Genomic DNA, 57671 nt, shown 5'->3' with positions numbered 1-57671 from the left:
CCTGCCGACCCTGGCCCTGCTGCGCTCGCGGGAACAGGGCCGTACACGCTGGCCGGACAGCGAACTCCCCGCGTAGTACGCAGTGTTCAGCCAGTACGCAGAGTTCAGCGCTTCCCGCCATCCACATCCAGCGTCGTCCCCGTGGTGAACGTGTTCTCCATCAGGTACGCCGCCGCGTGCGCGACCTCCTCCGCCGCCCCGGGCCGCCCGACCGGCAGCCGCCCGCCGACCTCCGCCCGGTAGGCGGCGTGCTCCTCGGGGCTCATCAGATGCGCGTGCGTATCGGTCGGCCCCGGCGCGACCGCGTTGACGCGCAGCGGCGCGAGCTCGACGGCGAGGGACTTCACCGCGGCCTCGACCGCGCCGTTGACCGCGGCGAAGGCGAAGTACCCGGGGTCGGCCTTCCGGTACAGATAGCCCGAGACGAGCGTGACGGAGCCGGTCTCCCGCGCCATGTACGGCAGCGCCGCCCGCAGACAGCGGTACTGCCCCCACCACTTCACCTCGAAGAACTGCCTCACCGCCGCCTCGCCGAGCTCCTCGAAGGGCGCGACCACGGCCCCCGACGCGCAGGTGAGGAGGTGATCGATGGTGCCGACCGACCCCATGACCTCCGTCACCGCCGCCCCGTCGGTGACATCGAGCGCACGGAACTCGGTCTCGGCGCCGGTCAGTTCGGCGATCCGCTCCGCGTGCGGGCGCACCACGTCCGCGCTGCGATCGGTGAGTACGACGCGGGCGCCGCGCCGCGCGACGAGTTCGGCGGCGGCGAGGCCGATGCCGCCGCCCGCCCCGGTGATGACGACGGTGCTACCGGAGAGATCCACACGAACCACATTCCTTCGATTCCCAAGCTGTCAATCCTTCTGGGTTCGAGTCTCACAGCGACATGGCATCCAGGCCTTGGAAATACCGGTGCATAATCGTGCGATGCACGATGACGCACAGGGTCCCGCGACCGGCAGCCCCGCCACCGGCTGCCACTGCACCGACACCGCGGAAGCCCCCTGCGCCGAAGGGCTGAGCCGGTACCGCGCCGCGGTCGTCAAGGGCTGCCTGCCGCGCGCGACAGCGCCCCACTGCCTCGTACGCCTGGGTCTCCTCACGCCGCCCCCGGACGACCCCGAGGTCCTCGTGCCCGTGTCGCCCAACGTCGCGGAGTCCGAGCTCCTGCAACCGGTGCGGGACCTCCTCGACGCCCAGCAGGAACGGCTGCGGTCCATCGGCTCCGGGTTCTCGCCGGTCCACGCCATCTACCGCGCCGCGCGGCGCGAGTCCCAGGACTGGCTGACCGTCGTCGACGGCGCGGACGCCGTCCCCGCGCTCCTGGAACAGGCCGTGCGCGGCTGCCGCACCGAACTGCTGACCGTCCAGCCGACTAGCGAGACCGCCGTCCCGCCCGGCGTCACCCACCGCGCCCTGTACCCGCACGCGGCCCGCACCCACGCCGCGCGGTGGCGGCACCTCCAGGACATCGAGCGGTCCGGCGGCCGGGTACGCACCCTGCACCAGCTGACCGGCCGCCTGATCCTGTGCGACAGGTCCGTCGCCTACCTCGTCGACCAGGGCGCCGTCGAGATCCGGCACCCCGCCGTCGTGGCGCACCTCGCCGCCGAGTTCGAGGACGCGTGGGAGCGGGCCAGGCCCGTGACGGAGTCGGCCGCCGCCCGCACCCGTGAACCGCTGATCGTCGACGAGGTCCGCCGCGCGGTCATGAAGCTCCTCGTCTCCGGCCTCACGGACGACGCGATCGCCCGCCGCCTCGGGGTGTCGAGGCGCACGGTCGCGGGCCATGTGGCCGCGATCTCGCGGGACTTGGGGTCACGCTCCCGGGCCCAGCTCGGCTATCTGATCGCGCGGGCGGAACCGGACCTCTGAGGGGTCTCGGATCAGGGTCGCCGTCGTACCCCGGTACTACCCCCGCCGCCCGCCTCCCGCCCCCGGTCCGACGATCCGCGCCGCCGCCCGCAGCAGGATCGACGACATGATTAGGGCTCACGAACTGACCAAACGCTACGGCGGCAAGACCGTCGTCGAGGACCTCGGCTTCGAGGTCCACCCGGGCACCGTCACCGGCTTCCTCGGCCCCAACGGCGCGGGCAAGTCCACCACCATGCGGATGCTCCTCGGCCTCGACGCCCCCACCCGCGGCCGCGCCACCGTCGGCGGCCGCTCCTACGCGGCGCACCCCGCGCCCCTCCACGAGGTGGGCGCGCTCCTCGAAGCCCGCTCCGTCCACCCGGGCCGCTCCGCGTACCACCACCTCATGGCGCTGGCCCACACCCACTCGATCCCCAAGAAGCGCGTCGAGGAGGTCCTCGACCTCGTCGGCATCCACGAGGTGGCCCGCAAGCGCGTGAAGGGCTTCTCGCTCGGCATGGGCCAGCGCCTCGGCATCGCGGCCGCGCTGATCGGCGACCCCGCCACCGTCATCCTCGACGAGCCGGTCAACGGCCTCGACCCCGAGGGCGTCCTGTGGATCCGCAACCTCCTCAAGTCCCTTGCCGCACAAGGCCGTACGATCCTCGTCTCCTCCCACCTGATGAGCGAGATGGCCCTCACCGCCGAGCACCTGATCATCATCGGCCGCGGCAGACTCCTCGCCGACACCACCGTCGAACGCTTCGTCCGCGAATCGGGCACCGGATCCGTCAAGGTCGTCACCCCCGAGGCCGGACTCCTCACCGAACTGCTCACCGGCCCCGGCGTACGCATCACCTGCGACGACCCCGGCGTCCTCGACGTACACGGCACGGACGCCGAACACATCGGCCGCACCGCGGCGGCCCGCGGCATCCCGCTCTTCGAACTCACCCCGCAGAACGCGTCGTTGGAGCAGGCGTTCATGGACCTCACCCGGGACTCCGTCGAATACGTCGCCACCCCGTCACTCGCGCAGCCCGAAGGAGCAGCGGCATGAGCACCCTCCAGACCGTCCCCGCCCCCACGGCCCCCGCCCCCTACCGCCTCACCACCAAGGGCATCCTGCGCTCCGAGTGGCACAAGCTGTGGACGCTCCGCTCCACCTGGATCACCCTGCTCACCGCGACCGCCCTGGTCCTCGCCGTCGGCATCATGATGGGCGCCACCTACGACGGGGACGACGCCGAGATCGACACGGTCGTCTTCGTCCTCTTCGGCACCCAGCTCTCGCAGATCTGCCTCGCCGTCCTCGGCATCCTCGTCATCGCGGGCGAGTACTCGACGGGCATGATCCGCGCCTCGCTCACCGCCGTACCGCACCGGCTGCCCGTCCTGTGGTCCAAGGCCGCGGTGTTCGCGGGCGTCGCGTTCGCGGCCACCCTCGTGACGAACGTCGGCACGTTCCTCATCGCCCAGATCTGGCTCTCCGACACCGACAAGAAGCTGTCCCTCGCCGACTCCGGCGTCATGGGCGCCCTCGCGGGCAGCGCCGCGGCCATCACCCTGCTGAGCCTGATCGCCCTCGGCCTCGGCGCGCTGCTGCGCTCGGTGCCCGGCGCCATCGGGGCGTTCATCGCCGCCGTACTGATCCTGCCCGAGGTCCTGAAGATGCTGCCCTTCGGCTTCGTCGACACCGCGGTCAGGTACCTCCCGGCCCAGGCCGCGAGCTCCCTCGGCTCGGTGGCCCGCGTCGAGGACACCATCGCGCCCGGCACCGCCCTGCTCACCCTCGCACTGTGGAGCGCGGCCCTCATCGCGGCGGCATCGGTCCTCCTCAAGCGGCGCGACGTCTGAACCCGTGTGCGAGGCAATGCTGTGTACGAAGATCGGGCTCTGTACGGAGATCAGGCGGTGTACGAGGATGACGCAGTGACCGATATGCGGCCGACGTCGACGGTGGAGCCCCAGGGCAACGGGGACCGGGACCAAGGCAACGGGGACCGCGACCCGGACCGCCCCGGTCCCCAGCCCCTCGCCCCCTACGTCCAGCGCCTCGCCCAACGGGTGCGCGCCTTCGACCGGCGCCGCCCGCTGGTCTGGGACCTGCTGCTGACCGGCTTCTACGTGATCCTCGCCAGCACCGACTACACGAGCGACGGCTGGCGCACCGTCGCCCCCGACCCCGGCGTCCCCGAGCCGCTGGTCATCGCGATGAGCCTCGGCCTCTCCCTGCCGCTCCTCTGGCGACGCCGCCACCCCCTGGCGGTCCTCGCCTTCATGTCGGCCGTCGGCGTCGTCAACAGCGCGTCCGGCGCGATGCTGCAGGCCGCGCTGCTCCAACTGATCGTCCTGTTCGGCATCGCCCTGCGGCTCCCCCTGAAGACCCTGGGCACAGCGGGCGCCATGATGACGCTGCCGCTCGTCGTGGGCGCCGTCCGCTTCCCCGAGGACAGCTGGGACGCGCAGGTCATCCCCTACCTCTGGGCGTCGTCCCTCGTCGCGCTCTTCGGCATCGCGGTGCGCTCACGCCAGGACTACACGGGAGCCCTCGTCGAACGCGCCCAGCGCCTCGAAGTCGAACGCGACCAGCAGGCCCGGCTCGCCACGGCCGCCGAACGCACCCGCATCGCCCGCGAGATGCACGACATCATCGGCCACAACCTCTCGGTCATCACGGGCCTCGCGGACGGCGGTTCGTACGCGGCCGCCAAGTCCCCCGAACGTGCCGCCCAGGCCCTCCAAGCCATCGGCACCACCAGCCGACAGGCCCTCTCCGAACTGCGCCGCCTCCTCGACGTCCTGAGCGACGACGTCCCCGCCACCGCCGAACTCGCCCCGCAGCCCGCCCTGTCCGACCTGGACCAGCTCATCGATGGCGTACGCGCCGCGGGCCTCCCCGTACGCTCCACGGTGCGCGGCAACCCCGAACCCGTCCCCGCGGGCCGCCAACTCGCCGTCTACCGCGTGATCCAGGAAGCCCTCACCAACACCCTCAAGCACGGCGGCCCGGACGCCACGGCCACCGTCGACGTCGCCTACGCCCCGGACGGCGTGACCGTCGACGTCACGGACACCGGCGCCCCAGGCACCCGCGCGGAGGGCACGGGAAGCGGCCGCGGCCTGACCGGAATGCGCGAGCGAACTTCGTTGTACGACGGCACACTTGAGGCCGGCCCGCTCCCCCGCCCACCGGGCGGCTGGCGGGTCCACCTGCACCTCCCCCTCCCTTCCTCAATCCCGAAGGACAGCCAGACACCGTGACCACCGTGCTCATCGTCGACGACCAGCCCATGCAGCGCTTCGGCTTCCGCATGCTCCTGGAGAGCCAGGACGACATGACGGTCGCGGGCGAGGCGGGCAACGGCAGCGAGGCGGTCCGCATGACCGCCGAACTCCACCCGGACGTCGTCCTGATGGACATCCGCATGCCGGGCCTCGACGGCATCGAGGCCACCCGCCGCATCGTCGCGGCGGGCGACCGCACGCGCGTACTGATCCTCACGACGTTCGACCTCGACGAATACGCGTACGCGGGGCTGCGCGCCGGGGCGTCCGGCTTCCTCATCAAGGACGCGCTCCCCGAGGACCTCCTCTCCGGAATCCGCGCGGTCGCGTCGGGAGACGCGGTGGTGGCCCCGAGCCTGACCCGCCGACTCCTCGACGCGTACGGCGATCACCTGCCCACATCGGCCACCCCTGCCGATCCTTCCGAGGACCCGCGCATCGCGTCGCTCACGGATCGCGAACGGGAAATCCTGACGGTCATCGGCCAGGGCTGGACGAACACGGAGATCGCGGACCGGTTGTATCTCGCGGAATCCACGGTGAAGACGCACGTGGGCCGCATACTCGCGAAGACGGGGGCGCGGGACAGGGTGCAGGCGGTCATTCTGGCTTACGACACGAAGCTGGTGAGCCCGTCATAAGGGTCCGGAACGCAGAAAACCCCCGCACCGAATGGTGCGGGGGTTTTCTCTACAATGAGTTCGGCGGCGTCCTACTCTCCCACAGGGTCCCCCCTGCAGTACCATCGGCGCTATGAGGCTTAGCTTCCGGGTTCGGAATGTAACCGGGCGTTTCCCTCATGCTATGACCACCGAAACACTATGAAACTGTCAACCGCACCGCACGTGACCTTATGCGGGGTTGTTCGTGGTTTCAGAACCAACACAGTGGACGCGAGCAACTGAGGACAAGCCCTCGGCCTATTAGTACCAGTCACCTCCACCCGTTACCGGGCTTCCAGATCTGGCCTATCAACCCAGTCGTCTACTGGGAGCCTTAACCCCTCAAAGGGGGTGGGAATACTCATCTCGAAGCAGGCTTCCCGCTTAGATGCTTTCAGCGGTTATCCTTTCCGAACGTAGCCAACCAGCCATGCCCTTGGCAGGACAACTGGCACACCAGAGGTTCGTCCGTCCCGGTCCTCTCGTACTAGGGACAGCCCTTCTCAATATTCCTACGCGCACAGAGGATAGGGACCGAACTGTCTCACGACGTTCTAAACCCAGCTCGCGTACCGCTTTAATGGGCGAACAGCCCAACCCTTGGGACCGACTCCAGCCCCAGGATGCGACGAGCCGACATCGAGGTGCCAAACCATCCCGTCGATATGGACTCTTGGGGAAGATCAGCCTGTTATCCCCGGGGTACCTTTTATCCGTTGAGCGACGGCGCTTCCACAAGCCACCGCCGGATCACTAGTCCCGACTTTCGTCCCTGCTCGACCCGTCGGTCTCACAGTCAAGCTCCCTTGTGCACTTACACTCAACACCTGATTACCAACCAGGCTGAGGGAACCTTTGGGCGCCTCCGTTACTCTTTGGGAGGCAACCGCCCCAGTTAAACTACCCATCAGACACTGTCCCTGATCCGGATCACGGACCGAGGTTAGACATCCAGCACGACCAGAGTGGTATTTCAACGTTGACTCCACGAACACTGGCGTGCCCGCTTCAAAGTCTCCCACCTATCCTACACAAGCCGAACCGAACACCAATATCAAACTGTAGTAAAGGTCCCGGGGTCTTTCCGTCCTTCTGCGCGAAACGAGCATCTTTACTCGTAGTGCAATTTCACCGGGCCTATGGTTGAGACAGTCGAGAAGTCGTTACGCCATTCGTGCAGGTCGGAACTTACCCGACAAGGAATTTCGCTACCTTAGGATGGTTATAGTTACCACCGCCGTTTACTGGCGCTTAAGTTCTCAGCTTCGCACGCCCGAAAGCGCACTAACCGGTCCCCTTAACGTTCCAGCACCGGGCAGGCGTCAGTCCGTATACATCGCCTTACGGCTTCGCACGGACCTGTGTTTTTAGTAAACAGTCGCTTCTCGCTGGTCTCTGCGGCCACCCCCAGCTCAGACAGTAAATGTCATCACCGGTGATGGCCCCCCTTCTCCCGAAGTTACGGGGGCATTTTGCCGAGTTCCTTAACCATAGTTCACCCGAACGCCTCGGTATTCTCTACCTGACTACCTGAGTCGGTTTAGGGTACGGGCCGCCATGAAACTCGCTAGAGGCTTTTCTCGACAGCATAGGATCATCCACTTCACCACAATCGGCTCGGCATCAGGTCTCAGACTTCATGCAAGGCGGATTTGCCTACCTCACGTCCTACACCCTTACCCCGGGACAACCATCGCCCGGGCTGGACTACCTTCCTGCGTCACCCCATCACTCACCTACTACAAGTCTGGTCCGTCGGCTCCACCACTTCCCTCAACTCCGAAGAGATCGGGACGGCTTCACGGACTTAGCATCGCCTGATTCGATGTTTGACGCTTCACAGCGGGTACCGGAATATCAACCGGTTATCCATCGACTACGCCTGTCGGCCTCGCCTTAGGTCCCGACTTACCCTGGGCAGATCAGCTTGACCCAGGAACCCTTAGTCAATCGGCGCACACGTTTCTCACGTATGTATCGCTACTCATGCCTGCATTCTCACTCGTGAACCGTCCACCACTAGCTTCCGCTGCAGCTTCACCCGGCACACGACGCTCCCCTACCCATCCATACAGGCGTTGGCCCTATTGTATGAATGACACGACTTCGGCGGTACGCTTGAGCCCCGCTACATTGTCGGCGCGGAATCACTAGACCAGTGAGCTATTACGCACTCTTTCAAGGGTGGCTGCTTCTAAGCCAACCTCCTGGTTGTCTGTGCGACTCCACATCCTTTCCCACTTAGCGTACGCTTAGGGGCCTTAGTCGATGCTCTGGGCTGTTTCCCTCTCGACCATGGAGCTTATCCCCCACAGTCTCACTGCCGCGCTCTCACTTACCGGCATTCGGAGTTTGGCTAAGGTCAGTAACCCGGTAGGGCCCATCGCCTATCCAGTGCTCTACCTCCGGCAAGAAACACACGACGCTGCACCTAAATGCATTTCGGGGAGAACCAGCTATCACGGAGTTTGATTGGCCTTTCACCCCTAACCACAGGTCATCCCCCAGGTTTTCAACCCTGGTGGGTTCGGTCCTCCACGACCTCTTACAGCCGCTTCAACCTGCCCATGGCTAGATCACTCCGCTTCGGGTCTTGAGCGCGCTACTAAATCGCCCTATTCGGACTCGCTTTCGCTACGGCTTCCCCACACGGGTTAACCTCGCAACACACCGCAAACTCGCAGGCTCATTCTTCAAAAGGCACGCAGTCACGAGACACCAAGCAAGCTTGATGTCCGACGCTCCCACGGCTTGTAGGCACACGGTTTCAGGTACTATTTCACTCCGCTCCCGCGGTACTTTTCACCATTCCCTCACGGTACTATCCGCTATCGGTCACCAGGGAATATTTAGGCTTAACGGGTGGTCCCGCCAGATTCACACGGGATTTCTCGGGCCCCGTGCTACTTGGGTGTCTCTCAAACGAGCCGCTGATGTTTCGACTACGGGGGTCTTACCCTCTACGCCGGACCTTTCGCATGTCCTTCGTCTACATCAACGGTTTCTGACTCGTCTCACAGCCGGCAGACTGCAAAAGAGAGATCCCACAACCCCGTATGCGCAACCCCTGCCGGGTATCACACGCATACGGTTTGGCCTCATCCGGTTTCGCTCGCCACTACTCCCGGAATCACGGTTGTTTTCTCTTCCTGCGGGTACTGAGATGTTTCACTTCCCCGCGTTCCCTCCACACTGCCTATGTGTTCAGCAGCGGGTGACAGCCCATGACGACTGCCGGGTTTCCCCATTCGGAAACCCCCGGATCAAAGCCTGGTTGACGACTCCCCGGGGACTATCGTGGCCTCCCACGTCCTTCATCGGTTCCTGGTGCCAAGGCATCCACCGTGCGCCCTTAAAAACTTGGCCACAGATGCTCGCGTCCACTGTGCAGTTCTCAAACAACGACCAACCACCCATCACCCCGAACCAGCAGATTCGAGTGCACTGGGGTCGGCACTGAAGGCAGCCGAAAACCGGCCGTACCTTCAGATACCCAACAGCGTGCCCGACCCGATCACCTGACTTTCACGTTCCACGCCGAAGCAGTACTAGTGAAGCCAACCGATCGTGCCGAGTAGTCAACGTTCCACCCATGAGCAACCAGCATCAGACGTCCGCTGATGAACTGGCCTCTGACCAACCGGAGGTTGGTAAGAAGTGCTCCTTAGAAAGGAGGTGATCCAGCCGCACCTTCCGGTACGGCTACCTTGTTACGACTTCGTCCCAATCGCCAGTCCCACCTTCGACAGCTCCCTCCCACAAGGGGTTGGGCCACCGGCTTCGGGTGTTACCGACTTTCGTGACGTGACGGGCGGTGTGTACAAGGCCCGGGAACGTATTCACCGCAGCAATGCTGATCTGCGATTACTAGCAACTCCGACTTCATGGGGTCGAGTTGCAGACCCCAATCCGAACTGAGACAGGCTTTTTGAGATTCGCTCCGCCTCGCGGCTTCGCAGCTCATTGTACCTGCCATTGTAGCACGTGTGCAGCCCAAGACATAAGGGGCATGATGACTTGACGTCGTCCCCACCTTCCTCCGAGTTGACCCCGGCAGTCTCCTGTGAGTCCCCATCACCCCGAAGGGCATGCTGGCAACACAGAACAAGGGTTGCGCTCGTTGCGGGACTTAACCCAACATCTCACGACACGAGCTGACGACAGCCATGCACCACCTGTATACCGACCACAAGGGGGGCACCATCTCTGATGCTTTCCGGTATATGTCAAGCCTTGGTAAGGTTCTTCGCGTTGCGTCGAATTAAGCCACATGCTCCGCTGCTTGTGCGGGCCCCCGTCAATTCCTTTGAGTTTTAGCCTTGCGGCCGTACTCCCCAGGCGGGGAACTTAATGCGTTAGCTGCGGCACCGACGACGTGGAATGTCGCCAACACCTAGTTCCCACCGTTTACGGCGTGGACTACCAGGGTATCTAATCCTGTTCGCTCCCCACGCTTTCGCTCCTCAGCGTCAGTAATGGCCCAGAGATCCGCCTTCGCCACCGGTGTTCCTCCTGATATCTGCGCATTTCACCGCTACACCAGGAATTCCGATCTCCCCTACCACACTCTAGCCTGCCCGTATCGACTGCAGACCCGGGGTTAAGCCCCGGGCTTTCACAACCGACGTGACAAGCCGCCTACGAGCTCTTTACGCCCAATAATTCCGGACAACGCTTGCGCCCTACGTATTACCGCGGCTGCTGGCACGTAGTTAGCCGGCGCTTCTTCTGCAGGTACCGTCACTTTCGCTTCTTCCCTGCTGAAAGAGGTTTACAACCCGAAGGCCGTCATCCCTCACGCGGCGTCGCTGCATCAGGCTTTCGCCCATTGTGCAATATTCCCCACTGCTGCCTCCCGTAGGAGTCTGGGCCGTGTCTCAGTCCCAGTGTGGCCGGTCGCCCTCTCAGGCCGGCTACCCGTCGTCGCCTTGGTGAGCTTCTACCTCACCAACAAGCTGATAGGCCGCGGGCTCATCCTTCACCGCCGGAGCTTTCAACCCTCTCCCATGCGAGAGAAGGTATTATCCGGTATTAGACCCCGTTTCCAGGGCTTGTCCCAGAGTGAAGGGCAGATTGCCCACGTGTTACTCACCCGTTCGCCACTAATCCACCCCGAAGGGCTTCATCGTTCGACTTGCATGTGTTAAGCACGCCGCCAGCGTTCGTCCTGAGCCAGGATCAAACTCTCCGTGAATGTGTACCGGTAATCCGGTGCGACACACACGAGAGCGGAACCAAGGAGAGGAATAATCTCCCGGTTCACAGCGTCCTCGCTGTGCTGCCTGCACGACCGAGGCCGTACAGGACTTTTTCAAAGGAACCTCAACTCACCGAAGTGAGTCGGGGTATCAACATATCTGGCGTTGACTTTTGGCACGCTGTTGAGTTCTCAAGGAACGGACGCTTCCTTTGTACTCACCCTCTCGGGCTTTCCTCCGGGCGCTTCCCTTCGGTGTTTCTTTTGTTCTTGCGTTTCCGACTCTATCAGACTCTTTCGTGTCCGACTTCCTCGGTGCCTTTCCGGTTCCCGCTCCGGCCTTTCGGCTTTCGCGTTTCCCTTTCCGGCGGTTCCGACTCTATCAGATCCTTTCGGGCCTGACTCCCAGTCGAAGTGGGGTTGTCTTTGCGGCTGTTGGGCCGTTCCGACGTCTCAAACTCTAGCGGGTTTTCCCGGCGACTCATAATCGAGCCTTGGAATTGAATTCGGGCATGCCGAATGCGTTCCGTTGGGAGGTTGTGCAGAGTTTGGTTTGCCGCTCAACAGCGGCGGGATGTGCTGTCGCAGAACCGTTACGGCTCTGTGGCAACCCGAAGAACCTTACGGATCGGGCAGGTGGCTGTCAACCTTCGCAGGTGGACGGTTTCGCGGCCGGTCGTGGACCGGCCGCGGGCCCTTCAGTCCAGGTCGGTGAGGCGGCCGCCGGCGTCCGGCTGCGCGTCCTCGACCCGGCGTAGAAGACGGGTCAGCACTTCGCCCAGGACGCCGCGCTCCGCCTGGGACAGGTCCTGGAGGAGGTCCTCCTCGAAGACCGTGGCGAGGCGCATCGCCTCCAGCCACTTCTCGCGGCCCTCCGCCGTCAGCTCGACGATCACGCGGACGCGGTTGGACTCGTCGCGGTCCCTGGTGACCAGCCCCTCCCCGACCATGCGGTCGATGCGGTGGGTCATGGCCGCCGGGGTGAGGCCGAGGCGCTTGGCCAGGTCCCCGGGTCCCATTTGGTACGGGGCCCCGGAGAGGACCAAGGCCTTGAGGACCTCCCACTCGGCGTTGCTGATGCCGAGCGTCGCCGTCTGGCGGCCGTAGGCGACGTTCATGCGGCGGTTCAGCCGGCCGAGGGCCGAGACGATCTCCTCGACCTGGGGGTCGAGGTCCTGGAACTCCCGTTGGTACGCGGCGATCTGCTCTTCAAGTGTCGGCTCACTCGGGCCGGGGGTGTCACCCATGGGCCGAGTATGGCACGCCCCTACTTGGCATTGAAGTCCTTCGGTGTGTATTGTTTAGATCCTAACTTTAGCTTCGAAGTCTTCACGTCTAACTCCTAAGGCAGGTGAAAGTGACCAGGGCGATGGGCGCACAGATGCGCCGGATCCACGTGGGCAACGCACTGAGTGCGTTCGGTCTCGGCTTTACCGTCCCCTTCCTGTACGTCTACGTGGCGCAGGTGCGGGATCTGGGTGCGGTGACGGCGGGTCTTGTGCTCGCCGCCTTCGCCGTGGCCGCGCTGATCGTGCTGCCGTTCTCCGGTCGGGCCATCGACCGACGGGGGCCGCTGCCCGTACTGATCGCCGCGCTGTTCACCGCCGCCGTGGGTGCCATGAGCCTCGGGCTCTCCAGCAGCCCCGAGCTCGTCCTCGTCTCGGCCGGTCTGCTCGGAGCCGGGCAGGCCGTGATGCAGCCCGCGCTCGCCACGATGATCGTGGAGTGCTCCACTCCGGACACCCGTACGCGCGCGTTCGCCACTCAGTTCTTCCTGCAGAACCTGGGCCTCGGCGTCGGCGGCCTCATCGGCGGCCAGATCGTGAAGCACGAGCGGCCCGGCGACTTCACGCTGCTCTTCGCCATCGAGACGGTCATCTTCCTGGTCCTCATCGCCGTGATGCTGACCGCGCGCATCCCCCGGTCCGCGCGGATCGCCGATGCCACCCCGCAGGCGCGGGGCAGCTTGAAGGACGTCTTCCGCAACCGCGCCATGGTGCAGCTGTGCGTCCTGGGCTTCGTGGTCTTCTTCGCCTGCTACGGACAGTTCGAGTCGGGCCTCTCGGCGTACGGCGTGGAGGCCGCGGGCATCTCGCCCTCGACGCTCGGCATCGCCCTCGCCGCGAACACCGGCGCCATCGTGATCGCGCAGTTCGCGGTCCTGCGGTTCGTCGAGCGGCGCAAGCGCTCCCGGGTCATCGCGTCCGTGGGGCTCATCTGGGCCGTGGCGTGGATCGCCGCCGGTTACGCGGGGATGGGGCACGGCAGCCAGGCCATGGCCACCGCCGCGTTCATCTCGACGTACGCCCTGTTCGGCCTCGGCGAGACGATGCTCGCGCCGACCGTCGCCCCGCTGGTCGCCGATCTGGCTCCGGAGTCGATGGTCGGGCGCTACAACTCGGCCTTCGCCCTGGTCAAGCAGCTGGCCCTCGCGGTGGGACCGGCCGTGGGCGGGCCGATGGGTGCCACGCTGCACGCGCCGTACATCGTGATGTTCCTGCTGTTCTCGCTGGGCATCACCGTGCTCGCGCTGCGGCTCGGGCGGCAGCTGACGCCCGCGCAGAACCACCCGTACAAGGAGCGCAGCCGGGTCGTCGCGCAGAGCGCCCCGACCGAGTCGGTCGCCGCGAGTTCCTGAGCGTCCTGTCCCGAAGAAGCACCTCTCCGTAGGCCCCGGTTCTCGAACCGGGGCCTACGCGCGTGGGAGGGCGAATTCGCACCAGACGGCCTTGCCGCCGCCCGGTGTGCGGCGCGAGCCCCAGCTGGAGGCGATCGTGGCGACGATGGCGATGCCGCGGCCCGCCTCGTCGGCCGGTTCGGCGCGGCGGCGGCGCGGCAGGTGGTCGTCGCCGTCGGTGACCTCGATGATCAGGCGGCGGTCGGTGCGGCGCAGGCGAAGGCGCATCGGCGGGGTGCCGTGCTGGAGGGAGTTGGCGACCAGTTCGCTGGCCGCAAGGACGCCCAGGTCGTGCAGCTCCGGGGAGAAGCGCCAGCTGGCGAGGACGCCCGTGGCGAAGGCACGCGCGCGTGGCGCCGCTTCCACGCCGCCGAGCAGCTCCAGGGCGGCGTTCCGGAAGAGTTCGGCGTCCGAGCCGGTGCGGGCCGGGTGCTGGAGGACCAGGACGGCGACGTCGTCGTCGTGGTCGGCCGTCACTCCCAGGGCGCGGATCAGCCGGTCGCACACCACCTGGGGCGTGCCGGTCGCACCGGCGAGGGCGCGCTCCAGGGAGGCCACTCCTTCGTCGATGTCCTCGCTGCGCCGCTCCACCAGACCGTCCGTGTAGAGGACGGCGGTCGAGCCGGGGCTGAGCGGCACGGACCCCGACGTGTGCATCCAGCCGCCGGTGCCGAGCGGGGGGCCCGTCGGCTCTTCGGCGCGGTGGATCACGCCGTTCTCGTCGCGCACGAGGATCGGCAGGTGCCCCGCGGAGGCGTAGACGAGGCTTCCTTCGTTCGGGTCGTGCACCGCGTAGACACAGGTGGCGATCTGGCTCGCGTCGATCTCGGCGGCGAGGCCGTCCAGGAGCTGGAGGACCTCGTGCGGGGGCAGGTCGAGGCGGGCGTAGGCGCGCACGGCCGTGCGGAGCTGGCCCATGACGGCCGCCGCGCGCACGCCGCGGCCCATCACGTCACCGATGACGAGGGCGGTGCGGCCGCCGCCGAGGGTGATCACGTCGTACCAGTCGCCGCCGACCGCGGCCTCGGTGCCGCCCGGCTGGTACGTGGCGGCGATGCGCAGGTCGTCGGGCTGCTCCAGCTCCTGGGGCAGCAGCGACTTCTGGAGGGTGACGGCCGTCTCGCGCTGGGCGCGCTCGCTGGTGCGCAGGCGCTCGGCGGCCTCGGCGTGGTCGGTGACGTCGGCGGCGAACACCAGGACGCCGCCGCCCTCTTCGGGGCCCGCCGCCGAGCCGCCGAGCGGCACCGTCACGGGGGTGCACGTGAAGGTGTACGAACGGCCGCCGGACGTCCTGCGGGACTTGACGGTGCGCGGCTTGGAGCTGCGCAGGACCTGGTCGAGGAGCGGCAGCAGGCCCAGTTCGTCGAGCTCGGGCAGTGCGGCGCGCGCGGGCTCGCCCACGGGGCGGGGGCCGAAGGCCGCGACGTACGCGTCGTTGACGTACGCGATGCGGTGGTCGGCGCCGTGTACGAGGGCGACGAGGGCCGGGATGTGGTCGAGGACCTCGCGCACGGGCAGTTCGTCGATCTCGCCGACGGGCAGCGGATCCGGTCCGTCCGCGGGCCGCTCGGCGCGGGCCGCGGGGACGGAGCTCTCGCCCCGCTGTGCCGGGGAGGTGCCCTGTTCGGTCCGCGCTGCTGCGCGGCGCTGCGTTCCGGGGAGCCGGGCGCTCCAGCGCGTGAAGTTCACTGCGGTAGGCCTCGTGGTGTCGCTTCTGGATCGGAAACACAGCATGTCGAGGGGCGCACGGCCCCGGTGTCGGCCTGACGGCCCGCCCATGGTCACACGAACAGTCTGGCCGACCGGACTGACATCCATCAGACGCCGGTCCTGTGCGGGCAGTTCCTGACTCCGGTCAGGAGGACTCCTTCGGGCGCTTGCCCCCGGCCGCGAGTTCGAACTCCGCACGGGGGTGCTCGAGCGACCCCAGGGAGACGATCTCGCGTTTGAACAGGCCGGACAGGGTCCATTCGGCGAGCACACGGGACTTGCGGTTGATGGTCGGCACTCTGCTCAGGTGGTAGACGCGGTGCATGAACCAGGCAGGGTAGCCCTTCAGCTTGCGTCCGTAGACGTGCGCGACACCTTTGTGCAGTCCCAATGACGCCACGGAGCCGACGTATTTGTGGGTGTACTCCTGGAGCGGCCGCTCGCGCAGGGCCGCGGTGATGTTGTCGCCGAGGACCTTGGCCTGGCGTACCGCGTGCTGGGCGTTGGGCGCGCACTCCTTGCCGGGAGCGGTGACGTCGGGGACGGCGGCCGCGTCTCCCGCGCCCCACGCGTGCGTGGCGCCCTCGACGGTCAGCTGTGCGGTGCACTTGAGGCGGCCGCGTTCGTTCAGCGGCAGTCCGGACGCGGCCAGGACGGGGTGCGGTTTGACGCCCGCGGTCCACACGACGGTCCTGGTCGGGAAGCGCGCGCCGTCGCTGAGCACCGCGACCCGGTCCTCGCACGAGTCAAGGCGGGTCTCCAGGCGTACGTCGATATTGCGCCGTCGCAGTTCGCCCACGGTGTACTTGCCCATCTCCTCGCCGACCTCGGGCAGGATCCGGCCGGAGGCCTCGACGAGGATCCACTTCATGTCCTCGGCCTTGACGTTGTGGTAGTACCGCGCGGCGTAGCGCGCCATGTCCTCCAGCTCGCCGAGCGCCTCGACGCCCGCGTAGCCGCCGCCCACGAAGACGAAGGTCAGGGCGGCGTCGCGGATGGCGGGGTCGCGGGTCGACGAGGCGATGTCCATCTGCTCGATGACGTGGTTGCGCAGTCCGATGGCCTCTTCGACGGTCTTGAAGCCGATGGCGTACTCGGCCAGACCGGGGATGGGCAGGGTGCGCGCGATGGAGCCGGGCGCCATGACGATCTCGTCGTAGGTGATGTCGACAGGCCCCGTGCCCTCTTCGTCGGTGGCGAGCGTACTGAAGGACGCGGTGCGCTTGGCGTGGTCGACCGAGCGGATCTCGCCGATGACGATGCGGCACTTGTCCAGGACGCGGCGCAGCGGGACGACGACGTGGCGCGGCGAGATGGATCCCGCGGCCGCCTCGGGCAGGAACGGCTGGTACGTCATGTACGGATCGGGCGTGACCATGACGATCTCGACCTCACCCCGCTTGAGCTCCGGTTTCAGCTTCCGCTGAAGGCGCAGCGCGGTGTACATGCCGACGTAGCCGCCGCCGACGACGAGAACGCGCACAGGGTCCGGGGATGCGGGGGTCGTCCCCCGGGAGATCGCAGCCTTCACCATCCCATGACGCACCCGGCTCCCGAGTTTGTCCACAGCCCCGGCAATTTGTGTGACCGGAGGCGGCGCGTGGCGGGCGGTCGCGGGCCCGTCGCGGCTCGGGAAAGGTATGCAGGTCAGCGGGTGGAGAGGGGGTACGGGGGTGGGGTTCGATACGGCCTGAAAAGGTGCGTACTCCGATTGGGGGGAACCCTGTGCGGAACCCGCCTCTTCTGAATTGACTCTGGCTCAACTATGTTCGTGTGACGTCGGGGTGTCGGGGGATGCGCTCGTCGAGCCGAGAATCCGGGCTCGCGGAAGGGCTCGCTCCTCACACGCCGGTAGCCAATGGCGGGGAGTGTCTCCGGGGGGAGACGTCATTACCGGGGGAACGTGTATGCACATTCAGGAGACCCACTGGACTTCCGCTGCCGCATCGGCATCAGCCGTCGGCCCGAGCGGGAACGGACGTGACATGGGGGAAGGAGCGCGCACGACGCCACTGCGTGTCGACGCACAGCGCAATCTCGAACATGTACTTCGGGCGGCACGCGAGGTCTTCGGCGAGCTGGGTTACGGCGCGCCGATGGAAGACGTCGCACGTCGCGCGCGGGTCGGCGTCGGCACTGTCTACCGACGCTTCCCGAGCAAGGACGTGCTGGTCCGGCGCATAGCCGAGGAGGAGACCTCCCGGCTGACCGACCAGGCGCGTGCGGCGCTCGGGCAGGAGGACGAACCGTGGTCGGCGCTCTCGCGCTTCCTGCGGACGTCCGTGGCATCGGGTGCGGGCAGGCTGCTGCCGCCGCAGGTGCTGCGGGTGGGCGTCGAGGAGGGCGCCCCGCAGGAGGACGAGGCGCGGGTGCCGCAGCAGCGGCAGTCGGTCACGGACTCTCCCGAGCTGCGTCTGATCGAACAGCGCCAGGCGCCCGTCGAGGAGTCGACGATCGCGGCCATGAGTGACGACGCGGGGGCGGCGACGCTGCTCGACGTCGTCGGACGCCTCGTGGAGCGGGCCCGCGCCGCGGGCGAACTGCGTCCCGACGTGACGGTGTCGGACGTGCTCCTCGTGATAGCGACGGCGGCGCCCTCGCTGCCGGACGCGGCGCAGCAGGCGGCGGCCTCTTCGCGGCTGCTCGACATCCTGCTCGAAGGGCTGCGCTCGCGGCCCGCGTAGCCGGATCGGTTCGCCTGTCCGCTCGCTCCATGCGGTGGAGGCTCAACTCCAGTGATCGCAGCGACTGTTGAGCCTTCCCCGAATGGGTGAACGGTAGTGCTCGAATACGGGAAGTCGCCCCGGACGGGTGGTTGCCCGTCATCGCTGTCGGTCTGAGCGCGGCCGTGTGGCACTCTTTCCCGGTGGTCGGGTCTGAGTGTGCAACCGGGGGCGTTCCGCGATGAGTGTTGACGGTCGGGACGAGCCGTCCGCAGGTTTCGGCGAGGAGGCCCCCGCGGGAAGCGGCGGCACGGAGACCGGCGGGCTGCCCTCCCGGCAGGTGCCGAGCCAGGGCGGGCCGCCCGGCGACGGCGCGGCGCATCCGGCCGGTGCCGGTGCCCCCGCGGGTGCCGCGGACCCGGCGTCCGGGGCCGACCCGAGCGTGCCCTCGCAGCGTGAGGGCGGCGCGGGCGCGGTGCCGCCCGGCGGTGGTGAAACGCCACTTCCCGACGCCGACCTGATCGCGGGCATGCGCGCGGGCGACGACTCGGCGTACGAGGAGCTGTACCGCAGGCACGCCGAGGCCGTCCGGCGGTACGCCCGCACCTGCTGCCGTGACGCGCACACCGCCGACGACCTCACCGCCGAGGTCTTCGCCCGCATGCTGCAGGCGGTGCGCGGCGGCAGCGGGCCCGAGCACGCGGTGCGCGCCTATCTGCTCACCACGGTCAGGCGGGTGGCGGCGGGCTGGACGAAGTCGGCCAAGCGCGAGCAGCTCGTCGACGACTTCGCGGTGTTCGCCGCGCAGGCGGCCCGCGGCGCCGAGGTGTCCGACGACACTGCGTCCGTTGGCTCCTTCGGAGCGGGCCTCGACCTGGGCGCGGACGTCCGCGCGATGCACGAGGCCGAGCAGTCCATGGCCATGCAGGCGTTCCGGAGCCTGCCGGAGCGCTGGCAGGCCGTGCTGTGGCACACGGAGATCGAGGACGAGTCCCCGAGCGACGTCGCCACGCTCTTCGGCCTGGACGCGAACGGCACGCGGGTGCTCGCGAGCCGTGCCCGCGAGGGCCTCAAACAGGCCTATCTGCAGGCGCACGTGAGTGCCACGCTCACCGAGAGCGAGGAGTGCGCGCGCTACGCCGACCGGCTCGGCGCCTACGCCCGCGGCGGCCTGCGCACCCGTGCCGAGCGCGGCCTTCGCAAGCACTTGGAGGAGTGCGCCAAGTGCCGCCTCGCGGCGGGCCAGATCAAGGAAGTCGCCAGCGGCATCCCGGGGGTCGTGCCGATCGCGGTCATCGGCTGGTTCGGTGCCGCGGGGTACGCGAAGGTGGCCGCGCTCATCGGCGGCGGCACGGTGGCGGCCGGTGCCGGAGGGGCCGCGGGAGCGGCCGCCGCGAGCGGGTCCTCGTCCGGCGGCGCCGCGAGCGGTGGTGCCGCCGCGTCCGAGGGGCTCGGGGCTCCGGCGAAGGCGGGCATCGCGGCGAGTGTCGTCGTGGCGGCCGGGGTCGCCGCGGCGATCGCCCTGACCGGCGGTGGCGGCAAGCCCAAGGCGGACCCGCCGCCGAAGTCCAAGGAGCCCGCGGTCTCCGAGTCGATCGTGCCGCAGAAGCCGCCGTCCCCGGAGTCGAAGCCCAAGCCGCCCCCGCCGCCGCCCGCGCCCAAGCCGACCCCGAAGCCCACGCCCACCCCCACGCCGAAGCCGAAGCCTCCCGCGAAGGAGAAGCCCAAGCCGAAGCCGACGCCCCCGCCCAAGCCCAAGCCGACCCCGCCGAAGCCCACCCCTAAGCCGACGCCCACCCCGACACCGACCCCGACCCCGGCGCCGAAGGTCTACCAGTGGAACGAGCTGGGGTACGGCACGTTCGGTGACGGCACCAAGCCCGAGATGCGGCTCGGCGAGAGCAGCTGGGTGTGGCAGCGCTGGGGTCTTTCGATCGCCGACAAGCAGTACGGGCACGGGGTGACCGTGCACGGCGAGTCCTCCGTCACGATCGACCTGAACCGCAGCTGCTCGACGTACGACGCGCTCGTCGGTGTCGACGACATGACGATGGGGCTCGGCCAGGTGCGCTTCTCGGTGTACGCGGACGGGGCGCGGCTGTGGCAGTCGCCGCTGATGAAGGGCGGCGACCCCGCGGTGCCCGTGCAGGTGAACCTGACCGGGCGCAAGACGGTGCGGCTCGTCGTCGAGCCGCACACGCCCTTCGACTCGGTGGCGCTCGCGGACTGGGCGCAGTCCCGGCTGCGCTGCACCTGAGACGTCAGTCGGCGGTCGCGGTCGCCGACGCGATCAGTTCCGTGCAGACGCCCTCGGTCGTGAGCGTGGCGCCCGTGCCCGCCTCGGCCTCGTAGCGCCGGGCGCCGAGGGCGGCGCGGGCCAGCGTCTCGACCTGCTTCGCGTCGGCCGCGGCCCGCGCCGGGCGTCGGTAGCCCGCCCGCAGCCGGGTGGCGACGGCCAGCACGCGCACCGCGCGCACATGGTCGCCGATCTCGCTCAGGAGCCTGGCGGCGGTGTCCACCAGGGACGCCACGACCACCTCGGAGCACTGCGTGTCCACGGCCGCCCGCAGGGCCTCGACCAGGATCGGCAGGCCGTCGTCCGGTCCGTCGCTGAGGGCGACGACCTGGGCTTCGAGGCCGCTCAGGACCGCGGTGACCTGCGGTGGCGGGGAGCCGATCCCGGCCTCGTGGCGGGACTCCTCGCACAGCTCGCGGGCGAGCGTGGGGTCGCCCTCGTCCAGCGCCATCATCGCCCGCAGCATCCGTACGAAGGCGCGTGAGTCCGCCACTCCGTAGCGGTCGGCCTCCTCGGTCGCCTCGTCCAGCATCTTCGACGCCATGGCGGAGCTGCCCTCGTAGTAGGTGAGTTCGGCGAGCCTGGCCATCAGGAAGGACGTCTCCGCATAGGCGCCCACTTCGTAGGCGAGCCGCAGTGCGTCCTCGAAGGCGGCACGCGCCTCCTCGTAGTGACTGCGGGCCAACGCGGCCTCGCCCCTCGCGCTGCTGACCTGCGCGCGCAGCCAGCGGTCGCCCGCCCGGCGGCTCAGCGTCCTGAGCTCTTCGAGGTCCTCGTCGACACCCGAGAGGTTGCCCGGGGTGTCGACGGCCATGTGCGTACGGAACATCAGGACGACGCTGAGCTCCCAGTCGCCGCCGTACGTCCGGCAGTTGGCGATCGACCGGTCCAGGGCGGGCCGGGCGTCCTTGGGCAGGCCGCCGGTGAAGAAGATGGTGAACGGCCAGATCAGGCCGGGGAAGCGGGCGGACTCGGGGCCCTCCCTGTCGAAGGCGCGGCGCACCTGCGCCACGTACTCCATCCGCTCCGCGCCCTCGGCGAGGATCGATCCCGACATCCTGGACTCCTCCACCAGGAACAGGTGGAGGAGCCGCGCCTCCATCCACGGCCAGTAGAGCGGATCGTCCTCGGGCAGGGCGGTGACCTGCGGGGCGAGGCGCAGGAGGCGGGCCAGCCAGTCGGCGCCCTCCCTGCGGTAGTTGCGCAGCCACCAGAACCAGGCGGTGTTCAGGGCGAGTTGGATCGCCTCGCCCACGGCTTCGGCGTCGAGGCCGCGTTGGAGGGCCGCGCGGATGTTGTCGAGCTCGGTCTCCAGGCGCTGGATCCACGGCAGTTGCGCCGCGGACCTGAGCATGGCCTCGGCCCTGGCGACGAGCCCGCCGAAGTACGCGCGGTGGCGGGACTGGGCGGCGGCGAGCAGCTCGGGGGTCTCGGCCGCGCGCTCGCTCGCGTACTCGTGGATGGTCTCCAGCATGCGGTACCGCATGCCGCTGCCCGCGGCCTCGTCGGCGGGCGTGGCCACGATCAGGGACTTGTCGACGAGCGCGCCGATCAGGTCGGTGGCCGGGCCCGTGCAGACCTCGTCGGCGGCCTCCAGGTCCCAGCCGCCCGCGAAGACGGACACCTCGCGCAGGACCGTGCGCTCGGCCTCCCCGAGCAGGTCCCAGGACCAGTCGACGACGGCGCGCAGGGTCTGTTGGCGGGGCAGTACCGTGCGGGCGCCGCTGGTGAGCAGCCGGAAGCGGTCGTCGAGGCGGTCGGCGATCTGGCGCGGGGTGAGCATCCGCAGGCGGGCGGCGGCCAGTTCGATGGCGAGCGGAAGGCCGTCCAGACGGCGGCAGATCTCGGCGACGGCCTCGGCGTCCTGCGCGAGGTCGAATCCCGGCCGCACCACGGCGGCCCGCTCGGTGAACAGCCGGTGCGCCGGGTCGGGCGGGAGCGGCTCGACGGGGCGCACGGACTCGCCCGGTACGCCCAGGGGTTCGCGGCTGGTGGCGACGATGGTGAGGTCAGGGCAGCGGGTGAGGAGGGTCTCGGCCAGTTCGGCCGCCGCGCCGATCACGTGTTCGCAGTTGTCAAGGATCAGGAGCAGGCTGCGCGGGGCGCAGTACTCGACGAGCAGGGCGACCGGGTCGTCCTGCGCAGCGGTCAGCTCGCTGGTCATCAGCACGGTCTCGCGCAGACCGAGCGCGCTGACGACGGCGCCGGGCACCGCCTCGGGATGGTCGAGCGGGGCGAGCTCGGCCAGCCATGCCTTCGGATGCCCGGCGGCGGCTTCCTCGGCGAGACGGGTCTTGCCGGAACCGCCCGGTCCGGTGAGGGTGACGAGGCGGGCCCTGTGCATGTCGGAACGGATGGCGTCGAGTTCGGGTTCCCGCCCGACGAAAGACGTCAAGCGGGTGCGGATGTTCCCGTTCCGCGCGGGACGTTCGGGGCGCTCGGGCCTTTCGGAGCGCTCGGGGGGCTCGGGGCGGGCGGGCCGCTCGGGCCGTTCCGGTCGCCCCGCCCTCTCCGGCAGCCGCAGCAACTCCCCGTGCAGCGCTCGCAGTTCCGGACCCGGATCCGCGCCGAGCCCGTCGGCGAGTGTGCGGCGTGCCTCCTCGTAGGCGGCGAGTGCGTCGGCCCCGCGGCCGGCGTCGCGCAGGGCGCGGATCAGGAGGGCGTGCAGCGGCTCGTCGTACGGATGGACGGTGGTCAGTTCCCGCAACTCCGGTACGACGTCGGGGGCGTGCCCGAGCAGCAGGTCCGCCTCGATCCGCGTGCGGACGGCCTCGGTGCGCCGGGCCTCGGGACGGGTGGCGGCGGAGCGGTCGGGCAGGTCGGCGAGTGCGGGCCCGCGCCACAGGGCGAGGCCCGCACGGAGGAGACGGGCTGCGGTCTCCGGCTCCCCTCGGTCGAGCAGCGCCCCGCCCTCGCGCGCGAGGCGCTCGAAACGGTGCAGGTCGACGTCGTCGGGGTCGACGGCGAGCCGGTAGCCGCCGGGGTCCGACGCGACGGCGTCCCTGCCCAGGGCGCGGCGCAACCGGCCGACCAGGGCCTGGAGGGCGGCGGGGGCGTCGGCCGGCGGGTCCTCGGCGTCGGCCCAGACCTCGTCGATGAGGGCCTCCACGGCGATCGTGCGGTCGGCACGCAGCGCGAGGGCGGCCAGCAGGGCCCGCAGCCGCGGGCCGCCCACCGACAGGGGCGTGCCTTGTTCGTCATACGCCTCGGTGGCGCCCAGGATTCCGTACCGCACCGGCCCATTCTCCCTGGCGCGGCGCGTCGGGGCGCGGGGTTTGCCTTCTGCCGGGTGGCGCGGGGACCAGGGCCTGTCCGGCGGATCAGGGCGCGCTCGGGTGGCGACCACCGTCCGGTGCGGGCGAGCGGGGCCTGGTGCGTACGGCTGCAAGGCGGAGGAGGGCGGCAACGCAGTGGGGCCTCCCTTGCTCAACCGGAGCCGAGAGCTTGGGGGGGGAGCGCGTGCCACACCCCGCGACAGCGCCATGATCCGCCGGACAGGCCCTAGGTCTGCCCCCTAGCGCCCGGCCCCGAGGGCCCCCCGCTGCGGAACCACAGTCCCCGTAGGAACCGCCCGTTGCCGTGCTGGAGTCCCCGTCCAGCACGTTCCTCTTCGCGACAGCAGCCTGCGCAGCCACAGTTCCGTGGAGACGAGGTCGGCGAGGCCGTCCAGTGGGAGGGGCTCGCCCTCGGCCGCCGAGCGCAGCGCCTTGCGGACGACGCGGGCCTCGACCAGTCCCGCCTGGGCGAGCAGCGGGGTGTCGAAGAGGGCGATCAGGTCGTCCACCGCGACGCGCAGGCCGGTGCGGGCGGCGGCCGCGTTCGACGCGTGGGACGGCGCGCCCCAGCCGGGCGGCAGATCGGCGACTCCGGCGCCCTCGAGGACCGTGCGCAGGATCTCGGCGCGGGCTCCCGGCTGGACGCGCAGCGCCTCGGGGAGGGCGCGGCAGGCACGGACCACCTGGTTGTCCAGGAACGGCGCGTGCAGGCGCTGGAAGCGGACCTCGGCGGCCTGTTCCAGGATCCTGAGGTCCGCGGCGTGCCGGGCGAGGGCCGCCCGCGCGCGGAAGTCACCGGGGCGCTGGCCGGGGTTGCCGCCGGGCCGCATCCGGGTGTCCTGGAGGCGAACCGATACTTCAGCGAGGGCCTCCCCGGTCAGCCAGCGCGCGGCGGGGCCAGGTCTGGCCCATGCGAGGGCGGCGAGCGACGCCCCCACGGCTCCTCCCGGTTCGTCGAAGCGCCGCTGCAGAAGGCGGTCGGCGAGCGACTCGACGCCCGCGCGGTGCGGCATCCTGGCGAGCTTGCGGGCCGCGCCGTACACGCGCGCGGGGACCATCACCGAGCCGTCGGCCTTCGCCAACGCGGCCACGGGGCGCACCAGATGGCGGCGCTTGCGGTCCATCAGGAGGTCGGCGAGGCGGGCCGGGTGGGCGTCGAGCACCTGCCGGGCTCCGTAGCCCGTGAAGTGGTCCGCGCTGCCGGAGGAGAGCCGGGCGCGGTGGCGTTGGGCGGTCACCAGGGCGGCGCTCGGCTCGTCCGTCAGGGGGCCTTCCAGGTCGGCGTAGGGCAGGGCGTCCTCGCCCGCGGCGACCACCACGTGGTGCAGCCGGGGGTTGGCGGCGATGGCGCCCGCGCGTTCCAGTTCGGCCTCGCGGCCGTTGACGGCCAGGTCGTTGAAGGTGACGGCGAGGAGCCGCTCCCCCGCGCCCGTGCCGTGGCCCAGGACCGTGCCGGGCATGCCGGGCAGCCCGGCCGCAAGGAGGGCGAGGGTTCCAGAAGCGGGTCCTCCGGAGAGGTCGGCTCCGATGCCGGGCACGGGCATGCCGCGCGCCGCGCGCCGTTCCGCGGGGCCCATGCCGGGCACCGGGCCCGGGTCGACGTCCATGCCCGGCACGTGGCGCGGGGCGGTGAGCCGGGCGCGCACGGCCTCCACGAGGGCGTCGCGCACGCCGTCCACTGCGCTGTCGGCGTCGGTCGACGGCGCGGCGACGGCGAGCGAGGCGACGGCCTCGTATCCGGCGATCTCCCGTGCGCCCGCGCGCAGGATCAGTGCGTGCCCCGGGGGCACGCGCCGCACGCCCTGGTAGGGCGTGGAGTCGTGCAGCGCCTCGGGGACGTCGGGGGCGGCGAGCAGGGCCGCGAGGTGGCCGATGTCCAGGTGGGCCTCGATGAGGTCCGCCAGGGGCAGTGCGGCGGTCGCGTAGGCCGTGCCGTCCGCCCACGGGGTGTAGAACACGGGACGGGCGCCCGCGAGATCACCGGCGATCATCATGCGGCGGCCGACCTGGACGACCGCGGTGTAGCTGCCGGACCACGCGGTCAGGTGCCGCAGGGCGCCGCCGCGCGCGGCGAACAGGCCCACCCGGAGCTCCTCGTCGGACGCCCCGCAGGTGCCGAGCACCGCGATCCTGGTCTGTTCGTCGGCCGTCACGGTCCGCACCTCGTCGGCGCGCCAGTCGCCGACCGCCCAGAGCGGATCCGGGTCGCCCCACAGGAGTTGGGAGCCCACCGGGTGCACGGTCTCGCCGTTGTCTCCGGTGGCACCGGCCGAGCCCACCACCGAGGCCCTCGCGGCGGTACTGCTCCACCCCACCAACCACCGCATCGCTGCCTCCACAGGCTGTGGACGAACCGTCGACGGATCCGGCGAAGGTGCCGACGGAGCTCGGGACGACCAGTACGCCAAGGAACTGGGGTCCCATGCTGCCACGAAGGAGGCGTGCGGGAGGGGCTACGGGGCCGCTCGTGCGGCGGCGAATGCGCCCTGTATGGGCGTTAGTTGAAGGGCAGAACGATACCCTTCTCCTTGCTCTCCCCTGGCACATGGGCGAAATGCCCGCTTCTTTCGAGGGGCGGTTTTCGGCCAAATCGGCCTGTGATGCGCCCACGCAGGAACCGTTCGAAGGCAACACACAGTCCGGGAGGCGGTGTTCGCCTCCCGGACCGGTCCGCCGCCCGCGGGGATGGAGGCGGCGGTGTCCCCCAGCCCACTGACTCCAGCGCAGCGGGCCGACCCACGCATCGCCAATGGAAGCGCTCCCGCCATGGCCGGAGAAGAGCGCACGCACAGGCGCACGGCCACACGCCGGGAGCACGCAGTGACGACGCCGCACTTCCGTACGGACAACAATCTCGCCATACGGAACTGGGCCTCTTAACGCTTGGGATGCGGCGAACTACGCTGTGTGTGCTGATGTTTTCGCGGAGGCATATACCTGGAGGATCGGCCAAACGCTCTTGCGGCCGGGATTCCGGCCACGACGACCGGGGCTCACGTCACGGTGCGCGTGGCCGCGGGTGCCGCTGCCTTCGGGGGAACGCAGCACGAATGCCGCGCGGTCCAGCCACTGCCCGGCAGCCGTCTGTGTCGAGGGGTGGCGCATGTCCAGGGAGCAACGCGGGCCGAACGAAAAGCTCGGCACCGTTCTCGCCCTCGCGGGAATCAGCAATGCGGGACTCGCGCGCAGGGTCAACGACCTTGGCGCTCAACGCGGGTTGACGCTTCGTTACGACAAGACATCGGTGGCGCGCTGGGTGTCCAAGGGCATGGTGCCCCAGGGAGCCGCGCCCCATCTGATCGCGGCGGCCATCGGGCAGAAGCTCGGCCGCCCGGTGCCGCTGCACGAGATCGGTCTCGCGGACGCGGACCCCGCCCCCGAGGTGGGCCTCGCCTTCCCTCGTGACGTGGGAGCGGCGGTGAAGTCGGCGACCGAGCTCTACCGTCTCGATCTCGCGGGCCGCCGCGCGGGCAGCGGCGGCATCTGGCAGTCCCTCGCCGGTTCGTTCGCGGTGAGCGCCTACGCGACGCCCGCATCGCGCTGGCTGATAACTCCGGCCGACAGCTCGGTCGCCCGCGACGTCTCCAAGGACCCCGTGCCCGCCGACGACACCGGCGCGCCCCTGAAGGTCGGGCACAGCGACGTACTGAAGCTGCGAGAGGCCGCGGAGGACGCGCGGCGCTGGGACTCCAAGTACGGCGGCGGCGACTGGCGTTCGTCGATGGTCCCCGAGTGCCTGCGGGTCGAGGCGGCGCCGCTGCTGCTCGGGTCGTACTCCGACGAGGTCGGCCGCGCCCTGTTCGGGGCGTCCGCCGAGCTGACCCGCCTCGCCGGGTGGATGGCCTTCGACACGGGCCAGCAGGAAGCCGCCCAGCGCTACTACATCCAGGCGCTGCGGCTCGCGCGCGCGGCGGCGGACGTGCCCCTCGGGGGATACGTCCTCGCCTCCATGTCCCTCCAGGCCACCTACCGCGGCTTCGGCGACGAGGGGGTCGACCTCGCGCAGGCCGCGCTCGAACGCAACCGCGGCCTGGCCACCGCGCGGACCATGAGCTTCTTCCGGCTCGTCGAGGCACGGGCACACGCGCGTGCCAACGACGCACAGGCGGCGGGCGCCGCGCTGCGGGCCGCCGAGGGCTGGCTCGAGCGGGCCAGGGACGGCGACAACGACCCGTCCTGGCTCGGCTTCTACTCCTACGACCGCTTCGCGGCCGACGCCGCCGAGTGCTACCGCGACCTGAAGGCACCCCGTCAGGTGCGCCGCTTCACCGAGCAGGCGCTGTCCCGGCCCACGGAGGAGTTCGTGCGCTCCCACGGCTTGCGCCTGGTGGTGTCGGCGGTCGCCGAGCTGGAGTCAGGGAACCTCGACGCGGCGTGCGAGCAGGGGACGCGGGCCCTGGAGGTCGCCGGGCGGATCTCCTCCGCGCGGACCACGGAGTACGTACGGGACCTGCTGCACCGCTTGGAGCCCTACGGGGACGAGCCGCGCGTGGTGGAACTGCGCGAGCGGGCAAGGCCGTTGCTGATGGCTCCCGCCTGAGGGGCCGCCGCCGTGCCCGGGGAGCTCCCCCGGGCACCCGACGCGGACCCGGGCCCGCACGTGAACGAACGGGTGGGCCCGGGTTAACCCGCGCGGAGCGGCCGGAGAGGATCCGCCGTCCCAGGTTTGAGGGCGATGTCAGTGGCGCAGGGCACTATCTGTGGTGGGAGGTGAGGCGCGGTGAAGAAGGTCGCGTACGACTGCGACGTGCTGGTGATCGGCGGCGGGATCGTCGGCCTGTCGACGGCGTATGCCCTCACGCGCTCCGCTCCCGGCACCCGGGTGACCGTCCTGGAGAAGGAGCAGGGCCCGGCCACGCACCAGACGGGGCGCAACAGCGGCGTGATCCACAGCGGCATCTACTACCGCCCCGGCTCCCTGAAGGCGAAGTACGCGGTCCGTGGCGCCGCCGAGATGGTCAAGTTCTGCGCGGAGTACGGCATCGCGCACGAGGTCACCGGCAAGCTGATCGTCGCCACGGAGCGCGCCGAGCTCCCCCGGCTGCACGCCCTGGTCCAGCGCGGCAGGGAGAACGGCATTCCGGTGCGCGAGCTGGGCCCCGCCCAGATCGGTGAGTACGAACCGGAGGTCCGCGGCCTCGCCGCCATCCACGTCGGCACGACCGGAATCTGTGACTACGGAGCGGTGGCCGCGCACCTCGCCGAAGCCTCCGGGGCCGAGATCCGCTACGGAGCGGGCGGTGAGGCCGTCCACATCGACCGCCGTGCCGCGCTCGGCGTCGCGGTGCGTACGGCGGACGGGGCGGTGCTGCGGGCCCGGGCCCTGGTGAACTGCGCGGGGCTGCACTGCGACGAGATCGCGCGCCGCACGGGCGACGACCCGCGGATGCGGATCGTGCCCTTCCGGGGGGAGTACTACGAACTGGCCAGGCCCGAGCTCGTGCGCGGCCTCGTCTATCCCGTGCCCGACCCGGCCTTCCCCTTCCTCGGCGTGCACCTCACCCGGGGCATCGACGGGGGCGTGCACGTGGGGCCGAACGCGGTGCCGGCGCTCGCCCGCGAGGGGTATCGGTGGCCGGTCGTGCGTCCCCGTGAGCTCGCCGGGACCCTGGCGTGGCCCGGCTCCTGGCACATAGCCCGCCGCCACTGGCGGTACGGGGCGGGTGAGCTGCGGCGTTCCCTCTCCAAGTCCGCGTTCACCGATGCGGTGCGGAGGCTGCTGCCCGCGGTCGATCCCGGTGACCTGGTGCCTCATCCCGCCGGGGTGCGGGCGCAGGCGGTGCTGCGGGACGGGACGCTGGTCGATGACTTTCTCATCCGGGAGGGGCCGCGGGCGGTTCATGTGCTGAACGCGCCCTCGCCTGCTGCGACGGCGTCTCTCCCTATTGGGAGGGAGGTTGCTCGGCGGGCGCTTGGCGTGTTGCGGGCTTGAGCGGGTGGGGTCGTGCGACGCTGCGGGCTCGCTGTGGCTGGCCGCGCAGTTCCTCGCGCCCCTTACGGGGCGACCCGGTGCTCGTTTCCCTGCGGGTGCGCTGTGGCTTGGCGCGCAGTTCCCCGCGCCCCCTACGGGGCGCCCCGGTGCTTGTTTCCCTGCGGGTGCGCTGTGGCTGAGCGCGCAGTTCCCCGCGCCCCTTACGGGGCCCACCGGCGCCGTGCCCCTGGCGAAGCCCACCAACCCGCACCGCGCCCCCGCCAAGCCCCCGCCATCCGCACCGTAAAATTGCCGCACTGTGTCTGACTCATCCCATGCCCCCGAAGCCCCCCGGCCGCCCGGTCGTCCGCAGGTTGCGCCGCGGTTTCCCGGTGGGCCGCAGCCCGATCCCGCGGGGTCGCACCACGAGCGGCGGATCCGTAGTTTTCAGCCTCGGCGCAGCCGGGTGACCACCAGCCAGGGGGACGCCCTGCGGCGGCTCTGGCCCAAGTGGGGCCTGGACATCGACGGGCTGCGCACGCTGGACCTCGCCGAGTTGTTCGCGGCGGAGGACGGCACGCCGTCCGGCCTGCCCGTCGTCCTGGAGATCGGCTTCGGCATGGGCGAGGCGACCGCCCAGATGGCCGGGGACGACCCGGACACCGGCATCCTCGCCGTCGACGTGCACACCCCCGGCCAGGGCAACCTCCTCGGCCTCGCCGAGCGCGGCGGCCTGAGCAACGTCCGGGTGGCCAACGGTGACGCGATCATCCTGCTCCGCGAGATGCTCCCGCCCGAGTCCCTGGACGGGCTGCGCGTCTACTTCCCCGACCCCTGGCCCAAGGCCCGCCACCACAAGCGCCGCCTGATCCAGCCGGAGTTCCTGACGCTGGCCGCGCCCTCCCTCAAGCCCGGCGCGCTGCTGCACTGCGCGACGGACTGGGAGGAGTACGCCGAGCAGATGCTGGAGGTGCTCACCGAGCACCCCGACTTCGAGAACACCCAGGCCGACGGCGGTTACGCGCCACGGCCCGATTTCCGGCCCCTCACCCGCTTCGAGGGCCAGGGCCTGGACAAGGGCCACGTCGTCCACGACCTGCTCTTCCGCAAGGTGGCCACCGCCGAGCGGCACTGAGGCACCGTCGCGGCCACCCGCATCCCTCGTTAGGGTCAACGAGTGGCCACCAGTCCTCCGTATCCGATACCTCTCCCCGCCGGGGCGCCCGCCCCGGGGGAGCTCCGCCGCGCCCACTGGTGGCAGCGGCGCGCGATACGGGTGGCCGCGCTCGTCACGCTGCTGGCCCTCTCGGGCCTGGTGATCCTCGCCCTGGTCAGGGAGCAGACCGGCACCGAAGGCTTCCTGGTGGGGCTCGGCCTCGCGGTCGTCCCCGTGCCGCTGCTCGTCGCCGCGTTCCGCTGGCTGGACCGGGTGGCGCCGGGCCCCTGGCGGAACCTCCTCTTCTCCTTCTCCTGGGGGGCCTGCGCGGCCGCGCTCATCGCGATCGTCGCGAACAGCTTCGCGATCCGCTGGATAGCCACCACCACCGCCGACCCCACCAGCGCGGACACCCTGGGCGCGACCGTCATCGCGCCGGTCGTCGAGGAGAGCGCGAAGGCGGCGGCCGTACTGCTCGTCTTCCTCTTCCGCAGACGGGACTTCACCGGCATCGTCGACGGCGTCGTCATCGCCGGGGTGACCGCGACCGGCTTCGCGTTCACCGAGAACATCCTCTACCTGGGCAACGCCTTCGTCACCGACCAGCTCAGCCGCGAGAGCGGCCTGGCATCGGTGACCGCGGCGACCTTCTTCGTACGCGTCGTCATGTCGCCGTTCGCGCATCCGCTCTTCACCGTCTTCACCGGCATCGGCTTCGGCATCGCGGCGCTCAGCGCCCACCGCCAGCGGCTGCGCAGGATGCTGCTCCCGCTGGCCGGACTGCTGCTCGCGATGGGCATGCACGCGCTGTGGAACGGCTCGGCGGTCTTCGGGCAGTACGGCTTCTTCACCGTGTACGCGCTCTTCATGCTGCCCTCGTTCGGGCTGCTCACCTGGCTGGCGATCTGGACGCGGCAGCGCGAACTGCGCACGATCCGTGCCGAGCTCCCGGTGTACGTGGCGGCGGGCTGGCTCACCCCGCCCGAACCGTTCGCCCTCGGCTCGATGCGCGCCCGCGGCCTGGCCCGCGACTACGCCTCGTACACCTGGGGCAAGGCCGCGGGGCGCACGGTCGTGGAGTACGAGGCGTACGCGACGTCGCTCGCGCGCCTGCGGCACCGGGGCAGGAGCGGCCGGGCCGGGGCCGACTTCGTCGTACGGGAGCGGGAGCTGCTCGAACAGCTCTGGGAGCGGCGCGAGCTGGCCAGGCCCTCACTGGCGTACGCCGCGCGGGCCACGGCACCACCAGCGCCCGTCATGCTGCCGGTGATGCCGATGCCGTACGCCCCCTACAGCCACGCCCCGTACGGGCAGCCGGGGCCCTACCCGGCGTACGGCTACCCCGCGTACAACCCCTACCGCTCCTGACGCACCTGCCGCGTCAGGCGGAAGCCGCCGTCAGCGTCGCGAGCTCGGCCGCCGTCAGTTCCAGGTCCGCCACCGCGAGCAGCGCGGGCAGCTGTTCGAGCGTGCGCGCGGAGGCGATCGGTGCGGCCACGGTGGGCTGGGCCGCGAGCCAGGCGAGCGCCACCGAGGGGACCTGGACGCCGTGCGTCCGGGCGATCTCGTCGAGCGCGGTCAGGACGCGGTCGCCGCGCTCGGTGCCGACGTACTGCTCGGCGCGTCCGCTGCGGGCGCTCTCGACCTTGACGCCCGGGCGGTACTTGCCGGTGAGGAAGCCCGCGGCGAGCGCGAAGTAGGGGACGGCGGCGAGGCCGGAGCGCGAGGCGACCTCCTGGAGGCGGCCTTCGTAGGTGTCGCGGGAGACGAGGTTGTAGTGCGGCTGCAGCGCGACGTAGCGCGCGAGGCCCTCGCGGTCGGAGAGGTCGAGGGACTCCTGGAGCCGCTCCGGGCTGATGTTCGAGGCGGCGATCGCCCGCACCTTGCCCGCCCGCACCAGCTCGTCGAGGGCTCCGATGATCTCCTCCACGGGCACGGACGTGTCGTCGAAGTGCGTGTAGTAGAGGTCGATGTAGTCGGTGCCGAGGCGTCGCAGGGACGCGTCGGCGGCCCTCTTGATGGTGTCGGCGGACAGGCCCTTGTACTCGGGGTGGGCGCCGACCTTGGTGGCCACGACGATGTCGGCGCGGTTGCCGCGCTCGGCGAGCCACTCGCCGATGAGGGTCTCGGACTCGCCGCCCTCGTTGCCGTCGATCCAGGCCGTGTACGCGTCGGCGGTGTCGATGAAGTTGCCGCCCGCCGCGGCGTAGGCGTCCATGACCGCGAAGGACGCGGTCCGGTCGGCGGTCCAGCCGAAGACGTTGCCGCCCAGGGAGAGCGGGAAGACCTCTAGGTCGGAGGCGCCGAGTGTGCGAAGAGAAGTCATGTGCTGCTCAACGCGCCCACCGGAAACGGAATTCCGTGTAGGGCCCACCAAACCGGCGGCCCTGGCGTCGGGGGGTTGTCGCCAGGACCACCGGAGTTCTGGTGGCGCGTCAGGGGTTCCAGCGGTACGTCAGAAGTTCCAGCGGTACGTCAGAAGTTCCAGCCGTACGTCAGGGGTTCAGGCCCTTGCCCTGCAGCCAGCCCAGCGGGTCGATCCCCGTGCCGTCGGCCGTGTGGACCTCCATGTGGAGGTGCGGCCCCGTCACGTTGCCGGTCGCGCCGACGCGGCCGATGACGTCGCCGGTGGAGACCTTCTGGCCCGCGCTGACGTTGAGCGAGGACTGGTGGCAGTACCAGATCTCCGTGCCGTCCTCGAGTTCGAGGACGGTGCGGTAGCCGTACGCGCCCGCCCAGCCCGCCTCCTTGACGGTGCCGGTGTGCACGGCCTTGAGCGGCGTGCCGGTCGGCGCCGCGAAGTCGAGGCCGGTGTGGTGCCCGGAGGACCACATGGAGCCGGAGTCGCCGAAGTGCGAGGTCAGCGTGTACGAGGAGGTGGGGATCACGTAGCTCTTGGCGAGCTTCGCCAGGCGCTCGGCCTCCGCCTTGGCCTTGCGGGCCGCCTCTTCCTTCTTCTTCTTGGCGGCGGCCTTGGCCGCCACGTCCTTCTCGGCCGCCTTCTGCTGGGCGGCGGCCTCTTCGGCGGCCTTCTTGGCGGCGGCCTGCTCGGCCTCGGCGCGCACCGCGTCGTCCGCCTGGTGCTGCTGGTTCTCGGCCTGCTTCATGATGCGGGAGCGCAGTGCCTCGCCCGCGTCGGTGGTGCCCTGCTCGGCGTCGGTGGTGCTGACACCGGCGGCGGTGAGCGGCGCGGCGGCGGTGCGGGCGCTCGCGTCCGAGGAGTCCGACGAGTCGTCGGACATCAAGGAGCCCACGCCCGGCAGGGACTTGGCATCGGGAAGCGAGTCGGCGACGGCTCCGACGCCCGGCAGGTCGGGCATGGATATCGCGACCGGCGGCTTGCCGCCCTGCGCGGTGGCGATGCCGCCCGCGCCGACCGCGGCTATGACACCGACGCCGAGAACGGTGGAGCTGCGGGCGAGCCCGCCGCCCTTCTTGTGCACACGGTGCCTGCCGCGGACGGGACGAATGGACTCCTCGGTGGGGTTCCACTCCTCCCAGGAATCCTGGTCGTATCCACCGAAGTCGTCGTCATTCGGCACATACGGGGCTTGGGGGGCAGGGCGGTTGGACGCCACGGGGGCGCACTCCTTTCCTTCCTTCTCGCCTACCGGGTTAGCTGACGGGTTCGGAGCAGGAAGGTCTCCTACGGACATCTGGCACGGATGCACAGAGGCCCGATTCACCCCAAGTTGGTGGTTCCCCGGCTCCCTTGCGGGATTAGGCGCGTGCGCACGGAGCCGCCTCTAGTGACGGCTGGGACGACCGCGCTGCGTTATCGAACGTTAATAGACAGCGGGGGCGGATTCCAAGCCGTTCCGACTGATCGTTAACGCTCTTGGCCCGTACTTAACGGGACACGGGGGTGAGGAACGGGGCGAGTTGACCCCGGATCCGCCCACACCGGAACTTCACATTCACTTGACAGTACGTCAGTTGTTATGCGGAGGGGTGCGCTTCACTCACCGTCGGTGACCTCCCCCTGCCGTACGCCGGGCCGCCGCACCGCGAGCAGCGCCATGTCGTCCGTCGCCCCGCCCCCGGTATGCCGCCGCACCTCCTGCACGAGCGTGGCCAGCAGCACGTGCGGACCGTCCTGGCCCGGGAAGATCCGGCCGCCGAGCCGGTCCGCGGGATCGTAGAAGACGCCCGCCACGTCACGCGCCTCGGAGAGGCCGTCCGTGTAGAAGAGCAGCGTCGCGCCGGGCGGGAACTCCGACTCGTCCGCCCGGTCCGGCCAGGTACCCAGATCGCCCATGCCGAGCGGCAGCGCGGGCTCGCTCGCCGAGAGCACGCAGAGGCGACCGTCCCCGCGCAGCAGCAGCGGCGCCGGGTGGCCGCGGTTGATGAGGCGTACGACGCCTTCGCCGTGCCGGATCTCGCCGAGGACCGCGGTGGTGAACCCCTCGAACGCGTCGAGCCCTTCGCGCCGGGTGCCCTCCCGCGCGAGGGCGCGCTCCAGGCGCTGCGCCACCGCCTCCAGCGTGGCCTCCTGCTCGGCGGCCTCCCGGAAGGCGCCGATGACCACGGCGACGGCGGCGACCGCGCCCATGCCCTTGCCCCGTACGTCGCCGACGATGAGCCGTACGCCGTGCGGGGTGTCCTGCACCGCGTAGAGGTCCCCGCCGATGAACGCGTCGGCCTGCGCGGCCTCGTACCGTGCCGCGATGTCCAGGCCGCCGATGCGCGGATCCGGTTCGGGCAGGACGGCGCGCTGGGTGGCCTCCGAGATGGAGCGCGCGGTGGCGAGCCTGGCGTTGCCGCGGCGCACCACGCGGTTGATGACGATCGCGAGCCCCGCGACCGTCATCACGGTGATCAGCTCGGTGACCGTCTCGACCGTGCTGTCGGACGAGTTTCCGTAGTGCAGGAGCAGGACGGCGACCGACGCCGCCGCGCCGGTCAGGACGGTGTTGAGCAGCGAGTAGAAGGGCGCGGCGATCAGCGGGGCCGCGGTGAACAGGGGCGCCGCGGTGAATTCGGGCGGTGTCAGCGCGTCGTACGCCACTCCGACGACCAGCAGCAGGACGGGCAGCGCCCGCACGAAGGTCCCCTCGTGCGCGGTGGCGCCGCTGTCGTCGATCCGGTCGGCGCGTCTCCCCCCACGGCCACCGTCGCGTCCTCCTCGCTGCCCCACCGCTCGCTCTCCCGCCGACTGTGCGCCCAGCACCTCACCGCGCTGCACTCAGGCTTCCCGCAGCGCGGTGAGGGTGCGACCTGGTGTGGGCCGACCGGGTTACGCCCGCGCTAGGCGCCGGTCACCGCGGGGACCGGCGCGAGCCGCCCCGTCCGGGCGAGGCCGCGCAGCGCCACCGCGCAGCACGCGCCAAGGGCGGCCAGGACCAGCCAGGGCAGTGCGGGCAGGTCACGGGTGGCGTCGAGCAGGGCGCCCATGCCGAGGTTGCCCGCGGTGATGCCGATGCCGCAGACGGTGTTGTAGAGGCCGTAGTGCGTGGCCACCCAGCGGTCCCCCGCGAGCGAGACGACGGTGTCCATCTCGAAGGGGTAGAGCACGGCGGTCGCCGCGGCGAGCGCCGCCGCGCACAGCAGCAGGCCCGCGACCCCGACGTACCGGGAGCCGCCGAGCGCGGGTGGCAGGAACGCGGCGCCCATCAGGCCGAGCCCGGCGACCAGGCACTGCTCGCGCGTCCAGGTGCGCCGGCACCAGTCGGTGATCCGCAGCTGCCCGAGCAGCGCGACGAGCCCGGACACCACGAAGAGCGAACTGGTCGCGACGGTGCCCGCGGTGCCCTCGCCGAGCAGCCGCTCCACGGACAGCGGCAGCGCGAGATAGACCTGGAAGGACAGGACGTACGACCCGGTCATGGCCAGCGAGAAGAGCCAGAAGGTCCGGTTGCCGAGGACCACGCGCCACTGGCCGCCCTCGCCGCTCTTCGCCGCGTCCTCGGCCCGCCGTCGCGCGGGCAGTCTGAGCACCTGGACCACCGAGAGCCCCGCGAACAGCACGGCGGCCACCGCGCAGGTCAGCCGGAAGTCGAACCCGGTCAGGGCGAGTCCGACGAGCGGCCCGAGCAGGATGCCCGTCTGGTAGAAGACGTTGAACAGCGCGAACGCCTCCACACGGCGCTCGGGCGGCCCCGCCTCCGCGGCGACGTACGCCCGTACCGCCGGATTGAAGAGCGCCCCCGCGAGCCCGGTCGCCACCGACGCGGCGATCAGCACCGGCAGGGTGTCGGCGAAGGCGAGCGCCCCGAAGCCGACGGTCCGCAGCGCGCACCCCGCGACGATCATCGGCTTGTAACCGAGCCGGTCGGCGAGCGCCCCGCCGACCAGGAACATGCCCTGCTGGGAGAGGTTCCTGACCCCGAGCACCAGGCCCACCGCCCAGGCGGCGAGCCCGAGTTGGCCCGAGAGGTGGGCCGCCAGGTACGGCATCAGCATGTAGAAGCCGAGGTTGATCGTGAACTGGTTGACGAACAGCAGCTGCACCGCGGGCTCGAACGCCCTGGCCCGGCGCCAGACCCCGGTCACAGCACCGCGCCCTTGGTGCTGCGGTCCCACCGGGACCACTCGGTGATGCCCTGCTCGGGCCCCATCACCTCGCGCGGCTTGTCCGGCACGGCGCCGCCGGTGAGGCCCTGCGCCGCGCAGTACTCGTCGCTGAAGACCGTGTCGAAATAGCGTTGCGGGCCGTCGGGGAAGACCGCGGCGACGCGGGTGCCGCGCGGCCGCGTCCTGGCCAGCCAGCCCGCCACGAGCGCCACGGCGCCGACGCTCCAGCCGCCGGTGGCGAACTGCCGCTCGGCGAGCCGCCGAGCGCACCGCACCGCTTCCGCGGGCCCGACCCAGTGCACCTCGTCGAAGGCGTCGTGGTCGACGTTGCCGGGGTGGATCGAGGAGCCGAGGCCGCGCATCAGGCGCGGGCCCGCGGCCAGGCCGAAGATGGTCGACGCGACGCTGTCCACGCCGACCAGTTCGAGGCCAGGCAGCGCTCCGCCGCGCAGCGCCCGCGCGATCCCCGCCGAGTGCCCGCCGGTCCCGACCGCGCACACGAGCACGTCGAACTGGCCGAGCTGCTTGAGGAGTTCGTCCGCGAGCGTGCCGTACGCGGCCGGGTTGTCCGGGTTGTGGTACTGGTTCGGGCTCCACGCGCCGCCGCCGAGCTCGGGCCCCGCCATGAGCTCGGCGACCCGGTCGACCCGCGCCTGCTGCCAGCCGCCGAGGCCGCTCGGTTCGCGTACGAGGTGGATGCGGGCGCCGTGCGCGGTGAGCATGCGCTCGACGATGGGCTCCAGGCCCGGGTCGGTCACGATGTGTACGGGATGGCCGTACTGCACCCCGGCGAGCGCGAGGCCGAGCCCGAGCGTGCCCGACGTCGACTCGACGATGGGCGCGCCCGGCCTCAACTCGCCGCGCGCACGCGCCCGTTCGACCATGTAGAGGGCGGCGCGGTCCTTGATGCCGCCGAAGTTGAAGCCTTCGAGCTTGGCCCAGAAGCCCCGGCCGCCGTCGTCCGACGGTTCGTCGATCCAGAGCACGGGGGTGTTTCCCACGGCGGCCGCCGCGGGCTGCAGGTTGCTGATCATGTAGCTGACATCCTTCGGGTACGCGGATGAGGGCACTGACGGAGTGGTCGGACTCCGTGCGCGCTCAGTTCCTGTCGATCCCGATGGCGATGAGGAGTGAGTGTCCCGCGACGGGCGGCCCGGCCCGGGTCCACGTGCCGAGCGACCGGGCGCAGCTGGGCGGGGCGGACGCGACCTCGACACGGCCCGCCCCCACCCTGTCCGGCACGGCACGGTCCACGGGCTGCGCGGCGACCTGCCCGTCGGCCTCGGCGTGCGCACCGTGCCCGGAGTCCGGGCACTCGTGCTGGCCGACGGCGCTGACGGGGGCGCCCGCGGGAGTGACGTCCAGGTGGCCGTGGCAGACGCCGAGGAAGAGCGCGCACACGGCGAAGAGCAGCGCGAGGACGAATCCCCGCCCCGGCTTCTGCCGCCTCACCACTCCCACACGACTCATAGTGAACACGAAGCTACTCACCGCACACGTGTCAGCGCAAAGGCGACAACGCGCCAAAAAGGAGGACGCGAAAACGCCGAAGGCCCGGAACCATTTTCATGGTTCCGGGCCTTCGGTCTTCAGTAGCGGGGACAGGATTTGAACCTGCGACCTCTGGGTTATGAGCCCAGCGAGCTACCGAGCTGCTCCACCCCGCGCCGCTGAACACAACTCTACGCCATCCGGAGGGGTGCTTCGAACCACTTACGTGTTGCCCGCGTGCGTGAGGGTCTCCCAGGCCACGAAGAGATCGTCCGTCCCCTCGGGGCGCCGCTGCTCCGTGTACTTCTCGGTCTGCGGCATCGCCAGCTTCAGCCGCCCCCGCAGGTGGTTCAGGCCCACCTCGGTGTCGGGGCCCATGTCGCGCTGCACCTTGCCGCCGCACAGCCAGTCCGGCGCCTCGGCGCCCAGCTGGTACTTGGAGTGGAACTCGAAGGCGGCCCGCAGCCGGTCCTCGACCTCCCCGTACAGGTCGACGCCCTGGTGGTGGGCGGTCTCCGCCATGTGCGCGGTCGCGGCGAGCGAGTAGCTGGCGTGCTTGAAGTTGCGGCAGGTCTCCTGGGAGAGCCCGTCGGCGAAGGTGCCCTGGCCGAACCAGTACTTCTTCAGCTCGGCGGCGGTGTCGATGCCACTGCCCTCCGGCGAGACGGGCAGCTTCCCGTCGGACTCCAGATAGAAGTACGCGGGCACCCGCGTCCTGAAGTGGTGCACGGCCTTCTCGAAGGTGGCGTGGTCGTCGAGGAAGACGGCCATGCCCATCGTGGCGTCGGCCATCACCAGGTCCCAGTTGCCGTTGGAGTCGGCCGACCCGTCCCGGACCTGGGGCAGATAGGCGTTGCGCAGCATCCGCTCGAAGCGGAGCAGCTGCCCGTCGTTCCACCCGTCGTACGTGTACCGCACGGCCTCGGCGGCCCGCGCCCACGACGAGGCGGCCCAGGCGGTCTGCAGACCGGCGTTGGCCTCGGTGTGCCCGGTGATCACCTTCGCCCAGGCGTCCATGATCTGCACGGCCTTCTCGGCGTGCGCGCGCTCGCCGGTGATGTTCCAGAGCAGCGCCTGCGTGTACGCGGCGAGCGCGTCCTCCCGCTCCTCCACGCACCCGCGCCCCGGCCGGGTGTCGGGCGGGCACTCCACCACGGCGTACGGAGTGGCCTGATAGTCGTCCGCCGCGTACTTGCTCCCGCGCATCTGCTCGAACGCGGCGAGCCACGGCTGCTCCTTGGCCTCGACGTGCGCCCGCACCCGCTTGAGCTGCGCCCCGCTGACGAGTACGCCGGGATGCCTGAACGCCAGATCGAGCGGCCGGGCGGCGGCGGTGCGGGTGCCCGCCTCACCGGACCCTCCGTCCCCGCCACCACCGCAGGCGACGGCCAGGACGAGGAGGGGCACGACGAGCAGCACGAGAACGCGTCGCTCCCTGCCACGTACGGCTGCTGCCATTGCTGCACCTCCGGGTCGGGCCCAGTGCCCTGACAGTCAGTCCAGCGTGGCCCGGGGCACGGGCGAACGCACGGCAGAGCTGCTCCGTTCGGGCGGCTTGGTGCTGGGGGCGGCCCCCGCCGTCAGATCACCGGCGGCCGCCCCAGCCGCGTCAGCCGCCACACCGTGCGCCACCGCATGGGCCCGCGCTCGCCGCACGGTGTCCGTACTCCTTCGGCGAAGCCGCCCGCCCAGGCCCGCAGGCCCGGCCATGAGCGGGTGCGGACGAGGGTGAGCAGCGTCCAGACGCCCAAGTGGACCGGGATCAGGGGGAGGGGGAGGCGGCGGCGGGCCAGCCAGACGCGGTTGCGGGCGGTGTTGCGGTGGTAGACGGCGTGCCTGGCCGGGGACGTCCTGGGGTGCTGGAGCAGCAGGGCGGGTTCGTAGAGGATCTTCCAGCCGTCGTCCACGGCCCGCCAGGCGAGGTCGGTCTCCTCGTGGCCGAAGAAGAACTGGGCGGGCCAGATCCCCGTCCGGGTCAGCATGTTCATGGAGAAGGCGTGCCCGCCGCCGAGGAAGGCGGTCACCGGACCCCGGCGCATCGGGTCGGTGGCCCGCAGCCGGGGAATGTGGCGGCGCTGGGTCTCACCCGTCTCGTCGGCGATGCGGAATCCGACGATGCCGAGCCGCGGATCGGCGCCGAACAGCTCGCGGATGCGCCGGAACACGTCGCGCTCGACGAGCAGCCCGTCGTCGTCGAGCTCGATGACGACGTCCACGTCGCCGAAGGCCATAAGCCGTTCGATGGCGACGTTGCGGCCGCCCGGGCAGCCGAGGTTCTCGTCCAGCTCGACGGCCGTCACCTCGCCGGGCAGGGCGGGGAGCTCGGGCAGGGCCGAGCCGTTGCCGACGAGCACGACGCGGTCCGCGGGCACGTCCTGCACGGCCACCGACGCGAGCAGCGCGTCGAGCTCCCGGGGCCGGTTGCCCATCGTGATGACGACGACGCCCAGGCGCGGCGACTGCGGCACGGCGATCACTCCTGTACTCGTGGCTCGTGTACTCGTGGCTCGTGTACTCGTGGCTCGTGTACTCGTGGCGGAAGTCGGCCAGTCAACACCACGGCGCCCCGCCGGGCCGAAGCCGAGCGGGGCGCTGGGGGCCGTACACCCCCTGGGGAGCGGTCAGGCCGCCGTCGTCAGTTCACCACTGCGGGTGGCTTCCTCGGCCCGCTCCCCGTCACCCACAGGGGTCTTGCGGTCCCGGATGAGGACCAGGGCGAGGACCGCCGCGGCCAGGACACCCGCCGCACCGGCCCAGAAGGCGGCGGACATCGCGTCGGTGAAGGCCTCGCGCGCCGCGGTGGCGAGGGAGCCGTCGCCGGTCCGACCGGCCAGGGCGAGCGCGTCGGAGACGGAGTGGCTCGCGGCGGTGGGGGCCGATTCGGGCATCGAGCCGGTGTAGGTGTGGGAGAGGACCGTGCCGAGTACGGCGACACCGAGGGCCGCGCCGGTCTGCTGGACCGTGTCGTTGAGGGCGGAGCCGACCCCGGCGTGCTCGGCGGGGACCGCGCTCATCAGGGCGGCGGTCGCCGCGGGCATCGCGAGTCCGCCGCCGATGCCGATCAGGACCATGGCCGAGGCGAGCATCCCGAACCCGGCGTCCGAGGGCAGGGAGGCCAGCGCGCCGAACCCGGCGGCGATGACGGTGAGGCCGACGGCGGTCATGGCGCGGTTGCCGATCTTGTTGCCGAGGGTGGCGCCGAGACCGTTGAAGACCAGCGTGGCGACGGCCATCGGGGCGAAGGCGATGCCGGTCTTGGAGGGCGAGTAGCCGAGTACGAACTGCAGGTACTGGGTGAGGACCAGCATCAGGCCGCCGTTGGCGAAGGTCAGCAGGACGAGGGAGAAGCTCGCGCCGCTGAAGACGCGGTCGCGGAAGAGGGCGAGCGGGACCATCGGCGAGTCGGTGCGGACCTCCCAGATGCCGAAGGCGACCAGGGCGACGACGGCGACACCGAGCGAGAGCTGCGTACTCACGTCACCGAGCCCGACCTCGGCGGACTCGATGATCGTCCACACCAGAGCGGTCATGCCGACCATCGAGAGGACCATGCCAAGGGGGTCGGCCTTGCGGGCGGGGCCCTTGGACTCGGGCATCAGGACGAGCGCGGCGACGATGGCGACGAGTGCGATCGGGACGTTCATCAGGAAGACCGCGCCCCACCAGAAGTGGGCGATGAGGACCCCGCCGAGCACGGGCCCGCCGACGAGGCCGACGACGGCCACCGCGCTCCAGGCGCCGATCGCCTTGCGGCGCTCCTCGTCGTCGAAGACGGTGATCAGGATCGACAGCGTGCTCGGCATGATCAGGGCACCGCCGACACCCATCAACACCCGCCCCGCGATGAGCTGTTCGGGGTTCTGGGCGACGGTGGCGAGCAGCGAGGCCGCCCCGAAGAGCGCCAGCCCCACGATCATGACCCGGCGCCGCCCGAACCGGTCGGAGAGGCTTCCCGCGGTGAGCAGGAGACCGGCGAAGACCAGGATGTACGACTCGATGATCCACTGGATGTCCTGCGCGTCCGCGCCCAGGTCCTCGGCGATCGGCGGGACCGAGACGGTCAGGACCATGTTGTCGATGACCAGGACCAGCGTGCTCAGGCAGAGCACGATCAGGATGAGCCAGCGGCGCGGATGACGGCGCTCTTCCATCGTGGGACCCCTCAAGACCTAGACGGCACACCCGCTGCGTACGGCGTGCTCTCGTTGCGCACACTGTACGCACAGCGCACGGTGTGCGCAACAGGCGAACACCATTCGCATTCCCGTGTGTCAGGCCGAAGGACCCAGGAGTCCTGGAGGGGGGTTCGTACAGCTCGCCGGGTTGGGGTCAGCTGAGCTCGCGTGGTGTCGAGGGAGTCCGCTGACCGGCTGGCACAGGACGAGGGCGAGGTCGTCGGCGAGTGGGCCGCCCGTGTGCGCGGTCACCATGCCGTACAGAGCGTCGAGCGCGTCGGCGGGGAGGGGCTCGGCCAGCGCGTCGCCGACCCGTTCGAGCAGGGGGAACTCGGCGCCGTCGGCGTCGCGGGCCTCGCTCAGGCCGTCGGTGTAGAACAGCAGCCGGTCGTCGGGCTGCAGGTAGACGCGGTGCGGTCGGGGTGTGGGGTGCAGGCCCAGAGGGAGCGCGGGCTCGGGAGGTTCGAGGAGCCTCACCTGCTTCCCCACCCGTACGGGCGATGGGTGGCCGCAGTTGACGAGGCGGACCTCGTGAGGGGCCAGTTCGGCGAGGATGGCGGTGACGAAGTCCTCGGGCCCCAGGTCCGGGGCGAGCCGAGCGTCCAGGGCGGTGGCCAGGTCGGCGAGGCAGGGCGTGAGATAGGCCAGGTCCCGGAAGGTCCGGATGGCGACCGCGGTGGTCCCCAGGGCGTCCAGACTGTGGCCGCGCACGTCTCCGATGAACAGCCGTACTCCGTACGGAGTGTGCACGACGTCGTACAGGTCCCCGCCCACCGAGGCCCCCGGTACGGGGCAGTGGTGCCGGGTGCACACGCTGACGCCGCCGAGCCGCGCCGACACCGGGCGCAGGATGGCGCTCTGGGACGCGTGGGCCACCTTCGCCGCGCGGGCCAGCGCGGTGGTCATGGTCGTGCGGCGGGCGGCGTTGTGGACGGCGAGCGCGCTGCCCGCGAGGAGTACCAGGAGTTCCACCGCGAAGCCCGGCGTCGTCACGAGCTTCCCTGCGGTCGCCGCCGCGAGTACGAGCAGCAGCGACCAGGCGGCGACCGCCGCCGTATGTCGCCTGTCCAGCTGGTTGCAGGCCAGCAGGAGCCCGATGAGCAGCCCACCGATCCCCGGTGACCAGCTGCTGGTCACCGGGGTGAGCATGGCGAGGAAGGTGGTGGCCCCCAGCGCCAGTGCCAGCCGGACCCGATGGCGCCGCTCGCGCGCCCTCAATCCCCGCCACCATGCGCCGACGGCCATGAGCAGCCCTCTTCCTCACCTCTGCATGGTGTGACGGAGGACGGCAAATATGCCGCACCGCATGTGCGGCCGCCGCCGGTTGATCGAATGAGGAAGGAAGTTGGCCGGGGGTGTCGCAGTGGTGTCGCAGTGGTGTGGCCCTGCGATCGTCCTGCGGGGACGGGCGGGCAGCTCATGGCATCTGGGGCCCGAGGCGATGCGGGCGGGGCAGACTCCGGGCAGGCGGCGCCCGGTGGCCGGAGCGCCGGAGGGGAGAAGTGCACCATGGCAAGCTCCTGGCAGGTGGGGGCGGCGGGAAACCTGTCGGCCGAAGCGACGAGTTTCGTCGGGCGCGCGAGCGAACTGAGCGCCCTGACGGACCTGGTGGCCGACGCTCGGCTGGTGACACTGACCGGTACGGGCGGGGTGGGAAAGACCCGTCTGGCCAGACGTGCCGGAGCCGAGGTGCGGCCCGCCTTCCCCGACGGGGTGTGGCTGGTCGAGCTCTACCCCCTCACGGGGGCGGAGTCGATCGCGCTCGCCGTCTATGAGGCACTCAGGCTGGCCGACCAGTCCACTCGGCCCGCGGTCGCGGTGGTGGCCGACTGGCTGGCGGACAAACGGCTGCTGTTGGTCCTGGACTGCTGCGAACACATCGCCACCGGCTGTGCGGACTTCGTCGAGACGCTGCTGGCCGCGGCCCCCGGGGTGCACGTCCTGGCCACCAGCCGCACCCCTCTTCGGGCCCGGGGCGAGCGGGTGGTGCCTGTCCACCCGCTGCCTGTCCACCCACATGCGGCGGTGCTGTTCACACAGCGCGCCGCCGAAGCCACTCCCCCGGTGGCCCTCGCGGAGCGGGACGGTGCGGCGATCGCCGAGATCTGCGCACGTCTGGAGGGCATCCCGCTGGCCATCGAGCTGGCCGCGGCCCGGCTGCCCGAGATGTCCCTTGCCGAGCTCAACCGGCGCCTGCACACCCGCTTCGAGCTGCTGACCGCGCGGGACGGCACGTTCGGCAGGAGCGGCGAGGGCGACGCACGACACCAGGCACTGCGCACCGCGATCGGCTGGAGCCACGAGCTGTGCACCCCGCTGGAACGGCTGCTGTGGGCACGCCTCTCGGTGTTCGTCGGCGGCATCGAGCAGGAGGTGGCGCAGCTGGTCTGCGCGGGCGACCCGCTCAGTAGCCGACGGGTACCCGGCCTGCTCGACCGCCTCGTGGACCAGTCCGTCATCCAGCGCACCGACACCCCCCGCGGGCCCCGCTATTCGATGCTGGACACGATCCGCGAATACGGCCAGGACTGGCTGGCCGGGATCGGCGAGGAGCAGCGGCTGAGCCGACGCCACCGGGACCACTACCGCCGACTCGCCCGCACCGGTGACCGCGAGTGGGTCGGACCCGGGCAAGTCGCCTGGTACGAGCTCCTCACCGCCGAACACGGCAACCTGCGTGCGGCGCTCGAAGGCTGCCTGGCCGACCAGGACCCGCTCCCCGCGCTGGAGATGGCGAGCGATCTGTGGTTCTTCTGGACCGGGTGCGGCTTCCTGCACGAGGGGCGCGGCTACCTGGAGCGGGCCCTCGCCGAAGAACGGGGAGGGCCCCCTGGCCCAGAGCTGTTCCGGGCGTTGTGGGCCCGCGGCCATGTGGCCAACATGCAGGGCGACTTCGAGGTGTCCGCCGAGCTGGAGAGCAGGTCGTCACCCCTGGCGGACCGCCTTGCCGACCGGGCGGCGACCGACGCCGTGCGCTACGTCCGGGGTACGCGACTGGTGATGACCGGCCACCCGGCGCAGACCCTCGCCGTCTGCGGCCCGGCGACATCCGGCCCTCCGGCGACATCCGGCCCGCCGGCCCAAGACGGCCCCCCGACTCAGGGCGGCCCCCTCGCCGTCCGGCTCCTGACCCTTGGCATCACGTCGTTCGCCCATCTCCAGTTGGGCGAGATCGCCCAGGCCGCGACGGTGGCCGACGCCATGCGCGAGGAGAGCGAGCGCCACGGCGACCTGTGGCTGCGTGCCTACGCCCTCTACTTCCTGGCCATGGCCGCGCTGGTCAAAGGCGATACGGAGGAGGCCGCCCGGCACGCCCGCGACTCCCTGGCCCTCAAGTGGCAGCTGCACGACACGTTCGGGGCCGCGGTCAACCTCGACACCCTGGCCACGTCCGTCGCCGCGTCCGCCCCGGAGCGAGCCGCCACGCTGCTGGGCACCGCCGACAAGCTCTGGCACTCCATCGGCAGGGACCGAGCGGCGGTGAAGGAGTTCCTCACGGCCCGTCACGCCTGCGAAGGACGACTCCGCGAGACCTTGGGCGACGCACCGTACGAGACGGGCCACCGCAGGGGCCTGGAGACCGCCGTCGACGACGGCATCGCCTACGCCCTGCACCGGGAATGACCGGAAAACGCAGCGGCGCCCGCGCCGACCGAAGCCGACCCGGACGCCGCACAGCAGGTCAGAGGCTGTCTCCCGTCCGGTTCGGGCAGCATCTCGGACGCGCCCTGGTCACGTAGCGTCGACAGGACGACACTGGGTAACAGCAGGAGACGGCACCCTGTGGGAAGGTATCCCCGGATCACTCTTGGAGGTGGTGGGGCATGCCTGAACTGCCGCGTGAGGAGAGGTTGGCCGCGGCATTCGTTGACCTCGCCGACACCTTGGTCCAGGACTTCGACGTCATCGGATTCCTGCATTCACTCGCCGAGCACTGTGTCGAACTGTTGGATGTGGCGGCGGCCGGGGTACTGCTCGCCACTCCTGGCGGCCAGTTGGTGGACGCCGCGGCCTCGGACGAGCGCACCCGCAGGCTGGAACTGGCCAGCATCGAGTGGGACGAGGGTCCCTGTCGAGACTGCTTCCGGAGTAAGAGACAGGTCTCCGACGTGCTCCTGGCAACGCCGGCGGCCCAGATGCGCTGGCCCCGGTTCGCTCCGCGAGCCGTGGAACTCGGCTTCACGTCGGTCGTGGCGGCGCCGCTGCGGCTGCACAACCAGGTGATCGGGGCCCTGAACCTGTTCCGCGACCAACCCGGACCGCTGGGCGACGCCCAGGTGAAGTTGGGGCAGGCACTGGCCGACACCGCGACCATCGGCGTCCTGCAGCAACGGGCGGTGAGTGAGCACATGACGGTGACCGCGCAACTGCAGGCCGCCCTGGACAGCCGCATCGTCATCGAGCAGGCCAAGGGCTATCTGGCCAACCGCCGCGACACCGGCGTCGAGGAGGCGTTCACCCTCATGCGCCGCCATGCGCGCGATCACCAGACGCGGCTCACCGAGATCGCCCGTCAGGTCTTGGAAGGCACGGCTGACGCATCGCTCCTCACCCGGCGCGAGCAGTGAGACGCCGGCCCATCGGCGCTGGCCGGTGGGCCGACCGCCCGCTGGCCTGTATGGCCTCGGGATGGGGGTGGCTGCGGTGACTCATCCGGTGATGGCCGACTACCTGCGCGCCCTCAGCGCCCACACCGGGGCCGGTATGGCACCGCTGCCCCTGGGGGCCTGCGCGGAATTGCTGGGCCTGGACGGTCTCGGCCTGCTCCTGGCCCCCGGCAGCAGCCCGGCCGAACTGGTGCAGTCCTTCGGCGAGCGCACCCTCGCGCTGGAGGATCTGCAGCAGGTGCAGGGCCAGGGCCCGAGCCTGGACGCCGCCCGCCATGGGGCCCTGGTGCTGTTGCCCGACGTGGCGGACACCTCCCCGTTCGCCATCGATCGCTGGCCCGGTCTGCTGGGGGCCGTCGAAGCACTGGACGTACGCGCCGTGTTCTCCTTCCCCTTGCGCATCGGGATCATCGCGCTCGGCGCGCTCACCGGTCACCGCACCCGGCCCGGCCCGATGACCACCGCTCAACTGACCGATGCCTTCGGGCTGGTGGACACCATCGCCCAGATCACCATCGCGACCGCCTCCCATGCGGAGCTGCCTCACACCCCACTGCTTGACGAGCCCGGTCTCTACTTCGCCGAGGTCCATCAGGCCACCGGCATGCTCGCGGACCAACTGGGCACCGGATGCGACCACGCCCTCATCCGACTACGTGGACACGCCTTCAGCCATGACCGGCCCCTCCTGGACGTCGCCCGTGACGTGCTGGCCCGCCGACTGCGTCTGGACGACAACTGAGAGAGCACAACCGGGGTTCACGTGCCTCAACTCGGTTGACCCGGAGAGCTGTTGAGGGCGCCCGCTCGCCATTGGGCGCGTAAAATCTGGATAGGTGTGGAAGACAGCCGCCACCGGCGGGGATGTGCTTCCCTCGGCCAGTGGCGACCGTGTTCGGATACGGGGACGCGCGGCTCCCCACCGCCGTCGCTCCCGCACCACTCGCCCTCACCGGCATCCGGGGTGCGCGGGAGTTCACCCCGGTGTGGAACAGGCTGGGGAGGACGAGGGCCGGAGCTGCATAGTCGGCGATGTGGCTCCGGCCGCCTGGATGGCCCTGCGTGCGCCTGGGGCCCGGGGTCCAGGGGCCGATCGGACAGATCGTGCGCCCTCGGCGGACAGCGCCAGGCGCAATGGTCAGTGTCCCGCTGTCAAGCGTAGGGGCGACTCCACTTGAACGACACCCCCCGATCGGGTCGAGGGCACCGTTTCATGGAACCGGCACGCTGGTGGTCCTGTGCGGCGAAATCGATGTGCACACCGCGCCAGGCGTCACCAACTACCTGGACACCCTTACCTACTCCGGCGATGCGGACCTGCTGATCGACCTGCGCCCCGTCGACTTCATGGACCTCGCCGGCGTACGGCTCCTCGACCGTGCCCGCGCCCGGACCAGCGGGCGTCACGGACGTCTACGCCTGATCTGCGCCCGCCGCGCGACCCTGCAGCTGCTCCATCATCCGCGGCTGCGGATGGACTTCGGCATCCTGAGCGCGCTGCCCGCCCCCGTACCACCGCAAGTGGCAGCCTGACCGACGCAAGACCGTCGTGGGCAGGCTCCCTCAACGTAGCCATGTTCCGCGCGAATACGGGCACGCACGGACACGAACCGGGGGCAGCTTTTGCTGTTTCGCGCACCGGTAGGCGAGTAGCGTAGAGGCGTACCGTAAGGCCGCTCGGGCCGGTTGGAACCGGTCGGCGTAGCGGCCTTGGATGGGTCGACCCAGGACGAGAGGCGAGCAGCGGAATCCCTGTCGGCGGGCATGACATGGCCTTCTCTGGGCCGACATTCTTCCGCCGCTGGACGCAGCCGGACCCTGCCGCCTTCGGGGACGGAAGCCAGCCGAACGGCAGGCGCCGTATGCCCACCACCGACCGCGAAGTGCGCATCGCCCAGGCGCTCCTCAACCTCACGCAGCACCGCACGGAGTTCGACCCGCTGGAGCTGCTGCACGATCTGACCGCCCACACTGTCACCCTGCTGCCCGTCCAGTGCGCCGGCATCACCGTCTTGAGTCACGACGGCCACAACACCGTCTACGTCACCGCCTCCGACGAGCTGTGCCTGGCCCTCGAGGAGGAACAGAGCGAGCTGGGCGAAGGGCCCTGCTTCGACAGCGCCCGCAACCAGCAGCCGCTGCCGGTGACTTCACTGACCGGCCCACCGGGCACCACCCAGTGGCCACGCTTCGCGCTGCGCGCCCGCGAGATGGGGATCACGGCGGTCGCCGCGGTGATCTTGCGCCTGCCGAATCGGTCCGTGGGCGCCCTGAACCTGCTGATCGCCGGCCCGCCCTACCCCACCGGTCGGGACCTGCAACTGGCCCAGTCCCTGTCCGACACCACCGCAACGACCCTGGCACTGCGACAGCAACTGGCCGACAAGGACCAGGTGCTCGACCAGCTGCAGATCGCGCTGGACAGCCGCCTGGTCATCGAGCAGGCCAAGGGAGCGCTCTCCGTCCGTCTCGGCGTCGGCATGGACGAGGCGTTCCAGCGCCTGCGCGCCCATGCCCGCTCCCGGCAGCAGAAACTCACCGAGCTGTCGGCGCAGATCATCCGCGGCGATACGCCCGCCGGCCTGCACGCCCAGACCCGGTGAGCCCGCGCCCTTCGCGGCGACCCGTACGATTCTCCTTCGAGCCCGGACCGGGGGATCCGTGATGGACCGTGGTGAGTTCACCGACCTTCTGAACAGCCTCCAACAGGCCGTCCGCAAAGGCAGCGACCTGTCCGCCGCCCCGGCAGCCGACGCCGCCCGCCTGCTGCACCTCGACGCCCTGACCCTGACCCTGCGCACCACGCCCGGTGCGCTGGAACTGCTCTGGGCCGACCCCTGCGACCCACTCGGCCCGCCCCTGGAAGACCTGCAGTACACCGTTGGCGAAGGCCCCACCCTGGACGCCGCCCGGACCGGGCACACCGTCGCCGAATCCGACCTGAACGCCGCATCCGCCGACCGCTGGCCGCTGTTCACCCCCGCCGCCTGCGAACTGTCAGCCCGCGCCGTCATCGCCGTCCCCCTGCTGTTGGGCGTCGCCACCGCCGGGGTACTGACCGGCGCCCGCACCACCCCCGGCCCCTTCACGACCGCCCAACGCCAAGACCTCACCCGCTTCGCCCGCGTGGCCCTGGACCTGGTGCTGCACACGCCGCTCCAGTCCTTGACCACCGGGACCCACGGCCCAGAACTGCACCGGGCCGAGGTCCACCAAGCCGCCGGGGTCCTCACCGCCCACCTCGGCATCAGCATCGACGAGGCCCTGCTGCGCCTGCGCGCGCACGCCTGGCGCCACAACCTGCCCCTGCTCCACGTCGCCCGCGCGATCATCTCCGGACACCTCCAGTTCACCCCCGACTGACCCAGCTGTCGGTGCACGCATGGCGGCCGGTCCTGGGGCGTGTCGGCCGTCGTGGGGAGCTGGGTGGGCTCCTGCGTCAAGAGGTCTCCTCATCGGCGGCACGGGGCGGGCTTGGTCGTTCGCACGCCGACCGCGTTCACGAGGTACTGAACGGCAACGACGAAGCAGCATGATCCTCATCGCCGACACCTCCGCCCTCCTGGCCGCCCTCACCCCCAAGCATGAAGCGCACCAGGGCGCCCGTGACGCCCTCAACCGCGCCGCGCTCACGGTCGTCTCCCCGCTCGTGATGACCGAGCTCGACCACATGATCCGCCGGGACGCGAAGAACACCCACCAGCAGCGGGGTGCCAAACAGTTCGGGGCCACGCAGTCCCGCAAAGTCCTGGAGTGGATCACCGGGGAGACCGCCCGGCTGCGTATGGCCGTACCTGCCGCGAACGCCGACACCATCCGGCAGGCCGTCACCATCATGAACCTCCACCAGCACCTGGCACTCGACCTGGCCGATGCGGTCAGCGTCGCGCTGGCTTCCGAGTACGACACGGACGCGGTCCTGACGCTGGATCGGGAGGACTTTCGCGCCCTACGTCCTCTGAGCGGCCATACAGCCTTCCGGCTCCTGCCCGAGGACCTCTAAGCGATCTTGGTGAATTGTGGTGCGACTCGCGCGGGCGGGCCAAGCGGTCCCGGTGAGGTGCGTTGCCGATCCGCCGCTAAGCGAGGGCGGATCGTGCACGCCAAGCCTCCTCGAGGACGTAGGTCTCGCCAGATACTGCGACGGCGTATCAACGGCACGCCGCCTCGCGCCTGGCGCTCTTCGCGGGTCACTCGACCCGCGGCATGAGGCAGGTGCCGTCGGTACTGGTGAGCCTGCGGAGAGCACTGTTCCGCAGATTCGCCGCACGGCCAACACCCGCTCTCACCCTGCAGCACCGAAGATCGCGATGCCGTCGACGGGCAACGAACCGTCATCGCACAGGACCAGAACGACGGAGTGCCCTGACCGGCCGAAACCGATCAGGGCACTGAACGCCAGGTCAGAGAGGGGTTTCCCTCTCCCTTGCGCGGTAGACCGTGTGGGACTCGAACCCACAACCAATGGATTAAAAGTCCTGGAGGGGACCGTCCGGGTGGGTCCGGACGGTCCTTCTCTATCCGGGGTTGCCTGATCAGAGGGTGGGTGAGGTGCCGCGTGATCCATGCGCGGACGGACTGTGGGGCACCGTCCGCTCACGCATCGCTCACGCATTCAGCAAGGCATCCGACACCACGGTGATCAAGTCGCAGTACCTCGCTCGCCACAGGCGGGCGTCGCATCTGGGCTGGTTCGCTGCTGCCGCCTCTCGGCGGCAACTGCCCGAAGTGCGGCAACCCGTTCATCCGGTGTGTAGGTGCAGTAGGGGCAGCCGCCGACCTTCTCGAACGTCTCCCGGAACGCCAAGTGACCATAGTGGCAACGGACAACCTCAGCGCTATGGCCCTCTTCACTCCAGAAGAGCGGGATGTCGTCGGGGTCTCTCGTCATGCGTTGGCCTCCTCCCTTGAGACAGCCCTTGTCATCCCGCTTCCGCTCCGTCGCGTGCGGCAACCTCGGAGGAAAAGCCCGCGCGCCTCAGAGGAGCAGCGGCTTCGATCATCCCCGCGAGGGCGGTGTGCGCGACTCGGAGTTGTGGAGTTTCGTGGCCGGTCTCTGTGAGTGGGGCAATGGCGCTGCGGTGGAGCCGTGCAGCACGCCGGTAGAGCAGCTCGATCTCGCGGTTCAGTGCCAGGACTGACATCCGAGGGTCATCGCTGATCCAGTAGTGGCCGTACACATAGAGGAAGCACTTCTGCTCTCGGGGACACATCTCGTCCTTGTCCCAGACTTTGGCTATCTGGAACTGATTGTCGGTCATGTGATCGAGAGCAGTCTCCTTGGGCATGCCAGTCTCGCTGCTGTCGAGGACGAGGTCCCACAGTTCGAGCCCGAGGTCCGAGGGAGAGCGTCGACGCCGGTTCATGAGCCGCCTCCGTCCATCCCGTCGAGTAGCCGGACGAGTTCTTCGTCCATGTCGCCCTGCCCCGTGGTCACCACGTGCTCGCACCAGTCACAGATGGCGCGTACACGCTTGATGCTGTCGAGGACGGCGATCTCTTCTTCGGTGGAGAGCATCTCCTCCTGGACAAGGACTACGGCGCTCTGCATCGAGACACAGAAGCTGGTGCATTGGCCGAGGATCTTGAGCACAGCGGTGGGGGATTCTCGGTATGTCACGGGCGGCTGTGCCGCCTGGCGGCTCGGCTCCTGAGCGGGCTTGCCATCGGCCTGGGCTGCAGGGGGTGCACTGGGTTCAACCTGGATGCCCCGCTCTATTCGCTCGCCGCGCTCACGGTTGGCGTCTCGGACAGCCCGGCGAAATGCAGGGTCCTCGACAGCCTTCTTCATCACTTCCGTGCGGTCGGCGAGCTGAGTGACGGCCGTGGCAGCGTCGTCTGTGGACCGGAGCAAGTACTTAGCCTGGGAGACGCGCTCGTCAGGGGTTGTTGGCGACTGCGGCCGCGAATTTGCCGCGCGCAAAGCCATGTTGTAAGTCCACTTACCCTGGTGGTCGGGGTCAAGGTCGTCCGAGGGCTCGCCCTGGAGGAGTTCGAACCTGTTGGGCAAAGCATTGAGCCTGCGGTGCACGCTCCATGGCACATCCGGGCGTCGCTTCTCGATCGGCCAAGCACGTGCCGTGGCGCCGTACTTCGCGAGTAACGCGACGTCGACGCCTATCTGTCGGGCGAATAGGACGCGGATCCTGCCCATCTCACGGGTGCTAAGTGGCCGCTTGTGCAGCATCTCGTTGTCGATGTCGCCTAGTTCGAAGTTGCTGGCGCTGTTCGCTCGGACGGCATGACGTCCACGCCTGACGTAGCCCGTCCATTCTTCCCGGGTGTACCCCGATGGCACTTCGATGGTGGTCATAGTGTCTCCTCCCTCTTATGCAAGGGAGACCGAGCCGAGAAGGGCGCCCCAGGCGGTCGATACCGCGTCCATGAGAGCCCGGCCATACTGTGCGCAGCAGCCTTGCGCTGTTGGAGCGGGGCCTGCCAGCCCTGCTGACCCGCGTGCAGAAGCTCGATGAAGCAGCGGTGGTCGGGGGGCGCACCCGAGTACCCACCAGCGCTAGGTCCGTGCGACCAGCGCGATCCGAGCCCGGGGCTATACGCGGGTGGGAACGCCAGTCAATCCATAGCCCTCGTCATCGGCGTCCGCGCCCTCCTTTCGCTCGCGGATCTCGTCGATGTTGTCCAGGGCGGTTCTCAGCGAGTCGGCGAGGCTACTGACGCACTGGGGGCCCCTTCGATGCGCAATCCAGCGTGGGTCTGCGCAGCCTGGTCCACGTACCGCTTGTACTCCTCGGGCTCACGGCCGGTGAAGTCGCGCTTGGTCGGAGCGCCGAACAGCCGCTGCGTGACCTCCTGGGCGCACCAGAGCCCACCAAGTGGACCAAAGCCCGAAGAACTCAACACAGCCAGGCGGCGTTCGGCCATACCCTCAACTACCCCTCACTCGCCGGCCGGTGTCTCAAGAATGGCGGCGCGGGCCGCGAGCGCAAGGGCGCTCTGGGCACCGTGGGAGAGACCGACCCGGTTCCAGTGGACGATGATGTGGTGGGCGAGGACGCGGCGGATTCCTCGGTCGAGGGAACCGTCGTCAACCCCTTCCTTGAGCGCGGCACCCGCACGCCGGAAGGCCATCGCCCATTCAGCGACGGAATGCAACGGTCCCCCTTCTCCGAAGACCGCGCCGTCTTGGGTGGTATCGCTGACCAGGAGTGACCGGATCTGCCGGGTCATCCCTTCAAGACGGCTTTCGAGCGCCTCGCCTGTGGCGGTCCGGTGTGCCTCGTTGATGACGCGGTCCCAGACGTCTCCTTGCTCCTGCCACTCCAAGCCAGCGGCCTGCATCATGACCGTGCACAGGAGAACGGACAGTTCACGGCGTCCAAGGGATACGTCGGTTCGGCCGTGGCGGGCCAGGATGTGGTGACTGTCCTCGGAGAAGAGACGGTGCGCGGTCATCATCCCGGCGCCGCCGCCGAACGCGGCGGTCTCGGGTTCGTAGACGCTTGGACACCAGCGGTGTAGGCGGCCCGCCTCGACCAACTCGTCGAGCCTGGCGCCTATTTCTCCGCGTACCTGGTGCTCGGGGCCGCCGTAAAGGCAGAGGCGCCAGCAGGGATGTTTGCGAATGAACCACCACATGGCGATCGCACTGCTCCCCTTCAAGTCACGCATCAGGGGGGCGAGGTGAACCGCGGCGGTCTGCTCGGCGTCGGTCCAATCGGGAAACTCGACGTAGAACTGCCACCAGTCGGTGCGCTCCTCCTGGTGCACGAGGGCCTTGTGCCCAGCCTGCCTGAAGACCGAGACCGCGTCAGCGAGCGCCGAGGGCTCCATGCCTGCGTTCCTCGCGACGTCGCCGAGCGGGTGCCCGGCCAGGACGTCCAGGACAGCAAGGCCGGTTGGGCCGACGACGGGGGCGGCGCCCGTCCACTGGCGCCTGATGGCATCGGCCATGGGCACTCGTTCCTTCCGGCGAATCGTGGAGGCAGAGGCGGACGCGGGGAGAGGCCGATGGAAGCGGCCTCCCCCTACGCCCTTCGTCCGACGCCGAGCCCTTCCTCAGGGCCCGGTCGCCGGGTGCTGCACCCGCCTGCCGCCGTCAGCAAGCGGGCCGTTGAAGGCCGATACGTTCATCGGTGACGGCGAACACCAGATGCACCGAGTACTCGGGCGTGCTCACCGCGTGCGTCACCCCCTGCGGCAGGACGAGCACATCTCCGGCCCGGGTCAGCACCTCGTGCCCGGCGCCCGTCCTCTCCGGCCAGAGCTCCCAGCGTTTCGCGCCGTGCATCTGCACGATCACACCGAGCCATTCGTCGTCGTGCGCGCCCAGGGTCCGGTCCCCTGCGCGGGATTCGTACAGGGTGCAGACGACGTGCCGACGTAAGAGCCCGGCCAGGTGCAGGGATGCCGCGCTGACCCACCCATCGCTGTGCACGTTGACGCTCTCGTAGGCGCGGGTCCGCGGCCGCGCCTGGTAGGCGGCGGTGACCACCTTCTCGTCCTGTTCACGGTGGAAGTCGAGGCCGTCGATCAACGCGACCGGCTGGGCGCCCGCCTTCAGCGGCAACGGGAGGCTGCCGATCCAGGAGGCGTCGAAGACCGTCGGCACGTGCCGCGGCTGCTTCCCCGATTTCAGGTGTGGCCAGATCGCCCGCCCGAGACGGGTGATGAAGGTGTGGGACATGTCTTGGTGCGTCAGGGCTTCCATGAGGCTGCCCCTAGTCGGCGTAGAGGTGGCCCGTGGAACCGTCACCCCTGCGGAACGCCCCGCACGTGGAGCGCCGCAGTTGGGCGGCGTATGCCCAAAGGGCTTGGTCACACGGGTCGAGGACCTGCGTCGCGTGCAGCACGGCGTCGGCGTCCATCTCGGCGATCTTGCAGGGGCGGAGCTCCACCGTGCGCTGCGCGGGGTCGACAGCCTGGACCAGGACTTCGTCGTCCGCAAGTTCCAGCTGCCTCGGTGCGACCAGGAGCCGGAACCCTCCGCCGAGCGGGTGCTCCCGGAGCACCGCCTGCAGCTTCTGCGTCAGCTCGATGTGCTGCGATACAAGTGATTCAGGGGCGAGGGTTGTCATGAGCTATCTCCCTTACGGTGTGGTGCTGTTGAGGTGGGTTCACGGCCCGACAGGCATGGCGGGGCGTGCGCCCCGCGGCACCGGTGGCGAACTGGTCCGCCGTGTGGTCATGGGACTGCCAGCTGTGAGCCGCTCGGGGTGCCGGAGCTTTGCGCGACCGGCCCTCCAGCGGGGTCTGGGGGCCCGCAGTACGAGGCACGCGGAGGTGCTGCGCAAGTCGTAGCGGACGCTTTTGGCCCACCCGTCGCAGAGCGCGCTGATCTGCTGCTCGGTCATCCGCCCGAACTGATCAGCATGCTCGCCGACGGGGATCACCAGGTACATCCGGCCGCCGGGGCGAAGCCAGCGGTCACGGACTCGCCGCACCCACCTCACCGGGTCGCGGAGAAGCGGCAGAACGAGACGGCACACGACCAGGTCGATGCCCCGATACTGCAGGCCGGGCGGATCGCCCTGGTCGAGGTCGTGGTGCAGATAGGTCACCCCGGGCAGCGGAGTGCGTCGCGCTGCTTCAAGAGCCGAGTGCGCGAAGTCCAGAGCGATGACGTCGTATCCGAAGCGGTGGAGCTGACGGCTGAAGTTCCCGCTGCCGCAGCCAGCGTCCAGCGCGACTTGATGGCACCGCACCGGTACGTGCCGGGCGAAGATCCGCAACTCGGTGTCGGTGACCGTGAGAGCCTTCACGCCGCGCTCCCCACAAGCGCCGCCGCACCATCGTGTGGCTCATCGGCCTCCCGCTCGCGGGCGTGACGGTGGCGCAGGGAATCGAGCGCGGCGGAGGCAGGCCCGAGCCGGACACTGGCTCGTCGTGAGTCCAGGCGCTGCCGGTCCCGGACCGGCAGCACCTCCACCACGCCGTCGGCGCCCAGACGGTACTGCGTGCCGTAGAGCTGGGTGCCGCCGTCGTTGACGCTGCACCGGTCGTACAGGTGCGCCCATCGCTGGATCGGCACCTCACCGCGCTCCACGGCCGTGGCCATCAGCCGGAGTACCAGGCGCTGGAAGTCAGGGAGGTGATCGGCGTGCAGCGCGATCTGCCACGCCGCCTTGGCGGCTTCATCGCCGACCAGGCTCCTGCCCGGCCATCCGTGGTCGGCGACAACCCGGCGCAGGACCTGAGCGTTCGCGTGATCGGTGTGACGCGCCATGCTGGTC

At 70.1% G+C, this 57671-nt stretch carries 43 protein-coding genes, 2 tRNA genes, 3 rRNA genes and 1 riboswitch (2 of these 49 cut by a window edge); of the genes, 20 read left to right on the top strand and 28 right to left on the bottom strand.

What is annotated here, in order from left to right; all coding sequences use genetic code 11:
* Window positions 1-76, top strand: partial view of a type IV secretory system conjugative DNA transfer family protein gene (locus CP970_RS22920; RefSeq protein WP_150493807.1) — the final stretch only. It extends 1556 nt beyond the left edge of the window; the window shows 76 of its 1632 coding nt (coding positions 1557-1632); the start codon falls outside the window, past its left edge; the stop codon is at window positions 74-76.
* A gap of 28 nt (window positions 77-104) precedes the next feature.
* On the opposite strand, the gene CP970_RS22915 is transcribed toward CP970_RS22920, so the two are convergent.
* Window positions 105-827, bottom strand: a complete 723-nt coding sequence (locus tag CP970_RS22915) for an SDR family oxidoreductase (protein WP_063806299.1) — start codon at window positions 825-827, stop codon at window positions 105-107.
* 103 nt (window positions 828-930) lie between these two features.
* On the opposite strand from CP970_RS22915, the gene CP970_RS22910 reads away from it, so the two are divergent.
* From CP970_RS22910 to CP970_RS22890, 5 genes are all read left to right on the top strand, one after another.
* Window positions 931-1878 (top strand): helix-turn-helix transcriptional regulator, encoded by a 948-nt coding sequence (locus tag CP970_RS22910; protein ID WP_055556865.1) that lies wholly within the window; start codon window positions 931-933, stop codon window positions 1876-1878.
* 106 nt (window positions 1879-1984) lie between these two features.
* Entirely contained in the window at window positions 1985-2920 is a 936-nt protein-coding gene (locus CP970_RS22905) for an ATP-binding cassette domain-containing protein (RefSeq protein WP_150493805.1), read from the top strand.
* Complete coding sequence (locus CP970_RS22900) at window positions 2917-3717, top strand: ABC transporter permease (RefSeq protein WP_150493803.1); 801 nt, start codon at window positions 2917-2919, stop codon at window positions 3715-3717. The genes CP970_RS22905 and CP970_RS22900 overlap by 4 nt, the downstream gene beginning before the upstream one ends.
* 84 nt (window positions 3718-3801) lie before the next feature.
* Window positions 3802-5124, top strand: coding sequence for a sensor histidine kinase (locus CP970_RS22895; protein WP_150494839.1), 1323 nt, complete (start codon window positions 3802-3804; stop codon window positions 5122-5124).
* Entirely contained in the window at window positions 5121-5789 is a 669-nt protein-coding gene (locus CP970_RS22890; protein ID WP_150493801.1) for a response regulator, read from the top strand. Before CP970_RS22895 ends, CP970_RS22890 begins: the two co-directional genes overlap by 4 nt.
* 58 nt (window positions 5790-5847) lie before the next feature.
* Here the strand turns inward: CP970_RS22890 and rrf are convergent.
* From rrf to CP970_RS22865, 4 genes are all read right to left on the bottom strand, one after another.
* Window positions 5848-5964, bottom strand: a 5S ribosomal RNA gene (gene rrf / locus CP970_RS22885).
* A gap of 87 nt (window positions 5965-6051) precedes the next feature.
* Window positions 6052-9176, bottom strand: a 23S ribosomal RNA gene (locus CP970_RS22880).
* A gap of 302 nt (window positions 9177-9478) precedes the next feature.
* A 16S ribosomal RNA gene (locus tag CP970_RS22875) occupies window positions 9479-11004 on the bottom strand.
* The 16S, 23S and 5S rRNA genes sit together here, the layout of an rRNA operon.
* A 701-nt stretch (window positions 11005-11705) precedes the next feature.
* A complete protein-coding gene (locus CP970_RS22865) occupies window positions 11706-12254 on the bottom strand; it encodes a MarR family winged helix-turn-helix transcriptional regulator (protein WP_055555866.1) in 549 nt (182 codons plus the stop codon).
* A gap of 122 nt (window positions 12255-12376) precedes the next feature.
* Here CP970_RS22865 and CP970_RS22860 point away from each other — a divergent pair, with 122 nt between their 5' ends.
* A complete protein-coding gene (locus CP970_RS22860; protein WP_055555868.1) occupies window positions 12377-13645 on the top strand; it encodes an MDR family MFS transporter in 1269 nt (422 codons plus the stop codon).
* A gap of 54 nt (window positions 13646-13699) precedes the next feature.
* On the opposite strand, the gene CP970_RS22855 is transcribed toward CP970_RS22860, so the two are convergent.
* On the bottom strand, window positions 13700-15373 hold the full coding sequence (locus CP970_RS22855; RefSeq protein WP_055555870.1) for an ATP-binding SpoIIE family protein phosphatase: 1674 nt from the start codon (window positions 15371-15373) through the stop codon (window positions 13700-13702).
* A 166-nt stretch (window positions 15374-15539) separates the two neighbouring features.
* A complete protein-coding gene (locus tag CP970_RS22850; RefSeq protein ID WP_055555872.1) occupies window positions 15540-16928 on the bottom strand; it encodes an NAD(P)/FAD-dependent oxidoreductase in 1389 nt (462 codons plus the stop codon).
* 373 nt (window positions 16929-17301) lie between these two features.
* Here CP970_RS22850 and CP970_RS22845 point away from each other — a divergent pair, with 373 nt between their 5' ends.
* Together CP970_RS22845 and CP970_RS22840 are read left to right on the top strand one after the other, a co-directional pair.
* A complete protein-coding gene (locus CP970_RS22845) occupies window positions 17302-18078 on the top strand; it encodes a TetR/AcrR family transcriptional regulator (RefSeq protein ID WP_055555874.1) in 777 nt (258 codons plus the stop codon).
* A gap of 220 nt (window positions 18079-18298) precedes the next feature.
* Window positions 18299-20314 (top strand): sigma-70 family RNA polymerase sigma factor, encoded by a 2016-nt coding sequence (locus CP970_RS22840; protein WP_150493799.1) that lies wholly within the window; start codon window positions 18299-18301, stop codon window positions 20312-20314.
* 4 nt (window positions 20315-20318) lie between these two features.
* Here CP970_RS22840 and CP970_RS22835 read toward each other — a convergent pair whose 3' ends face one another.
* Together CP970_RS22835 and CP970_RS22830 are read right to left on the bottom strand one after the other, a co-directional pair.
* Window positions 20319-23588, bottom strand: coding sequence for an AfsR/SARP family transcriptional regulator (locus CP970_RS22835; protein WP_150493797.1), 3270 nt, complete (start codon window positions 23586-23588; stop codon window positions 20319-20321).
* Window positions 23589-23867: 279 nt separating this feature from the next.
* Window positions 23868-25955, bottom strand: coding sequence for an asparagine synthase-related protein (locus CP970_RS22830; RefSeq protein ID WP_055548956.1), 2088 nt, complete (start codon window positions 25953-25955; stop codon window positions 23868-23870).
* A gap of 776 nt (window positions 25956-26731) precedes the next feature.
* On the opposite strand from CP970_RS22830, the gene CP970_RS22825 reads away from it, so the two are divergent.
* From CP970_RS22825 to CP970_RS22810, 4 genes are all read left to right on the top strand, one after another.
* Window positions 26732-28168 (top strand): hypothetical protein, encoded by a 1437-nt coding sequence (locus tag CP970_RS22825; protein WP_055548954.1) that lies wholly within the window; start codon window positions 26732-26734, stop codon window positions 28166-28168.
* Window positions 28169-28348: 180 nt separating this feature from the next.
* Complete coding sequence (gene lhgO / locus CP970_RS22820; RefSeq protein WP_055548952.1) at window positions 28349-29560, top strand: L-2-hydroxyglutarate oxidase; 1212 nt, start codon at window positions 28349-28351, stop codon at window positions 29558-29560.
* A gap of 298 nt (window positions 29561-29858) precedes the next feature.
* Window positions 29859-30674 (top strand): tRNA (guanosine(46)-N7)-methyltransferase TrmB, encoded by an 816-nt coding sequence (gene trmB, locus CP970_RS22815; protein ID WP_055548951.1) that lies wholly within the window; start codon window positions 29859-29861, stop codon window positions 30672-30674.
* 42 nt (window positions 30675-30716) lie between these two features.
* Window positions 30717-32063, top strand: coding sequence for a PrsW family intramembrane metalloprotease (locus tag CP970_RS22810; RefSeq protein ID WP_055548949.1), 1347 nt, complete (start codon window positions 30717-30719; stop codon window positions 32061-32063).
* Window positions 32064-32076: 13 nt separating this feature from the next.
* On the opposite strand, the gene CP970_RS22805 is transcribed toward CP970_RS22810, so the two are convergent.
* The 11 genes from CP970_RS22805 to CP970_RS22755 all read right to left on the bottom strand — a co-directional run bounded on the left by CP970_RS22805 (window position 32077) and on the right by CP970_RS22755 (window position 44119).
* Window positions 32077-33021, bottom strand: coding sequence for an aldo/keto reductase (locus CP970_RS22805; RefSeq protein WP_055548947.1), 945 nt, complete (start codon window positions 33019-33021; stop codon window positions 32077-32079).
* A gap of 169 nt (window positions 33022-33190) precedes the next feature.
* Window positions 33191-34273 (bottom strand): M23 family metallopeptidase, encoded by a 1083-nt coding sequence (locus CP970_RS22800; RefSeq protein WP_055548945.1) that lies wholly within the window; start codon window positions 34271-34273, stop codon window positions 33191-33193.
* An 11-nt stretch (window positions 34274-34284) separates the two neighbouring features.
* A riboswitch (cyclic di-AMP (ydaO/yuaA leader) is annotated at window positions 34285-34432 on the bottom strand.
* A 221-nt stretch (window positions 34433-34653) separates the two neighbouring features.
* A complete protein-coding gene (locus tag CP970_RS22795; RefSeq protein WP_079043617.1) occupies window positions 34654-35832 on the bottom strand; it encodes a PP2C family protein-serine/threonine phosphatase in 1179 nt (392 codons plus the stop codon).
* 110 nt (window positions 35833-35942) lie between these two features.
* On the bottom strand, window positions 35943-37187 hold the full coding sequence (locus CP970_RS22790) for an MFS transporter (protein WP_055548943.1): 1245 nt from the start codon (window positions 37185-37187) through the stop codon (window positions 35943-35945).
* Entirely contained in the window at window positions 37184-38242 is a 1059-nt protein-coding gene (locus CP970_RS22785; protein ID WP_055548941.1) for a PLP-dependent cysteine synthase family protein, read from the bottom strand. The genes CP970_RS22790 and CP970_RS22785 overlap by 4 nt, the downstream gene beginning before the upstream one ends.
* A gap of 64 nt (window positions 38243-38306) precedes the next feature.
* On the bottom strand, window positions 38307-38678 hold the full coding sequence (locus CP970_RS22780; RefSeq protein ID WP_191094943.1) for a hypothetical protein: 372 nt from the start codon (window positions 38676-38678) through the stop codon (window positions 38307-38309).
* A 123-nt stretch (window positions 38679-38801) separates the two neighbouring features.
* A tRNA-Met gene (locus CP970_RS22775) sits at window positions 38802-38875 on the bottom strand.
* 46 nt (window positions 38876-38921) lie between these two features.
* Window positions 38922-40157: an alginate lyase family protein gene (locus CP970_RS22770; protein WP_055548937.1), complete on the bottom strand. Its 1236-nt coding sequence runs from the start codon at window positions 40155-40157 to the stop codon at window positions 38922-38924.
* 122 nt (window positions 40158-40279) lie between these two features.
* Window positions 40280-41167: a glycosyltransferase family 2 protein gene (locus CP970_RS22765; RefSeq protein ID WP_224058620.1), complete on the bottom strand. Its 888-nt coding sequence runs from the start codon at window positions 41165-41167 to the stop codon at window positions 40280-40282.
* Window positions 41168-41320: 153 nt separating this feature from the next.
* Window positions 41321-42850 (bottom strand): MFS transporter, encoded by a 1530-nt coding sequence (locus tag CP970_RS22760; protein WP_055548935.1) that lies wholly within the window; start codon window positions 42848-42850, stop codon window positions 41321-41323.
* Window positions 42851-42970: 120 nt separating this feature from the next.
* On the bottom strand, window positions 42971-44119 hold the full coding sequence (locus CP970_RS22755) for a PP2C family protein-serine/threonine phosphatase (protein WP_055548932.1): 1149 nt from the start codon (window positions 44117-44119) through the stop codon (window positions 42971-42973).
* A gap of 264 nt (window positions 44120-44383) precedes the next feature.
* On the opposite strand from CP970_RS22755, the gene CP970_RS22750 reads away from it, so the two are divergent.
* The 7 genes from CP970_RS22750 to CP970_RS22720 all read left to right on the top strand — a co-directional run bounded on the left by CP970_RS22750 (window position 44384) and on the right by CP970_RS22720 (window position 51484).
* Entirely contained in the window at window positions 44384-46498 is a 2115-nt protein-coding gene (locus CP970_RS22750) for an ATP-binding protein (RefSeq protein WP_055548930.1), read from the top strand.
* A gap of 200 nt (window positions 46499-46698) precedes the next feature.
* The gene (locus CP970_RS22745) at window positions 46699-47442 is read left to right on the top strand and encodes a GAF and ANTAR domain-containing protein (RefSeq protein WP_055548928.1); all 744 of its coding nucleotides are present in this window, start codon (window positions 46699-46701) and stop codon (window positions 47440-47442) included.
* 76 nt (window positions 47443-47518) lie between these two features.
* On the top strand, window positions 47519-48223 hold the full coding sequence (locus CP970_RS22740; RefSeq protein WP_150493793.1) for an ANTAR domain-containing protein: 705 nt from the start codon (window positions 47519-47521) through the stop codon (window positions 48221-48223).
* Window positions 48224-48711: 488 nt separating this feature from the next.
* The gene (locus CP970_RS22735; RefSeq protein WP_224058617.1) at window positions 48712-49014 is read left to right on the top strand and encodes an STAS domain-containing protein; all 303 of its coding nucleotides are present in this window, start codon (window positions 48712-48714) and stop codon (window positions 49012-49014) included.
* Window positions 49015-49343: 329 nt separating this feature from the next.
* Window positions 49344-50084: a GAF and ANTAR domain-containing protein gene (locus CP970_RS22730; RefSeq protein ID WP_055548924.1), complete on the top strand. Its 741-nt coding sequence runs from the start codon at window positions 49344-49346 to the stop codon at window positions 50082-50084.
* A 61-nt stretch (window positions 50085-50145) separates the two neighbouring features.
* Window positions 50146-50844: a GAF and ANTAR domain-containing protein gene (locus tag CP970_RS22725; protein WP_055548922.1), complete on the top strand. Its 699-nt coding sequence runs from the start codon at window positions 50146-50148 to the stop codon at window positions 50842-50844.
* 169 nt (window positions 50845-51013) lie between these two features.
* Window positions 51014-51484, top strand: a complete 471-nt coding sequence (locus CP970_RS22720; protein WP_055548920.1) for a PIN domain-containing protein — start codon at window positions 51014-51016, stop codon at window positions 51482-51484.
* 431 nt (window positions 51485-51915) lie between these two features.
* On the opposite strand, the gene CP970_RS22715 is transcribed toward CP970_RS22720, so the two are convergent.
* From CP970_RS22715 to CP970_RS22680, 8 genes are all read right to left on the bottom strand, one after another.
* A tRNA-Lys gene (locus CP970_RS22715) sits at window positions 51916-51994 on the bottom strand.
* Window positions 51995-52403: 409 nt separating this feature from the next.
* Window positions 52404-52847, bottom strand: coding sequence for a hypothetical protein (locus CP970_RS22710; RefSeq protein ID WP_055548918.1), 444 nt, complete (start codon window positions 52845-52847; stop codon window positions 52404-52406).
* Entirely contained in the window at window positions 52844-53794 is a 951-nt protein-coding gene (locus CP970_RS22705) for a DUF6192 family protein (RefSeq protein WP_055548917.1), read from the bottom strand. The genes CP970_RS22710 and CP970_RS22705 overlap by 4 nt, the downstream gene beginning before the upstream one ends.
* A gap of 584 nt (window positions 53795-54378) precedes the next feature.
* Complete coding sequence (locus CP970_RS22700) at window positions 54379-55392, bottom strand: thiopeptide-type bacteriocin biosynthesis protein (RefSeq protein WP_055548915.1); 1014 nt, start codon at window positions 55390-55392, stop codon at window positions 54379-54381.
* 145 nt (window positions 55393-55537) lie between these two features.
* Complete coding sequence (locus CP970_RS22695) at window positions 55538-56125, bottom strand: cupin domain-containing protein (protein WP_055548914.1); 588 nt, start codon at window positions 56123-56125, stop codon at window positions 55538-55540.
* 34 nt (window positions 56126-56159) lie between these two features.
* The gene (locus CP970_RS22690; protein WP_055548912.1) at window positions 56160-56516 is read right to left on the bottom strand and encodes a hypothetical protein; all 357 of its coding nucleotides are present in this window, start codon (window positions 56514-56516) and stop codon (window positions 56160-56162) included.
* Window positions 56517-56555: 39 nt separating this feature from the next.
* Entirely contained in the window at window positions 56556-57200 is a 645-nt protein-coding gene (locus CP970_RS22685) for a class I SAM-dependent methyltransferase (RefSeq protein WP_055548910.1), read from the bottom strand.
* A protein-coding gene (locus CP970_RS22680; RefSeq protein WP_063806119.1) for a DUF6624 domain-containing protein crosses the window boundary here: on the bottom strand, window positions 57197-57671 show its 3' portion. 110 nt of this gene lie beyond the right edge of the window; the window shows 475 of its 585 coding nt (coding positions 111-585); its start codon lies beyond the right edge, outside the window — the gene reads right to left on this strand; the stop codon is at window positions 57197-57199. Before CP970_RS22680 ends, CP970_RS22685 begins: the two co-directional genes overlap by 4 nt.

It is taken from the genome of Streptomyces kanamyceticus (assembly GCF_008704495.1).
Lineage (GTDB): Bacteria > Actinomycetota > Actinomycetes > Streptomycetales > Streptomycetaceae > Streptomyces > Streptomyces kanamyceticus.
The sequence above is the reverse complement of the archived record's forward strand: the minus strand, read 5'-3'. Positions and strand labels throughout refer to the sequence as shown.

Coding starts and splice junctions, on each gene's coding strand:
- CP970_RS22910 (WP_055556865.1), top strand. CDS start 931: ATGCACGATGACGCACAGGGTCCCGCGACCGGCAGCCCCGCCACCGGC.
- CP970_RS22905 (WP_150493805.1), top strand. CDS start 1,985: ATGATTAGGGCTCACGAACTGACCAAACGCTACGGCGGCAAGACCGTC.
- CP970_RS22900 (WP_150493803.1), top strand. CDS start 2,917: ATGAGCACCCTCCAGACCGTCCCCGCCCCCACGGCCCCCGCCCCCTAC.
- CP970_RS22895 (WP_150494839.1), top strand. CDS start 3,802: ATGCGGCCGACGTCGACGGTGGAGCCCCAGGGCAACGGGGACCGGGAC.
- CP970_RS22865 (WP_055555866.1), bottom strand. CDS start 12,254: ATGGGTGACACCCCCGGCCCGAGTGAGCCGACACTTGAAGAGCAGATC.
- CP970_RS22860 (WP_055555868.1), top strand. CDS start 12,377: ATGGGCGCACAGATGCGCCGGATCCACGTGGGCAACGCACTGAGTGCG.
- CP970_RS22850 (WP_055555872.1), bottom strand. CDS start 16,928: ATGGTGAAGGCTGCGATCTCCCGGGGGACGACCCCCGCATCCCCGGAC.
- CP970_RS22845 (WP_055555874.1), top strand. CDS start 17,302: ATGCACATTCAGGAGACCCACTGGACTTCCGCTGCCGCATCGGCATCA.
- CP970_RS22840 (WP_150493799.1), top strand. CDS start 18,299: ATGAGTGTTGACGGTCGGGACGAGCCGTCCGCAGGTTTCGGCGAGGAG.
- CP970_RS22830 (WP_055548956.1), bottom strand. CDS start 25,955: ATGCGGTGGTTGGTGGGGTGGAGCAGTACCGCCGCGAGGGCCTCGGTG.
- CP970_RS22825 (WP_055548954.1), top strand. CDS start 26,732: ATGTCCAGGGAGCAACGCGGGCCGAACGAAAAGCTCGGCACCGTTCTC.
- CP970_RS22805 (WP_055548947.1), bottom strand. CDS start 33,021: ATGACTTCTCTTCGCACACTCGGCGCCTCCGACCTAGAGGTCTTCCCG.
- CP970_RS22785 (WP_055548941.1), bottom strand. CDS start 38,242: ATGATCAGCAACCTGCAGCCCGCGGCGGCCGCCGTGGGAAACACCCCC.
- CP970_RS22780 (WP_191094943.1), bottom strand. CDS start 38,678: ATGAGTCGTGTGGGAGTGGTGAGGCGGCAGAAGCCGGGGCGGGGATTC.
- CP970_RS22770 (WP_055548937.1), bottom strand. CDS start 40,157: ATGGCAGCAGCCGTACGTGGCAGGGAGCGACGCGTTCTCGTGCTGCTC.
- CP970_RS22760 (WP_055548935.1), bottom strand. CDS start 42,850: ATGGAAGAGCGCCGTCATCCGCGCCGCTGGCTCATCCTGATCGTGCTC.
- CP970_RS22755 (WP_055548932.1), bottom strand. CDS start 44,119: ATGGCCGTCGGCGCATGGTGGCGGGGATTGAGGGCGCGCGAGCGGCGC.
- CP970_RS22750 (WP_055548930.1), top strand. CDS start 44,384: ATGGCAAGCTCCTGGCAGGTGGGGGCGGCGGGAAACCTGTCGGCCGAA.
- CP970_RS22745 (WP_055548928.1), top strand. CDS start 46,699: ATGCCTGAACTGCCGCGTGAGGAGAGGTTGGCCGCGGCATTCGTTGAC.
- CP970_RS22730 (WP_055548924.1), top strand. CDS start 49,344: ATGCCCACCACCGACCGCGAAGTGCGCATCGCCCAGGCGCTCCTCAAC.
- CP970_RS22725 (WP_055548922.1), top strand. CDS start 50,146: ATGGACCGTGGTGAGTTCACCGACCTTCTGAACAGCCTCCAACAGGCC.
- CP970_RS22720 (WP_055548920.1), top strand. CDS start 51,014: ATGATCCTCATCGCCGACACCTCCGCCCTCCTGGCCGCCCTCACCCCC.
- CP970_RS22710 (WP_055548918.1), bottom strand. CDS start 52,847: ATGAACCGGCGTCGACGCTCTCCCTCGGACCTCGGGCTCGAACTGTGG.
- CP970_RS22705 (WP_055548917.1), bottom strand. CDS start 53,794: ATGACCACCATCGAAGTGCCATCGGGGTACACCCGGGAAGAATGGACG.
- CP970_RS22700 (WP_055548915.1), bottom strand. CDS start 55,392: ATGGCCGATGCCATCAGGCGCCAGTGGACGGGCGCCGCCCCCGTCGTC.
- CP970_RS22695 (WP_055548914.1), bottom strand. CDS start 56,125: ATGTCCCACACCTTCATCACCCGTCTCGGGCGGGCGATCTGGCCACAC.
- CP970_RS22690 (WP_055548912.1), bottom strand. CDS start 56,516: ATGACAACCCTCGCCCCTGAATCACTTGTATCGCAGCACATCGAGCTG.